We start from the raw sequence: 57,671 nt of genomic DNA on the forward strand, positions 1-57,671 counted from the left end.
GCATCACCCCAAGCGATCGCAATTTCATCTTCTAGTTTGTCGCTGGACTTTAAGCCAAAATCTTGAGAAGTCTGTCCTGGTAAATTGTTTTCTAATAGATCCGCAGTTACATCGAGAGTAATCAAATTACCCTCAATCTGAATTCCTGTGAGAGTAGTCATAATATTTAGTTGAGATAAAAATTATTTATAAAAGCTTTAAAATTATTCGGGGAGCAAATAATAAACCCCTAAAATATCCATTGGTAGCTGCGGTTTGACCTTTACCTGTCCTTCTTTAGTAATGGTTCTAACTCTGCGATGAGAAACTTTAAGAGCTTCGGCTCTTTCTTCAGCCAATTGGTTTAAATTCGTTTCTAAATCCGACAATCGATCGAGTAGACGTTTAACTCGCAACTTCTTGTTTTCGTAATTTAGTTTGCTACTGGTCGGTTCGACTCGTTCTAAAAGTTCTAAAGTTTCATCTTGAGACAACCATTGAGGATTGCTAGGCGCACCAGTAAAACCAGTTACCAAACACTCTTCAACTAATAAATCTGAATACTTCGGGCTTGCTAATAAGTGTCTCAAGCGCAATAAAAGAATGGCAGTAGGTTTGCTAACTGCACTACTTTCAGTTACTCCGCATCTAGCAGCCGTTGGTTCATCGCTTGTAACAATTGCTTCTTCCAACAAGTATCTCGCCAATCCCTCAACAATTGGATGATTGCGCCCGATGTACTCCACTCCTTCAGGTGCGGGTAAGGTAAAGGTAATCAAACGAGATTTAGTGCCTAAAGTAGATTGCAGACATTGGGGAATAGTCCCCATGTACCAGTTGTTCTTCTTTTTAACTAAAGGAGTATTCAAACGTTCGCAAGCACTTTTGACAAAATGCTCTACGGTTTTCTGACTGCCTAAAATGCGATCGCTTTCTTCTAATTCCTGCTTGACTTCCTCTGGTTTAATTGCTCGCTGTGCAAAGCGAGTGCGGTTTTGTTTCTCTCTTTCTACTGCGCGATCCCAATTTAGATTAACTTCGACTACTGGAGCTTCTTGAAGTACGAGATCGAGAGTTAGCTGTTCGACTTCGGGTGGAAATAAAGATAGCTGCTTGGCTTCTACTTTCTCAAACAAAGATTTAAATACAGCCTCTTGTACCGTGTTACTATCCATAGGTACTGGAACGGTAATACCTAACTGGCGGTGCATCTTAACTGCTTTACGAATTAAGACATCCAATACCGCACCATCTACAGGATTATCTTGTCCGTAGAGGAGAATGCACTTAACCTTAGTAGCAGATTGTCCATAGCGATCGATCCTACCTTCTCTTTGTTCTAGGCGATTGGGGTTCCAAGGCAAATCGTAGTGAACCACGGCAGTAAAATGTTCTTGAAGATTTATCCCTTCACTCAGACAGTCTGTAGCCACCATAATTCGCTGATGAGGATATTCTTTTAATTCATTAAGGCGAATTTCTCGTTCGTCTTCTGACTGTTCTCCAGTTATAGCGATCGCCCAAACCTGGCTATTTTTTTTCTTCTCAAATTTATCTTTTAGAGCATCAGCTACATAATTAGCAGTAGCAATATAGCGACACCAGATGATTGGGTTGTATTTATCTGCTATTAGACTTTCAACTAGAGTAATAAGCTGTTGTAATTTGCGATCTTGTTTGCCTCCCTGTAATGCTTCTGCTGCTTTAACAAAATCCCTTAATTTTTGCCGTTGAGACTCGCTATAAGTTTGTTTGACGTTTTCCACTACCGCAGTAGGGGCGACATCTACCACTCGTTCGGTTTCGGTAGAATCATATACTTGACTGACAGCTAACTCTTCATCTATTTCCTCGATCGCATCAAGATTAGTATCTTTACTAAGCTGACGCGAAAGAGTAGCGATCGCCGCAGCAGGGGAAGACATGACACAGCGAATAATCGCCAGTGCCGACCAATATCGTCCTTGCCGTTGAGCCTGAGAGAGCTTGCTATCTCGGTCTTTAACTAATCCTCTGGCTAATTTATAAACCTGCTCGAACAGAGTACGATATTCTGTAGATAGCTTGTATGCCTCTTCTTCTGATTCTCTTTCTGGAAAAGGTGTTTCGTCACCCAACCAGCTACGAACGTCTGCCCGACGACGCTGTACAAAATGTCGAGCTAGTTCTTTACGCTGCGATTCGGTTAAGTTATCGAGATCGAACTTCTCAAATTTTCGGTTAACTAATCCCAAAAGCGATAGGAAAGATGCCGAAATCCCACTGTGCGGAGTAGCCGTCAGTAAGAGCAGATGGCGATCGCTATGATTCGCAATTTGTTCGACCAACTGATAACGCTGTTGTTTAGACCCATCTCGGTCATTATTGCTGGCAGTATGTGCTTCATCAACTATTACCAAGTCAGGACAGTGAGTTAAAAAACTTGCCCTACGGCGATCGCTTTTAGCATAGTCGAGACTGACAATAATATGAGGAAAATAACTAAATACATGACTATCTCCCGAAGGTAACTCTCGTTCTAGTTTGCCTACCGTACCAGAACGAATTACCACCGCATCGATATGAAATTTCTGTTTTAATTCTTGTTGCCACTGGTCGCATAGTTGAGGCGGACACAGTACAGCCAAGCGTTTGACTTCAGCGCGATCGAGCATTTCACGAGCAATTAAACCTGCTTCTATCGTTTTGCCAATACCAACATCGTCGGCAATGAGCATTCTTACTGTTTCTAACCGTAAAGCCATCAACAGAGGAACTAGTTGATAAGGACGGGGACTAACAGATAAACGACCCAAACAGCGAAAAGGACCCGCACCACTGCGAAGACTCAATCTGGCTGCTTCTAATAACAGTTGACCTGCCATGTGGTCTTGTAACGCTTCGGCATCGGGTAAGGGAAATTGAGCAGATTTAAGATCGTTTTCAAGAGGAGTAAAAATACCGCAGATTTCCGACTCGTTACCCGAAAGCGGACGCAGACGTATGATATTTTCAATATCTGATGGCAAAATTACCCATTGGCGATCGCGGCAAGCCACAATCGACCCTGGACTGTAGGCGACTGTCATAATATTTATATTTATTAAAAAACTGTTAATAAAATGCTGTTGGGGAACAATTAAACTTGATATCTTTGCAATAAATGCTCTCCTTTTTTACCCATAGCTTCTAACTTATTTTGAATTACTTTTAAAGCTAAAGAAGAAGGTTTATTATGTCCTTTTTCCCAACGGTTTACGGTTGAAAACACCACGCCAAAATGAGTTGCAAATTCTTCTTGAGTTAAATCCATTTCTTGTCGCAAGTCTCTAATTAAAAGACCAATTTGCGGTTGCGTTAATTTTTTTATAAATTTTTCCATAGCAAAAATAAGCATTTATCTATATAATTCATGCTTTAGAAAATGCTATATTTATATTTAATTAATAAAAGATAAAATGCTGTGATTTAGATCCTTGTGTATCAAATTTCGTTCGATATTACTTTTGTTTGCCAACTAAAAGTTAGATACAAAATTGCCTATACTGACTGTTGGTATTGAGCGATCGCAGCAAAAGGCAAACGACACCGATGACAACAACCATACTCCCATAGAGCAGGCATTTTAAACTTGGCTCGGCAATTGGGACATTTAGAAATAAGCTTGAGATTGTGGCGATCGCATTTCATTCCCGTTCCTTTCGGTGGCAGCATTTCTCTTAGTGTCGAGCTATCCACATCAACAACCTCAGCTAAAGCCTGAAACTGCTCATCTGTAGGAAAAGGATTGAGGTGAAATCTCTCCCAACGAGCCACAACTCCACCAATACCTGCCAAATCTCCTAATGCACTAGGAGAAAGATGATTGCTTCTTCTAAATCTCCCTAGAAAATGACTGAGGCTTTCTCCGTTACTTGGCTCGACAGGAAAAAGCCAAAGTTGAGCTTCTTTGGTATTATTCATGAATACTCCCTGGCTATCTCTTTAAGAATTTTGGGATCGACTTTTTTATGTCCTTGAGATAGAGATGCGATCGCAGCTTCTCGCAAAATCTCATCGAGTCTACCAATAAAACCTTCAGTAGCTATAAGCAAAATTTTCCATGTAGTTTTATTAGTTAAATTGGAAGCCACAGGAAGCTTAAGAATTTTTTCCTCCCAAATTTCCACTGTTTTCTTAAAATTTATTCCCTCTAACGTACCAAAGCGACGATTAGCTCTAAAACGATTCTCAACCTGCTCGTCTCTTTTAACTGCTGTATCAAGCCGCTCTGTTCCCACTAAAACTACAGCTATTTCTAGCTTGTCATAAATGTCTCTTACTTCCGAAAACGTCTCAGGTTTTAAGCGATCCGCTTCATCAATAATTAGCATTTCCACCTGACACTTTTGCAAAACATCCATTGCCCTACTTCTAAACTCTGAAATAGTTCCTTTAACTGCCCTGAACTTCAGGCATTCAATAATCTCTCTAAATAACTCTTTAGCACCACATTTTTGTGGAGGCATAATCATGATTACAGGTTCGATGGGGATTTGATTTTTAGTTTGTCTCTCTTGAGGTGGTTTGTTTAGCTTATTTCTCATGACATAAGCTTCACAAGCAACTGTTTTTCCCGTTCTCGACTTTCCTACTATCCGACAAGATCGCCTTGATTTACGCTTCCCATCTAGCCAATCGTGTAATTCTTTAATATGTTCTAGAGCTACTGTACTTTTTCGATTTAAACGGGCAATTTCTTTTTGTACCCATTCTTCATCCAATTCAATTTTGCCTAATTTATCGGCAATTGCTTTAGCTTCAGTCACTGTTTATCATCCTTATTCGTCTTCTAGTTCGTCAAAATCCCACACTTCTACATCAGCAATTTCTGCTGAAATATCTCGTTCTATTTCTTGTGATTCGATGTCTTGAGCAACAACTTTTGGTGAAGTAATTAACTTATAGCTTTGCTCCTCTTTTTGCCTTTGCTTGCGACTTTTCTTCTTGTCTACTGCACTATCTCTAAGAAGAATTTCTTGATGTATCGATTCGTTACTTATTTTCTTTTTTGCTTGACGTAGGCGTTTCACAGATGCCCTTGCTTCAGATAAAGAATGTATCTCTGTTTCCCAACCCAGGGCATGAGCGCGAGTTAAAAACACTTCTTTGCCTTGCTCTCGACGATAGACCAGAATCGTTGTAATATTTATAGGATTGTATCGAACATTAACAATATCTCCTTCGTAACCAGCTAAATATTCACCACGATAAATAATATTTTCAAACTGTAGATGTCCCCCCCTTTGAACGGTACGTCTTTTAGATTTCATTAAGCAGATATCTAATTCTCGCTCGGAAATAATCTTTGGATCTTTTATCAATCCTGCTTCCCAACGTTGATAGCGGGTTTGTTCGTCTTTGCCAGCGATCGTACTTTGATTGTATTTATCGACGATAAAGCGTACGATTAACATCTCCAAATCTCTCAAAGTTAATCGAGCATCTTTCTCCGCATCTTTGGGACGCTCTTGAACATTTGAGCCAGTATAACCAGGTAAAGTAGAAAATAAAGACTGATTCAAAGTTTTAAAGGGACGCTCGACAATGCCTCCTTCCGAAGGGCGATCGCGTAACTTACGAATAAAACCCAATTGGGTAGCAATTTCCTCTAAGTGATTAGAGCGGAAATCTTTTCCTCCGTCAGTAAACAAACATTCTGGTAATCCAAATACTCCCCAATCACAATACAATTGAAAATCTTGACTATAATTTTTTGGCAGAATACTATGGCGTAACGCCAAAGCTACCACTAGAGAGCTAGGAGCATCAAAACCCAAGTTTATTCCCATCACACAACGAGAATAACTATCAACTACAGTAGTAAGCCAAGGACGACCAATTAATTCACCATGTCGATCTACTAACAAAACATCCACAAGAGTATGGTCGCATTGCCAGACTTGATTACTATGGTTAATCTGAATATCTTGTCCATCACGAGTTTTAACTGATAGAGTCGTACCTTGCCACCCAGGAGAACGAATAGTTCTTTCTTTTTTCTTTTGAATTGGTTTGAGTAATCTCAATACAGTTTTATAACTCGGTGGCTTATTGTCTTTAATTTCCGATGCTTTGGCTTGTACTCTTATAGCAACTTGCTTTGGACTCATTCTTTTACTACCTTTATTTCCTTGTATATAGGTTTGAAGAATAAAATCTTGCCAAAATGAACTAATTCGACGATTTCCTTTGTCGACTCTGTTTGTAGAAACTAAAGCAGTCAAACCTTGCTCTTGATACTTCTTAAATAGTCGCTGTACCGAACGCACTGAAATATCGAGTTTTTTTGCGCCCGCTCTTAATCTCTCCCCGTAAGTAGCGCGATCGCAGGGTTCGAGCAAACTTTGAATGACCTCCAGTCTCTCTTTTGCTTTTCCTTCTAGCTGAGAAGTAATGACTATTTCTCGGTCGTCTTCCAAATCAGATATAGCTAATTTTGAATTTGTTTCGGAAGTGCTTTCACTATTCATTTTAGTAAATTAGTTTTTTTAAAAAACACATAATGTAATTCTATATTTAAATAAAAAAGTGACACAGATCTTGTCACTTTTCTTTAAAACTGAATTTTCAATAAACGACAGCTAATTAGTCATTTTGCAAACAAACGACATTTTGTTTGTCATTATATAAGTCAATCAAATATTATAATAAAAATGCTATGATGCCTAGCATATAAAGCTTTGAATTGCATGACAACAATTTGTCATTATGTCAAATAATTAGTCACCGTACATATTTATTCAAAAAGAAGAGGTTCCTATTAATAGTGGAATTAGTGGCATCATTCAGGGAATTCTACTTCTGTTGATAGGACGCTGGAATGTACTAGCGGCTGGCGGCTTTCAGCGCATTGTCAAAACTTCAGGTAACGATATTGATAACCTAATGAACGCAATGAGCCAATTACGCAAGCTATACACGCTGCAATATGGCTTGGCGATTTTCGCTTTGATTGTCATTGGTATTGCTGCTGTAATTTCTATGTTGGCAATAATAGCTTCGCTCGGCAATTAAATTTTTTATTGAAAGAGGTTATACCAACACTACGGGGAGAGTAAAGCAAGAAAAGTTAATTGATGATTTTCTCTATTTCTACGACACGGAGTTTTTAGAAGTTATAGATTCAACCGTAGCTTATGAAGATAAAAGTAATTGGCTGTTTCAAATAGTTAGGAAGCCTCGTAAAATATTTCATCTGTTTGGCTATTTAGTAGTGGAAGAGATCTTCTCGCCGCGACAAGATAATTTAAGAGCGCTCTATGAGCCTAGATAGCCAAACCAAGACGGATCGATGTAGTTAATTCGAGCGCATGGTTCTAAAGCCGCTAAGATGGTTTTGCCATAGCTGCGAAAGTTGACGCGGTTATCTAATAAAGCTACTACTCCTTGGCTTTCTCTCAGAGGAACTATTGCTTGCTGTAGCCTTCTCAAGGCACTAGGTAAAAGATAGTAACGAAACCAGTCTTGACGCTGTTTTTTATAGTAGGTAACGCGGCTGGCAACCAGTGGATTTTCTAAAGAAGGAAGGGGTAAAGTAACAACGATCAATAGCTGTGGTACGGGTAGCTTATCTTGATGGAGTTTCCAAAAAGACCAGCCACAGACTAAAATACCGCGATCGCTTAAATTTCTACTATCTTCAACTCGGACGCGAGAACCAAATTCTGAGGCTAAAACCGAACCTACCTGAGCCTGTAACGGAACGTCTTCGACTAAAATCACTACGGGTCGAGCGATATTGTTACTCAAACCTACTAATAATTTTACCTGTTGGAGTACTGCTGGCTGAAACTGAGGCGTATTGTGCATCGGTAAACGGTCTGGGATGTATAGTTGAATTGGTTCGTATTGACGGTCGGGAGAGAATTTCAAACAAAGTATATCTTCGATCCCTAATTCGTGACGGTAGATTGGTGCTGAAGCATCGAGATCGAGAAAGCTACCCGTAACCACTACTGGCTGACGCTGCCAAATCGGTTGTAGAGAAGTGGCTACCTCTACAGGGGCGAGATAAAGCTCGAAAACTCCTCGTTCTCTATCTCTAGATGACCAAATGATACTAGGTCGCTCTTGCCATAGCTGCCAAAAATCGCTAAATTTTGGGGTAAGTAAAGTTTCTGAAGCTAATTTGGCGCACAAATTTTGGATGAGTTCTGGCTCTATTCCCGACAGCAAATAGCATTGATAGGGGTTTTGCGGACGGCTGAAGATTGCCTTAGTCAACTTGACTTTGGTGTCGCGGATCGTTTCGACGTACTGTGGTGCAGATTCCATCAATCTATTCCAGTCAGATATGGAGAGATTTATGGTGAGTAGCTTTCTCGTCCACTGCTCTAAATCTTCGGCGCGATCGATAATCGTAGGAATATTTGCAGGAAAGCGGTGTTGCACTTTGAGGCGATCGCTCAACCAGCTTTCAGGGGTAGTCAAGAGCAAACTATCGCCAGCTTCCCAGCGGTCGCCAATTCTAACTGGTTTACTAGTTTCCAGCCAGTCTTGTAACTGAGGAATTTCTTCTGTTAATAAATATTGTAAAACCGAACGCGGAGCTACCAGCAGCACCGATCGCTCTCCCCATAAAACTGGCATTAAATAGCTCCAGCAATATTTGCTCACGCTACTACCAGTTTGCATCAGAGCCGATCGCTCCAAACGCAAAGCTCTAGCAACTAGTCTCGCCATCGTTAAATGATGCGCCCAATTGCGATCGCCTCGCTCTTTAATAAAATCTCGCAGAACAGAATGAACTTCTACTTCAAACACATTTAGTCAATTAACAGCAACAAACTGAGTTAATTACTCAGAGGTAGTGTCGGGAAAAATGCCCGGTCTAACTTCAATAATCTTTACTTTACCTTTTCGAGTTACTTCTACGCTCAAAGCTTCGCCAATTTGACTGTTTTCTACTTGTTCTTGTACCTGATTAGAGTCTGTCACCAGGCGATCGCCTACTTTGTCAATAATATCTCCTGGCTGTAAACCAGCGCGTTCGGCAGGAGAATCAGCAATCACTCTAACTATCAATACCCCAGTATTTTTATTTACTTTAAAATTAAGCTTGCTTTGAGAATTAATCTCTTCTTTGGCTCTGTCATTAAGAGTTATCATGTGAATCCCCAAATAGGGATGATCGGCTTTACCTTTGGCAAACAATTGAGCGGCAATGCGCTGTGCGGTTTCGATAGGAATGGCAAAGCCCAAACCTTGAGCATCGGCGCGAATGGCGGTGTTAATGCCAATCACTTCACCATTAGCATTTAGTAAAGGACCTCCAGAGTTACCAGGATTAATCGCCGCATCGGTTTGAATAAATCTCACTCGTTTGTCGGGGACTCCAACTTGAGAACTAGAACGACCAATGGCACTAACAATCCCTACCGTAACTGTATTATCCAAACCTAAAGGATTGCCAATAGCGATCGCCCACTCTCCTGGTGTTAGCCCTTGAGTATTTCCTAATGTTACTGTCGGTAGGGAAACAGCATCAATTTTTACTACTGCTACATCTGTAACTGAATCGGTACCCAATACTTCTCCCTGATAGACTTGACCGTCTTTTAAAGTCACTTGAACTCGCTCGGTGCCGTCAACTACATGAGCATTAGTAATCAGACGACCATCAGAACTAATAATAAAACCCGATCCAGTTCCTCGTTCTACTTTATCTGGCAGAGACGGATTGGGATTATCAAAATAACGCCTGAGAAATGGTTCGTTGGGTAAAATATCTGGCAGTGCCGAAGAAATCTGACGTGAAGCATCAATCCGAACTACCGCAGGACCCACTTTTTGAACCGCCGTAGCAATAAAGTTAACGTTTTCACTAAAGTCAAAATTACTTGGTGAAGTTGCTAAAGTCGAAACTGTCTGGGGATACACTGGAGACTGTTCGATTGCTATCTGCTCTTGCCTGAAATAACGGCTACCCCAAAATCCCGCGCCACCGCCTAATGCTAATATGCCAAAATAAACACCCAGCTTGTTAGAGAAAAGTTTCATATTTATTAGCCTACGCTTGGGTTCTCCATACTTCAAGTTATCACAGACGCAAGTTGAGAAGGTTTGCTTGGTACAACTTTAGCGTTCTACTAATGGTTGGGGCGATCTTTTTAATTATCAATAAATAAAGAAATTATCGATTCATAGATTGCAAACCACAAAAACCAATAGTTAGCAGAACTAGTAAAAATTTTTACCCCCGTTTAATATTCTATTTTATTGTTGAAGCATGGCGACAAAAATACTGTTTTCGCCCGCGGCATTGGCGATCGCTTGTTGCGACTAAATCTTTATTTAGTTATCGCCTGGTGTTATTGCTAGTTTACCTTTCTGGCTCGTAGTCTGGTATTCGTTTTTCCACTTCTTGTAGTGTGGAAAAAGCATAACCACCTAATGCTAACAGGAAACCACAGCTAGAAAATCAAGCGATCGCCAGTGCCATACCAGCACCAATTTGAGTACCAAATAAACCGCTAAAGATTGAAGCCAAACTACCCCCTTTTTCTCATAGCTGGCTCGAAAAAGCGCTCGGCGAGAGATTCTGCGATCTCCGAAGCCATTAGTTATTTGGATTTATTCTTGGTGCGGGATTGACCTTGTTAAATTTAAGCTTAATTTTTGTTAATAGCTTGCAATCAAAGCTTTAAAGAACTTATCACAAACGAAGAAATTAAAAGTGTACCCGATTGAGGACTAGAAGCAAGTCAAATAATCGGACTATATTAACTTTAATTCTAACAACCTCGTGTTTTTATTCATTTGCCAGCTATTAATTTACAAAAAACTAAAAATGACACAAGAATCAATTTTCAGTCCCTTTTTTGCCACAATATTTTTGACACTTTGCGTTTGGGTATATATGTATATTCGTCGCATCAGTTTTATTAATAGTCAAAAAGTCAAGCCACAGGATTTGGTTGGCTATAATGCACTGGCAAAGCTTTCGCCACCTCAAGTATCTAATCCATCAGATAATTTAAAAAATCTGTTTGAGATTCCAGTAATTTTTTATGCTATTGTGCTATATCTTTTTGACACCAAACAAGTTGATTTTATATACTTATATGCAGCTTGGACTTTTGTTATTTTTCGCGTTCTGCATAGCGTCGTTCACTGCACTTTTAATTTAATTTTGCTGCGGTTTTACTTGTACTTGTTCGCTACTTTGGCAGTATGGTTTATGGTACTTCGCGCCGCTTTTGTCTACCTCAATTTTTAGTTAGTTCTTGAATAATTAAAAATCACTATCTACTCCTGTTCTGCTGCGATCGCCATTCTTGCCCCTGGTACTTGACGCAAGCGATCCATCACCTTAACTACAGTACCGTGTTCGACTTTTTCATCGGCGTTGATAATTACTAATGATTCGGAATCAGGCGCGATCTTGTCAGTCAATGCACCTTCAAGAGCATTTAATTGAATTGGTTGTTTGTCTAAAAACATCTTGCCGTCAGCTTCGATAGTAATATTTAGCTGCACCGACTGTTCTGGTTCTGCTGTTTGCGCCGAAGGTAAGTCTACTGGCAATCCTTGCGATCGCGTCAAAAACAAACTAGAGATAATAAAAAATGCCAAAATTGAGAAAATCACGTCAATCATCGGCAAAATATTGATTTCAAAATTATCTTCAGTCTCATTAATGGGTCGCATATTCTCTCACTCCCTGATGATAACGACGATTGATTAATTCTAACTGACCGCCATATTCTTGAATAAATGCTAACTCTCGCAGATACAAACCGCGAAACGCATTAGCAAACAATAAAGTAAAAATTGCTACTACCAGTCCCATAACTGTAGAGATTAAAGCCTCGCTCAATCCACCCGTAACTCCAGCAGAATTAGTTGCAGCAGCATTACCCAAATCTATTGCGGCAAAAGACTGGATTAAGCCCAAAATTGTCCCCAATAGTCCCAGTAAAGGCGAAGCGGTAATAATCGTTTGAAACCAGGTGCCAAATTTTCTTAAAATTGGTATTTCTGCCTGAGTAGCACTATCCAAAGCCAGGCGAAACTCGTCGGGTGTTGGCTGTTCTAATTCCATTGCTTCTAAAAATATTCGCGCTATCGGTAGACGAGCGTTCTTTTTTAATTTGGCGATCGCACTTAAAGGATCGCTGCGATACAAAAATAAAACTTCTTTGACAATGCGACGTTGTTTGTTTTTGACTCGCCACCAAAAAATTATCCGTTCGATAATTAAGGATAAAGCCAATAAAGAAAATCCTAGCAAGGGAATACTGACTATTCCTCCTGCCGTCCAAATACTATCGATTGACATAAACTGCTCTCAAGCTAATTGCAAATAATTATCATCTTATCGATCTAAAACCTTACCATGAGTTATGGCAATTATTCGCAATAAATTTTTTGTTTTTGCCGTTCTAGTTAGTTACTTTAGATACCCGATTGGTGATGCGATCGTAAACCCCACAGAGCAAGACGTTTGGCTAACACGCATTACTCTAACTAGTAACTCAAAGAGCTATTTATTTTCTAGTTCTGTCTAAATTTATTGGGTTGGACTCAAAGTAATAAATGCAAATAATTAACAATAGTAAATTTTCATGATATATTTTTTTGATAAAAGAAGTTATCGATAAACTAAGCTTTGCAGGCTTTGCAGTTAATTTTCTTGACTAGCTAGAGCCTGAGATACAAACGACTAGCAGACTTCTCAAGGTTGACCCAAAATTAGACTTTTTAACCGCTCGACAACATTCTTCATGACTACTTCTAAATTTTGTCTTCAACAACGTCAGCAGGAACGACAACAACTGAAAAAACTACTTGTATTTGGTTTTGCTAGTTCGGCATTATTGCATGGCATACTTGTTTATGCTTTTCCTCGGTGGTCTTTTGAGTCAACAAAAATAGCCGAAAAACCGATGGAGATAACTATTGTCAATAAGCCAGAACCAAAACCCCAGCCCGAACCTAAGCCAGTAGTCGAGCAACCAAAATCCGAACCACAACCCAAACCCAAACCAGTAGTCGAGCAATCAAAACCCAAACCTCAACCTAAACCAGTAGTCGAGCAACCAAAACCCGAACTACCAACAGCTAAAACCCCTCCTGTAAAAACACCCAAACCCGTTAAAACCGAAACACCACCAAAACCAACGCCGAAGAAAGTTCTAACTTCTTCCACTCCAGCACCCTCACCAGCAGTTGCTACCGCACCAGAGAAAGAAAAAACTCAACCTAACTTAAATAATTCTACTAATGAGAGTAACTCGGTGTCAGAGACTTCTAGCAGCAACACAGATACGCCAAGTAAGATTGCCACTGGAAGTAGCACCCCATCACCTCCCGAACCCAGTAGCAGTGGAGGAATTAGCTGTATTAGTAACTGCCAACCAGAATATCCTGCCTCATTAGAAGGAGCCGAAGGCAGTGCGGGAATAAAATTAACTGTCGATGCCAATGGGAATGTTACCAGTGCCACAATTGCTTCTGCCAATAGCAACAGCCAACTCAATCGACAAGCTTTGCTTGCTGCCAGAAAGATGAAATTTAGTTCCAGTGACAGTAGCGCATCGGTGGGAGTAACAATTAATTTTACCGTAGCTGGTTCGGAATACGATCGCGCCGCCCGCCAGGAACAAAAAGAACGGGAACGAGCCGCAAGAGAACGGCAAGAACGCGAAGCCGCACGTCAACAGCAGCTAGAGCGTGAAAGACAGGCACGCCAGGAACAGTTGGAAAGGGAAAGACAGACAGAATCACCACCACAGCAGCCATCTGTTTCCGAGCCATCAACCACACCAAAACCAATGCCCGCTCCCGCAGAAACCGAAGTTGACGACGAGATATTACAGAAGTTTCGCGATCGCATCGAGAGATATCAACAATGATTTTTGTCTACTACGCTAATTTAACTAGGTTTTGAAACTGAAAGAGATTTCACTGCTCGTTTGTCAAGTTTTAAATAGATATATTCTTCATCCATACGGGCGATCGCTGATAAGGGTATAGTCAACTCTTTTTTGTGCCAGAAATGTCCTGCTTGCAGTACTAAATGAGTGAGATGTTTATCTTCTGGATCGATTGAAAACCCCTCTACTTTGCCAATATGCCCGTCAGTAGCTTCTATTGATGCCCCTCTATGGATTGCTATTTCTCCATCGGGAATCAATTCTGTTTCTATCGGCATAGATAATGTGCTTTCGCCATATAGCGGATCTGACCACATCAAATCCGACCACATCAAATGAGAACTGCTTTGATATATTGACTCTTCATCGAAGTTTTCTAGCGGTTCAAATTTAGCGGTATTAGGATTTAAAAACCGCATCTCGGTAAAAGAAGGCATAGCTGCTAGTTCTTTTTTAGTGCAGGACAACTCGATCGCTTCAGAATTTGTAGTTATTACTGCTCCAATCGGCACCAAATATTTATGAGATTCTAAAAAATTAGAACTTTTGACTACCAAATGAGTAACTTGCTGACTGTTGTTTTCGATAATTACATGGCTTGATTTACCACATTCGCCATCAAGACAGATAACGGTAGCATCTAAAGGAATTTCTTTCATCTTGTTGTCCTCGATTCACCTGAGTTTAAATATACCTTGAGAAAGTTATCAATACGCTGTAGATCTTGTTTTCAACTTGTGAATGACTGTTTCTAGATACCAGCTTTCCGATTTTCCTGGATGAGCATATTTTTCAGATCCGATTAAAATTTTAGCTAGCTCTTCTTCATTGCCTTCGCCATAAAGTAAAAGCCTCAATTCTTCTCGAAGATTGGAACATCTAAACCGCATCTACTTTGAAAACCGTAGTTTTTCTTCTTCTGGATCGAGGTGTTTTTTAACCCACAAGCGATCGCTTAAAAACAGTGGAGTAGTATTAATTAGATGCTGAAAATCAGCAACAGCAGAAATTAACTCTTGTTGTTGGTCATAACAAACATGATAAGTTATGTCTTCTCTGAGCCATTGCCAAAGATGTTCGACAGGCATAAAATCTGGGCTATAGCCAGGTAATTGTAGAAGATGGATGTCCATTGCTGATGCTGCCTCGGTGACCACTTTAGCACGATGATATGGTGCGCCATCCCAAACCACAGTTATTTGTTGCTGGGGAAATTCGACTCGCAACTTTTTGAGAACATCAATGGTATTAATTTTCTCTGCTTTCTCATAAGGAAAAATTCTGGTTTGCGCCTGATTATAGAGGTAAACACCATAAAAAGAGACTTTCTTTCTTCCAGGAGAACTAGAGCTGACCCAAAACCTTTCTCCCCGAATTGACCAACCGTAACCTTCATCGGTATCTAAATGTATATGGGCTTCATCAATATAGATAATTAATCGCTTTTGATGAAGTGCATCCTCTAATAATTCAGTAATTTGTTCGACAAATTCAGCTCTTTTGGCGGTATTGCCTTTATTAAGCAACTTCTTCGCTTTCTTCCAGGAAAAACCCATCTGCTTAAGAGTTTTTCTGACTGTCTCTCGACAACAATTTATCTTCCACTTCTGTTTCAGCCAGTGGACGAATCTTTTTAACGTCCAACGTGGAAACCCTTGAGATTTCCTCCCTCTTTCTTGTGGTGCTAATGCTGACCTTAAAAGAGCTTTCTGGATTTGATTCCCTAAATCTTTTCGCACCGTTTCGGAAAAAAAGGGTTTCTTCCTCCCGTTCTTTGATACTCGACGGCTTTGAGACCTTCTTGATTATAACGATGCACCCATTCCATTACTGTTTGGGGATTTCTTCGGGTTTGTTCCCCTACCTTTGTAGCACTTTTCCCTTCACTAATTTCATACAATGCCATCAGTCTCTCTCTTGTTCGAGGATGTTTGGCAGCCAATGCCTCTGTTCTTAATAACTCTTTGCTTTGATTCCAACGAGCGTAATCTACTTTTAACATCAAATCGATCTTATTTTTCTTCTCTTAATCAGCCTATTTGATTTTGAGCCAAAACTCCAGTTTTCAAACTGGACGGGGTTTAATTGCTTCGCGATATTTTTGCCACCAGCTTCGTATAGTTCTAGTAAACATCGGCTTATTACTTTAATAAGTTTTTATTAGTTTTCCTAATTGCTTAGTAGTAAAAATACTGTAGTAATGTGTCAACAATATGTCATTCCTTTGGCAGTTGAGACACAAGACACCTCTAGCAGCAATATTGTCGATCGCAAAACTTATATGATTGAGGAAAAAATAATAGCCGTACAAATCATACTTTAATTGTGCAACGCCTTTATTTTGTACAGAACCCATATATTTGTATTATATCTTCAACACAAAACTAAAAACTGTTATTTTTTCGGCTTATCTGGGAACTATAAATAAAAGTTATAAAGTGCAGAGTGCAGATATACCAAATCATACAATTCATAGCTTAAAAATACTTCGCACCACATCACAAAAATCCGAGCAGCTAGCCTACAAAAAAATTATAGACAGATATCGGCAAATCCAAAACCAGATTTTTTTAGATCGAACTATGTCTCTCAATCCCGATATTCGCGACCAAGCTTACCAATTCTTTGTTGAAGAAGCAAAAGAACTTTTGCAGATACTAGAAGAGGGCTTGCTCGACCTCAAACAAGACCACAGCACTGCCAAGGTTCACGATTTAATGAAGGCAGCTCATTCAATTGAAGCAGGTGCGGCAAGCGTCAAGCTTAAAGCCATCGCAGCCATAGCACATCAACTGGAAGACTTTATTAAAGCTTTGTATAGCGACAGTGTAAAAATAAATGACGAGCTAGAAAGATTGTTATTGCAAGGTTATAATTGTCTGCGCCATCCTCTGCTCCAGCAAATAAAAACGGGTATTCATGACGAAGCAGTGGCTTTATCTACCGCAGAACCAGTTTTTTCGGCTTTAAAATTACGGTTGGGCGATGCACTTAAAAATACAAATAGCTATATTCCTAATGCCAATGATTTAGGAGTAGATATTGTCGCTTCAATTTTTAGAATAGATTTACTACAGATAATAGAGCATCTTCAAGAGGTTTTACATCACCCCCATAACTACAATTTAGAGACAGAATTGCGATCGCAGTTGGAGGAAGGTTTGGGATTTGCCGAACAGTTAAATTTACCTGGGTTTGACGAAATCCTTCTTACCGCCACAACCGCACTAGATAATTATCCCGATCGCGTTCGAGAAATTATCGAACTGACTATAGCTGACTGTAAAGCTGCTCGCACCGCAATTTTAGCAGGCGATCGCGATCGAGGTGGTGAAGTGTCTCCGCAATTGCTAGCTCTGTCTCAAGCCCCTGCCAAGCCAACTGACGAACCTTCCAATGGCTTAGATGACCTATTAAAAATCGAGTCTTCAAACAAGATGTCCTCAACCGACAGCAGTGAGGAACAGCTAACAGCACTTGAAGCTTTGTTGGTAGAAGATAATTTTACTGAAGATTCTGTCTCAGGCAGTACTGCCGACCATTCTCCTATTGATGCTGCTATAGAGTTGCTCGATGATAATACTTATCGAGTTTCAGCCTGTAACAGCAAATTGGCTCGACCTGAGATATCTAAAGCGGCTACTTCTTTAGACTGTTGGGAAATAATGAATAAACTCATTGGTGAGTTAGCCATCGAGCGTAACAGTTTCGCACTACAAAATCAACAGATGCAAAGTAGTCTCGGCAAACTGACTAAAAAATTACTCTATCTTCAAAGTGTATCGGAGAAACTACAAGAAGTATCGGAGCGGACGCTTTGGGAGTCAGAAAGCCATCCTACTGCAAAACCGACTACTAATGAAGCCGAGTCAGAGTTAGAGCCGTCAGAAATGGAGCGATACAGTTTACTCTCCTCTCTGGTGCGAGAAATACTAGAAACAGCAGTAGAGCTAGAAGTAAATGTCGATGATGTTGCTAATTTTAGCCAACAAAACGATCGCCACCTTGAAGTTCAAGATCGACTGCTAGGAAAAATGCGCCATGAACTTATCTGGGCGCGTATGCTACCTCTAGAAAAAGTTATTCGACGGTTTCCTGGTATAGTGCGCGACTTGTCCCGCAAAGAAGGCAAGCCAGTAAAACTCAAGTTAACTGGTGACGATGTATTGGTAGACAAGGCGGTTTTAGAAAAACTTTACAATCCTCTGCTGTATCTATTGCGTCATAGTTTTGCTTGGGGTATTGAAGCACCTCAAATACGTTACCAGCAAGGAAAACCAGAAACAGGAACTATTGAAATTCACGCCTACTATCAAGGCGATCGCACTATTATCGATGTTAGAGATGATGGACGAGGATTGGAGCTTGAAAAAATTGCTCGAACGGCGATCGAGCGCGGACTCCTTTCTGCCGAACGAGCCAAAAAAGCCAGTCAGGAGGAAATATATAACCATATTTTTGCAGCCGAATTTTATCGCGAGCGAGAAAACGGCAAGCGATCGCAACGGGGAATAGAAATGAGTTTAGTTCGCTCCCAGATAGAATCCTTGAAAGGCAAAATTGTGGTTACTTCTATCCCTGGAAAAGGAACTACCGTTAGCTTGCGTTTACCTAAAAATCTGACTATTACTAAACTGCTAATCTGTTCTTTGGGTACAACTGCTTTTGCTATACCTTCGGACAGTATTACCGAGCTTATTATTCCAGAAGCCGAACAAATTAAAGTAGCCGAGAAGCAAAGATTTTTATTGTGGCATCAAAGTCTAATCCCCGTGCTGGCTTTATCCAAGATGCTGCCAGAGAACTGCTCAATTTACCCGACAAATTTAAACAGTAAAATTTTTAAAACCCTCACCAGTCCTCAAGATTCGCCTTTACCGTTGTTGCTCGTGCGGTGGAGGCAAAAATTCTTTGCTTTAGAGATTGAAAACACATTCTGCGAGCTTGAATTACCAATAGAACCTATTGATAGTGCGATTGGCAAAGCCAGAGCTTTTCAGGAGATCCCTACCCCCAGCTATATCTGCGGTTGTTCGATTCTCAGTGATGGTACTCTCATTCCCGTGTTTGACGGACAAGCTCTAATTGAAGTTTTAGTTAACACTCAAAACAACAGCAATAAAGTCTTAGATCGTCAAGTTCAACCTACAGCAACATTAGATGACGGGCGATCGACTAGTGACAGAGCGGATTTCAAACAAGTAGCTAGAGCCAAAACAATTATGATTATCGATGATTCTGCTGCCATGCGTCAAACTATGGCTTTGAGTTTGAGCAAGCGAGGTTATCAAACTATTCAATGTTCGGACGGCAAACAAGCGTTGAAAAAATTTCGTCTCCAGTCCAATATCGACTTAATTATTTGCGATCTGGAAATGCCAGTGATGAATGGCTTAGAATTTTTGGCAATGCGCCGCCGTAACTCACAATTAGCCAAAATCCCAATAATTATGCTGACTTCTCGTAGTGGGAACGAACACTATCAATTGGCAATGCAGTTAGATGCTAACGGATATTTTACCAAACCCTATAACGAACGAGATTTTTTGCAAGAAATAGACCGAGTGTTGCAAATCGGTCGGCGATCGCAGATTATTCCACCGTGCAACGACGAAGTAATCTGTGACAACGATAATCATACCAAACCAATCGCATCCAACAATTTAACTAAAAAATCTGTTTTGATTATTGATGACTCTGCCTCATTGCGGCGCACTATGGCTTTAACTTTAGAGAAGAATGGTTATGAAGTATTGGAGGCGCGAGATGGATGTGAGGGGTTAGAAGTTCTTACAAACAATACCCAAATTGCTTTAGTAATTTGCGATATCGAAATGCCAAATATGAATGGCTTAGAGTTTTTATTAAAGCGTCGCCAACAAGGGGAACTATTGGAAATTCCCGTAGCAATGCTTACTTCTCGTCAAAATAAAAAACATCGTATTTTAGCCGAACAATTGGGAGCAAATGTTTATTTTTCTAAACCTTACATTGAGGAAGAATTTTTAACGGCGATCGCACAAATTATTAAAAACTAATGATTATAGCATTGCTCGCACTAGCTTTTTCTAGACTTTACTTTATTAATAACTTCTAAACTTAATCTTTAAAATTACTGAATACTTCCTAATCTCGATCGCATCATTTATCTTTTTATTCAAAAGGAAACGGAGAATAAGGAATAGAGAATAGTTAGAATAATTTTAAAGTGACTCGATCTTGTCTTTAACTACTATAGATTGTAGCTAAAAGTAAAATTAATAAATTATGTACATAGAGTGAATTTTAGAATAGGATTGGACACAATGTAATATTAAAGGTTAAACTTAAGCAACAAAAATTATTATTTATATTATTAATGTTAAAATTAAATTCAGTTGAAGCTATCGTTCTGAATAATAAATTTAAAAGCTATTTGTCCCGAGATTATCAATGTCTGACTCGATATCCTCGGCTTTATTTGATGCGAAAACTAGCTAGATTTGAGTTTGTTCGTCAAATCAGCCGTTACTTCCATAGTAATATTAAAACTGCGTCCCAAAATACTTTAGAGTCACCATCTTTATTTAAAGAGTTAAATGTTGCTAGAGTTGTAACTTGTTTAAAAACAGAAGGATGCTTTTTAGGACTACAATTACCAGAAGGGATTTTACAAGAACTACTAGACTTTGCTGCTCGTAACTATTGCTATGGCAATCGCAATCTTCAGCACCCCTTACTCGTAGATCCAAAGAAAACGTTTCCTCGAAAATATAGGCTTGCCAGCTATTTAGATACTCATCTTAAATGTGATGCCTTCCAACGCCTTAAAAACGATCCTATATTATTAGAAATTGCGCGACAATATTTTAAAAAACCTGCTGTCTATTTAACAAGCGAGTTATGTTGGAGCTTTCCCAATCAGAGCAGCTATTCACAAATGATCCAAGACGCGCAAGTCTTTCATTATGATATTGACGACTATCAATCTCTTAAATTCTTTTTCTACCTTACCGATGTCGATCTCTCCAGCGGCGCACATATTTGTATTTTAAAATCCCACAAAAATAAGCGGCTTTGGCACCAACTCATTGGACAACATACTGCCTCTATTCCCGACTCCGAGCTAATTAAAGCTTATGGAGAAGAGAATGTTATTCAAATCTGTGGAGAGAAAGGCTTTGGATTTGTAGAAGATACCTTTTGTTTTCATAAAGGTACTATGCCGACTCAAAAAAGCAGGCTGTTATTACAACTTGAATTTACCACCAATTATTATCAAGAGCCTAGAGCTTATATGTGAACAATGAGCAATGAACAGTGAACAATGAACAATGAACAATGAACAATAAATAATGAGCAGTTGAACATGCTAAATGCTAAATATAAAATATAGGTAGCTGTAACCAGACATATAATCAGATGATATCTGCTGCTAGTACCAAACAACTTTGTCACGCTTTAAAAGAGTGGGCAATTGCGATCGAAGCTTTAGAAACGGGCAAAATCATTATCCTGCTTCGTAAAGGTGGCATTAAAGAAAAGGGCGGACATTTTCAAGCTAAACATCGGCAGGTTTGGCTATATCCTACCTACGAACATCAAAAACCGCAGTTACTCAAACCAGAATTTGCTGCGGAAGTACAACCAGTGGAGTCTGGTTGGCATCCAAAAACAGTTCGTATTGGCAGCTATGCAGAAATAACCGAGGTTTTAGCACTCAGCGATCGCGATCGCGTCAAAGCTCTACACGACTATCATATTTGGAACGAGCAAATGGTGAAAGAGCGGCTAGATTGGAAGGGCGAGCGACCTTTATTTGTTTTACTACTAAGAGTTTATCGTCTCGCTCAACCGCAAATAATTCCCTTTGACAAAGCATATCGCGGCTGTCGTTCCTGGATAGATTTGGTTCAATCGCTGTCTCTAAAAGAATTAACTCCCGTTTTTAACGATGACGAATACGAGCAAAAAGTCAGAGAAATAACAAATATAGTAAAAGTCAAAAGTCAAAAGTCAAAAGTCAAAACTAAGATGCCTAATTTGTAAGGCTTTTAGTAGCTTGAGATGTCCTAGTTCTTCTGTCCACTGCTATACCTAAAATTTCAGCTTGCGTCCGCACCAAACAGATTTGACTGTTAGCGATCGCTCTTTAACTCAGTCTTTTACTCTGTTGCTAGCAAACTAGGTTCTTTTGCAAATTTTCTTATAGGATCTAAATACAATGAGCAAATCTAAATCTACATGTTGCCGAGCTTTATTTCTCCCGCAGCCAATAAATTAACTGAAGCTACCTCGATCGCTCTAACCAAACAAATTGAGTCAGCAGCAATTGCCACTCCTTTAAGCTCAGAGTCTATTCCTACTACTTATGTTAAGCAAGGAAGTGGCGAGCCGCCAATATTATTACTTCATGGTTTTGACAGTTCTTTATTGGAGTTTCGCCGTCTCATACCATTATTGGCAGAGAGTAAAGCAACTTGGGGTGTAGATTTACTGGGTTTTGGCTTTAGCGATCGCAACCCCGATATTGCTCTAAACCCAGAAACTATAAAGGTTCATCTTTACTATTTTTGGAAAACTTTAATCCAGCAACCAGTAGTATTAGTCGGTGCGTCGATGGGAGGTGCGGCGGCGATCGATTTTACTCTAACTTATCCCGAAGCGGTAGCCAAGCTGGTATTGCTCGACAGTGCGGGTTTAGCAAAACAGCCTGCGATCGGTAAATTTATGTTTCCTCCTTTAGATTACCTGGCTACTGAATTTCTGCGCCAGCCAAAAGTACGTCAAAATATCAGTCGTGCGGCTTATTACGACAAGAGTTTGGCTAACGCCGACGCGCAACTTTGTGCGGCGTTGCATCTCCAGTGTCAAAATTGGAATAAGGCTTTAATTGCTTTTACCAAAAGTGGTGGTTATGGTTCTTTTACTAGGGCGATCGCTCAAATTCAGCAACCCACATTAATTTTATGGGGCAGACAAGATAAAATTTTGGGAACTAAAGATGCAGCCAAGTTCGATCGCGCTATTCCCAACAGTAAGTTAGTGTGGATCGAGCGTTGCGGACACGTTCCTCATTTAGAAAAACCCCAAACTGTAGCTACAGAAATTTTGCAGTTTTGCTAGGATTCAGATGAGACATTAGGTATTAGGTCGATTGAAAGCTCTATTTGCGATTTCATGAATTTAACTTCACTTTCTCTATCACCCCAAACCGTTACCAATCCTAAAGATAGTTTTGCTATTACCCTCGCGCCACTATCAATGGCAGAAGTATACGAGTTAGCAGACGATCCCGCTAATGGAGCAATTGTAGTTATGAGCGGTATGGTACGCAACAAAACCGACGGCAAGCCAGTAGTCTCTTTAGAATATCAGGCTTATCAACCAATGGCGATCGCGGTATTTAATTCGATTGCCGCTCAAATTCGCGCTACCTGGCAAGATGTCAACCGAATTGTAATTCATCATCGCGTCGGACACTTGAAGATTGGCGAAATCAGCGTATTAGTTGCGGTGGGTTGTCCCCATCGTAGCGAAGCTTTTGAAGCTTGCCGTTATGCGATCGATACTTTGAAACACAACGCGCCAATTTGGAAAAAAGAACACTTCGCCAATGGCTCTAGTACTTGGGTAAGCATTGGTGCTTGCGAAGCAGAAAACGCACCTTGTTAGCTGGCACGTTCGCTCTATTTTCAGCGATTTTTAGTTTGATAGAACGACAATAATAAACTTCTTTCTCCCCTGCTCTGTTGCAATTTATCTGTAGCTTTATTTTATGAAATTGGTATTAATTGCGATCGCTAGCTTTTAAAGGCGGAGGCGAATCAGAATTAAGATCGACAACGTACTCACATTTAACAGTAGCGGGTGTATTATCTGGTGGATGCCAGTAAGTTTCTTGAATTACCAACAGAGGTTCATTTGTAGGCGACACTTGAAATCGCACCAAACTAATGTTGTTGTGTCCTACTACCTCTGCGCCATGTTGAAACCAAGGATTGCGCCATAAGAGATAGGCAATAAAGTCTAGAAATCGCTGCCATAAATTAGATTGTTTTTTGCCTGATGTTTTTAGTTGCCAAGCTTGTTTCGACGCTCTCCTTTTGCTCCACTCGACACGATATTGCCAATCAGGAAAAGCTGAAGGTAGCGATCGCACGCGACCAAAACCCAAACGTCGCCACCAAGGGGCGGGAATTCTGGCAAAATTCAAAGGTTTTTGCCAAACTAGCCAGTTTTCGGGTGGTTCTGGTAGTAAATATTTAAGCTTGGTGTGTATGAGTTGAGTCTTTAACTCGGAGTTTTTAAACGCGCTGGAGGTCAACTGTACTAATACCGAAGCTTTTCGAGCCGAACCGTACCACTGACTCAGGCGAACGGCACAGCTATAGTGGATATCTCCTGAGAGAATCACGACGCGATCTCGTCTCTGACATAGACTGACAATGAGTTTGGCAAAAGCAGTTTCGTTGAAATTCCAGGAATCGCCGACATCGTTATCAAAAACCTTGTTTCTGTTGAGGTCTAGACGTTGAATTTTATCAATTATCGAGAGAGTAACCATATTGGTTGGTAAGACGATAATTGTCAGTTTAATATCGGTTTTTCCCGTCTGATTGAGGTTATCGCTAAATTCTAAAGGGAGTTCTAGCTGTTCTTTAAAAGCTGTAGGACAGAGCAACATCGGTGGCGCGATTCCTTTTGGTTCTTGAGGATAGCCACGCCAAGTTCGGGTATCTAAGACAATAATTTCGTGCTGGGAGTGACGCAGACGGTAATGCCAGGACAAAGCTTCGCGATCGCGCTGTAAAATCCAGACCTTTCCATCCCGCTCTAGCTGAGGCAATCCAGTGTCGGCATTTTGAGGCGGTATGCCCAAATAGCGGTCTAATTCGGTAATAGTAGCTAAATCAATTCCTGCTGCTGCCGAGTGACGAACTGCTGCCTGTAATAATTTTTCTCCCGCAGATTCAGAGACAAACTGTTCGGGACTGTTACCCCAAGCTTGGCAGAGAGCATAAGAGAGCAATCCGTTTAGCAATACCCGTCTGCCTAAAGGCTTACTCAAAACGCGATCGCACCATTCGCGGTTGAGATACCAGTCATCACTAACATCATGATCGTCACAAATGGTATAAGTAGCAATATTTGCTAATGCGCGTCTAACCTGACTTAAAGTGCTAAAAAAGCTTTGTATTTTAGTAACTTCACTATCCCAGGTTTTGGCGCGCTCGCCATCAAACAGGCTATTGCCTTTAGGAAAGTAATCTGGTGCGAGCACTGGCGACCAGGATAATAAATAAGTGGCAAAAAATTCGCCTAAGCTAAACAGATGACTTTTAGCTTTTTCTGGCTGTTTATCTAACATGCCAGTAAAGCCACCTTCTATACGAGCGATTTCGCTACGTTTTCCTGGTGGTAATTGACTGGCAGCGATCGAGCCTTCTAATAAAGGCAGTTTTTCTTCCCACCCCAGCAACAAGCTGCCAATTCCTTGAGCGAGCCACAAAATCGGATCGGCAACATCGTCAGCGTAAATCTGATCGCCTGTAAGAAATAACTGTTGGGGACGCTCGTTGGCCGAACTCGCTCCTCTCTCGATTAGATTGTCTACTAAAGCTAGAGCATCTTTGCCACCACCATGAGGTTTGCGACAAGAACCGTGAACGATTTGTAGCTGACCTGGATCTTTGGCAGGTAAAGTAAAAGTTGGTAGCTGATGGGTAAAATAGCTTAGATTGCTAGTAAAACTCTCGGTATTGGCGGCAGCAACTAAATCTTGTTGTCTGTCGGCAAACCATAAATTATAGGCATAAACTCGTCCTCGTTCTAAATAACTATCTGAAGTCGATCTGGCTGTTACCGTTGCTAAATGTAAATATTTTCCTATTTGGACAGTATTAGTTTTTCCTTCTGCTACAAGCTGTTGGAGATTTTCTCCCTTACCCGACTCGGTAGCATAGATTTTTAGCTCTACCTGACTCGACTCTTTTAATGCCAACCAAACTGTAACGCGATCGGCTTGTGTCCGACGCAAAATAGGACCTACTAAAATTAAAGGAAGATCCTCCATCTGGACGTGATAGCTGTATTTCAACAATTTTTAATAGTAATATAGTATATTAAATAAATAATAGCGATCGCCAAAATGGTAACAGTTTGTTTGGATAGCTGTATTCTTCGGCACGCATTCTACTATTTTAAAATTTTCTGTAGAGTTTTATAGCAAAATTACAAAAGAGGATTTGCTGTTGCTCGGTCAATCTACTTCTTCTCTCCGATCGTACGACCGCATAGAAACTATCGATGCGACCGCCTAAAAGTGCAGAGCGTTAAGTCCTATTAGCTAAAATAACCATAGAACGCACGTCATATTTTAAATTTGGTACATGAACTTATACAGTGCAGGAGCTTTAGTCTTAAATCTATTTCTGGGACTGATGACTATTTTATTCATCCTACGAATTGTTTTGACCTGGTATCCTCAAATCGAATTAAATCGCCTTCCCTGGATTTTAGTTGCTTTTCCTACCGAACCCTTACTCGCACCGCTCAGAAAAATAGTTTCTCCAATTGGTGGCGTAGATATAACACCAATTATCTGGGTGGGTATTTGTACTTTGTTGCGCGAAATATTGCTCGGTCAACAAGGAGTAATTACTATGGCACTTAATTAAGTAGCAAGTAGCAAGTTTAGATAGGCTTTAGCACAGGCTGTGATAGTAGCCAAGTACAGAGGCTACCGCCTCAAAGCCGCATACGCGCTGTACGCAGGAGCGACGTTTTACGCCTACTCGCTGTGGTTTTGGGCTTTAGGGAGTATAGAAAAATAGGAGAAGTCCCTGGCAAAGTGAAATCTTCCAGTCTCCTCGTCTTTTTTACTTGCTACTCTTTCAAGAGGTGTCGTTGAATAAAGTCGGTGTAGACTTCGCCGTTAATAAAAGCGGGAGTGTTGAGAATTTGTTGGTGAAAGCCGATGGTTGTGGGAACTCCTGTAATGGCACATTCTCTTAAGGCACGTTTCATTCTGGCGATCGCCATCTCGCGATTTTCACCCCAGACTATTAATTTGCCGATTAAAGAATCGTAGTAAGGAGGAATTTCATAGTCGGTGTACACGTGAGAGTCCATTCTGACACCCAAACCTCCAGGGGGTAAGTAGGCACTGATACGTCCTGGATGGGGGCGAAAATTATGTTTGGGATCTTCAGCATTTATCCGACACTCGATCGCATGACCGTTCAATTTAATTTGGTCTTGAGTAAGTCTTAATTTCTCTCCCTGAGCGACGCGTATTTGTTCGGCAATTAAATCGAGTCCTGTAATAACTTCGGTTACGGGATGTTCTACCTGGATGCGAGTGTTCATTTCCATAAAGTAGAAACTGCCAGTTTTGTCGAGTAAAAACTCTACCGTTCCCGCACCCACGTAGTTAATCGATTTGGCTGCGTTTACTGCCGCTTCCCCCATTTCCGCACGCAGTTTGGGACTGAGAACCGCACTAGGAGCTTCTTCTAATAACTTTTGGTGGCGGCGTTGAATCGAACAGTCTCTTTCTCCTAGATGAATAACGTTACCGTGAGAGTCGGCTAAAATTTGAAACTCAATATGACGGGGATTTTCGACAAATTTTTCTAAATAAACGCCACTATTACCAAAAGCAGCTTCTGCTTCTCCCTTTGCAGCTTGAAATAGCTTGACTAAATCATTTTTATCTCTAACCAACCGCATTCCCCTACCACCACCGCCTGCGGTAGCCTTAATCATTACGGGATAGCCAATCTCTGCTGCTGTAGCGATCGCTTCTTCTTCATCTCTTAACAAACCATTGCTTCCAGGTACGGTAGGTACTCCTGCGGCAATCATGGTTTTTTTTGCTGTAGATTTATCTCCCATTGCCAGCATGGCATCTTTAGAAGGACCAATAAAGGCGATTTTATGATCGGCGCAGATTTCGACAAATCGAGCATTTTCTGCTAAAAAACCATAACCAGGATGAATCGCTGTCGCGTTACGAGTCAAAGCAGCAGCAATAATATTAGGAATATTTAAATAGCTTTTACTAGAAGCAGGAGGACCGATACAAACTGCCTCATCTGCAAGCTGGACGTGGAGAGCCTGGCGATCGATAGTAGAGTGTACCGCAACCGTAGCAATACCCATTTCGGCACAGGTATGAATGATTCGTAGAGCAATTTCTCCCCGATTGGCGATTAGAATTTTGTCGAACTGCATATAAAGGCAAGCTTAATTAAAATTATGTACTAGAATAAAACTTTTCAGGCGAGCGACAAAGTCTTAAATTGCCTTACTGCTCGAAATTGGTTGGTGGGCGGTCGCTGCTCCAGCCCCACCACACCGTATTGCACTCGCACTGATAAAACTCTTGCCATTTGCGTCGATTGTATTCAATAGTTACGGGAGCGCGACGATTTAACCACACATTTTTAGCTTCTACTGGACTCGATTTGCAGCTCGGACAGCGAAAATCAACGGCGTGAACGGCTGTTTTCGTCCATTCAGGGGAAACATGTGCAAAAGCATCCATAACATTTAACAGACAGCGAAGGACAATAAATAGCTTATCCCATTTCGATTTAAATTTACTTGTTGATAATTAATACCTTCAAACTGCTTGCTTTAATGCCTAAGTAATTGCGCTACATCCATTGGCATAGCCAACCTCTAAAGGTCCAGTCAAAAATTGTTCAAAAAATTAATAGCTTCAATAGAAATATTTTTGTCTAACCAATAACTTAACTGGCATATTGTAAATTCAATTGTCGTATTTAATATTTTTAAAATAAAGATATACAGAAACAGTAAGTAGATAAAACTTGCTACTATCTAATATGAATTGTGAACAACAGCAACTTTTTGCCAAGATAAAAGCATTTTCTTTTGACAAACCCGATACTAAATATACTTTTGTTCGGCGTTTGGCGCATGAAAATAATTGGAATTTTGAATATGCTCGTAGAGCTATTGAAGAATACCGTAAATTTGCTTTTTTAGCAGTAGTTGCAGAACATATTGTTACTCCATCCGAGCAAGTAGACAGAGTTTGGCACCTTCATTTGACTTATACCCATTCTTATTGGAATGAATTTTGCACTCAGTTATTAGACAAGCCTCTACATCATCAACCAAGCCAAGGTGGAAGTTCAGAAACAACAAAATACAAAAATTTGTATTGCCAAACTTTAGATAGTTACATTAAGTTTTTTGGTGATACTCCGCCTATAGATATTTGGTCATCTCCAGATATTCGTTTTGGAAGTGACTTGGCTTCTAAATGGATTAATACAGAGAAAAATTGGATTATCCCCAAGCCCGATTTTTCTTTTTTGCTCGATCGAATCGCTAAAAAGCGATCGATTAAATTTAAGACAATAACTACAGTTATTATTTCTTTATTCTTGGCAGTGCTTATAACTTTGGGATGGGCTTTACCGAGTTCTGCACAGGCACCGTCTTTTTATTGGGATTTTATTAACGTTATTCTAGATGTTAGAGATAACGGAGATTTAATAGTAACAGAAGAACAAAAATATGTTTTTACAGAGTCTAACTCTCATCAACGCTATCGATTTATTAAATTAGATGAAATCGAAGATATACGTGATGTCGAAGTATTTGAAGACAACCATCGTCTACCAATAACAACCTATTTTCAGAACGATAAATTTTGGATTAGGTGGGAAGATTATCTAGCTGACACGAATACTCATATATTTACCTTAAAATATCGTGCTGTTGGCGCAACTTCCAATAGCTATGGCGCAGATACGCTAAATTGGAAGGCAATTTTTCCTAAAAGAAAGGCTCCAATAAATAATTCTAAAATTACAATTAATCTGCCAGAATCATTGGTGGGAAAAGTTAGAGACTACTATAGTATTGGCGGAAACTTTAAAAGTGAACTAATCGATGATGCAACTATCCAATTTACTTCACTTCAATCTCTGCCCCCAGAACAATCAGTAGTTACTAAAGTTACGTTTTGGGGTAATTATTTGCATTTTCAAAGACATAATTCATCTGTTGTTGGCGATCGAGAAATAGCTCTCACGTTTGAAAATATTTTTGGCTACATAATTGTAGGTTTGATGTGTCTGGGATTTTTGGCTTATGTGGCGATCGCTCTATTCATGTTTTTCTGTGCTACGACTTCAAATCTATCTAAAAATAGCAGCAGAAGAAATGGCGGTTGTACTACTGGTGGAGGTTGTGGAGGTTGTGGAGGCGGAGGTTGATTTTTTATTTTTCTTATAGCTTCTACTCTAATTAATACCTGCAAACCTCTTATTTTAATGCCCAAGCGATAAACCGTTCGGTGTAATACAAAGCAAGCTGATTGCTAACTCCCTTAAATACAGCATCGAAGGCATGTTCTGCCCAGGGAATGGTAAGTAAAATAGCTAGACTGTCTGTTGTTTGCAGTTTATCGTATATTTGTCTGCCATATTTTGCCTGTACCAAATGGTCGCGTTCTGGGTAAATAAAAAGTGAAGGAGGTAGATTGGGCTTAACATAGTTAATAGGAGATGCTTGTTGATAAAGATCTAAATGAGATTCGGGAGTTCCACCTAAAAAGTTTTCTAAAACTTTACGAGTATCGATGGGATCGGGAACGGGTGGCTCGCGGTATCCTTCTACTAAATTAGTAGGTCCATAATAGTTCACTACAGCTTTAACGCCGATCGCCTCAGAGCCGTAAGCGGCAAGCATTGCTAAATGTCCCCCTGCCGATCGCCCTAATAAAGCCAGACGCTCTACATCGACTTCTAAATCGTTTGCTTGTTCTCGAATATAGTTTAAAGCCGTATTTACATCCTCAAGCTGTGCGGGAAATTGATATTTTGGTGCATGACGATAATCAATAGCAATTACGGTGTAGCCTCTGGCTGCCATGTAGCAACTAAATCGCTCGTATTTATTGGGTGAGCCTTGTCTCCAAGCACCACCATAGATAATGATGATTCCTGGGTACTTTCCTGGCGATAACGGACGATAGGTATTTAGCTTGAGTTCTACTCCATCGGGACTGGCAAAATTGATACCTCGCAGAATGCGGACTTCTGAAGAGTCAATGCCGCGAAACATATCTACTAGGATAAATGGCTGCGATCGCATTTGCGACTTAACGGCTTCGGAGATTTCATCTAAATAGTTATTTCCTAAAGCTTGCTCCATCGCTGATGCAAACTGCTGATTTACTCTGGGTAATTGAATTAAAGGTCGCAAACTCAGACCCAGAGCCAGTAAACTAATAACTGGTAAGACAAAAGATAAGTAACCACCATCAATTTGCAATACAGCAATTACTAGCGCGATCGCATTAATGCCAACCAGCCAAGGACTGACTTCTGGCATAACTACACCCAAAGGCAGAAGGAAATAGTTGGGAGCGGGAACTATAATCCATAAACTTAGAAATAATCCAATTACACTAAATAGCCAAGAAATAATCTGCAAAGCTGCTAAAACCTCTTATAGCCAAAGTCAAAAATCATAAAGTTAAAAGTTAAAAGCGCACCGCCTGCGCTGGTTGCGAAGCAAGTCGTTAGACTCGGTTTCCTCAGCGCGAACTGGAGTTCGCCGACATCGCTTCGCGATGGCGAGTCGCTCCAGCGACTGACGGAGCAAGAAGTTAAAACCGAAATGCTTAACCCTTCGACAATGAGCAATGAGCAGATATCAGTGGTCGGTGAAAATTGTTTACTATTCATTTTGTTCATTGTTCACTGATACGGGGTTATCCTAATTCTTCTGTCCACTACTATAAAAGCATTTTTTAATTAGTATTTTGACACGGTAGATCTAATAAACCATAGCAACTATGACCGAACTCAAAGGCAAAATAGCATTAGTTACAGGGGCGACGCGAGGCATTGGTAAGGGGATTGCTATTGGTTTAGGGGAGGCAGGTGCTACCGTATACGTTACGGGTCGCAGTTTAGAGCGTTCCAGTGACAGCGAAGTTTCGGGTAGTTTGAGAGAAACTCAATCGGCAGTAGAAGCGGCAGGAGGAACCTGTATTCCCGTACGAGTAGATCACAGCGATGACGAACAGGTACGTTTGCTATTCGATCGCATCGAACGAGAACGAGGACAATTAGATATTTTAGTTAATAATGTCTTTTCGGGTGTACGGGCATTAAAAGATGCTTACGGTCAACCTTTTTGGAAGTCCGAAATCGATGTTTGGGATGCGGTTAATAATGTCGGTCTTCGCAGTCATTATGTTACTAGCGTTTTGGCAGCACGTCTGATGAGCCAACGGCAACAGGGACTAATCTGCACTATTTCTTCATGGGGGGGCGTGTCTTATATTTTTGGTGCTGCTTATGGCGCGGGTAAAGCAGCTTGCGATCGCCTGGCGGCAGATATGGCAGAAGAATTAAAAGCAGATAATATCGCTTCGGTTTCGGTCTGGCCTGGAATTGTCGGCACGGAACACATTAGTAATTTTGCCGCTCAAATGGATGCCAAAGATGCCAGTGCAACTTTTGGCGATGGCTACAATTGGGAAAGTCCTTTACTAGCAGGAAGAGCGATCGCGGCTTTAGCTGCCGAACCCGATCTTATGAGCCGTACGGGTAAGGTGTGTATCGTAGCCGAGCTTGCCGAACAACATAATTTAGTAGACCGAGATGGCAAACGACCTGTTTCGCTGCGCTCTCTGCGATTTTTGCTACCTTTTGGCGTACCCGCACTTAGAAAATATGCCTGGTTAATACCAAATATCAAAATACCCTGGTTTTTATTGCTTTGGGGACTTTTGAAATCTCCGAAGATTTAATTTAAATTTTGAGAGCAATATGACTTTGGTAGTAGTCTATTGAGAATACTTCTCACTACCATAGAGATATAAAGAAAAAAATAATTAAAAATGGTTAGCGTAAAACAACATCAACCGCTAGAAACTATAAAGCCTTCGTCAGTAAATAAAAACTATAGTCCGCAAGCGATCGCAGGTACTACTAAGGGTCTGTGGTTGTCGAACGATTCACAGCAAGATGTAGAACATTCAGAACACCAGATCGATGCGATCGCTTATAGTAATGACGATCTTTGGGTAGTAAGCGATCTTAAATCGGTATTGCATCGTAATAACGCTGGTAAATGGACTGAATTAGGTTCTGTTGAAGACTTGGAACTAAAATGTATCCTACCTTTAAAAGCAGGAATTTTAGCGGGAACTTCCGAAGCTCACTTAATACGAGTTAACGACAATAACATTGAGTTTATCAATAGCTTTGACAAAGTTGAGGGTCGTTCGGAGTGGTATACCCCCTGGGGTGGTGCGCCTGCGGTTCGCTCTATGGCATCTAGCCAAAACGAACTTTACATCAACGTTCACGTTGGCGGTATTCTTCGTTCTCAAGATGGGGGTCGATCCTGGCAACCAACTATAGATATTCATGCGGACGTTCATCAAGTGCTTACTGTAGCCAATCGTCCCAATCTAGTCTTAGCAGCTACTGGCGAAGGTTTAGCCATTAGTAGAGATCGGGGTGATTCCTGGCAGTTCGAGCAACAGAGACTTCATAGTGCTTATTGTCGTGCCGTAGCCGTTTGCGGTAATTCCATTCTAATCACTGTCTCTGACGGTCCTCGCGGCAGCAGAGCAGCAGTTTATCGCTTTCCCCTCGATGGTTCGGGAGTATTTGAAAAATGTCAGCAAGGTCTACCAAAATGGTTTTCCCACAACATTAATACTAGTAACTTGGTCGCTTCGGGAAACAAAGCTATATTTGGTACGAGCGACGGCAATATATTTGCTTCAGAGGATGCTGGTTTGACATGGAAACAGTTGGCAACGGGTTTACCTTCAATTAAATGCGTGGCTTTAATTTAACTTACAGTTAATTTCAAATCAATTGAGTAATTTATCTAAAAATTTACCCGACACATCCAGTTGTTGCGAAGTATCTTGTAACGCCGAGCGAAAGCGATCGACATCGTTGGCATAACCACATAATTTAGCTGTATTAGCTATTCCCGAAGAGGCGTTAGCTCTAGCACAATCTATTAATTCAGAATCAGTCAGCGGTTCATTTCCCGAAAGTAGTTTTTCTAAAGAATCGCCCCAAAAAGCACTAAGAGTACAAACCTGTTCTTCTGGGCGATCGCTTACCATCCAGCGATACATAACCGACTGCGGATCTACTCCAAACTCAATCAGTTTGGCACCCATGTAGTAATGCATTTGATTGAGAGTTTTTTTTCTAACAGCCATTGGCTGATTCTTATTTACCGTACGGTTGAGATGAGCTTGAGTATGCCTGGACATTTTTGTTGTCGATCCTCTAAAGTTTCTATGATTACAAGATTACTATTAGTTGAAGGTTATATTTGGAGTTTGGATTTCAGTCTACTGACGAAATGGCACTAATGCTAATGTAATCGGATGTTGTCGGTGTTGTTAATTAATTCTCTACGATGATTTCCCCTACCATTCCCGCAGGAGCATGACCTTTAATCGAACAATGTAATTCATAATTACCTGGTTTCATTGGAGTTAAAAACCATTCTGCTTCTGCACCTGGTTTTAGTTCTAGTTCGTGAATTGCTCCTTTTACTTCTACTTTGCTAGCTTCAACTTTTTTCGTCCAGCTAGCATCGGCGAAATCTTTAGCAGTAAAGTAGTGTTTGACTGGACTGGGATTATCTAACAGTAATTTATATTGCTTGCCCGTCTCTAACTGGATGTTACTGGGAAAAAACTTTAGTTCGCCGCTTTCGTTTCCCAAACTAACTTTGACTTCATTTACTGTCGAATCAGCCAGAGCGTTCGGCATAGATATCCCGATTACGACAATAAGTGTAGCGACAATTAACAACAAATTTAGTCTTAAGATTCTGGCAACTAACCAGCTAATTAATTTCATAACTTTAAAGTAACTACATTCTTTACCACAATTATAATTTTGCCTGGTAGTTTGTTGAAGATGTATAGTTTTATAGTGTATTCGATACAAAGTTAAATGAAACGAGTATTAGTTACGGGTGCTACGGGTAGAACGGGATCTTTGGTAGTTAAAAAATTACGTCAAAGAGAGGAATTTCAGGCTATTGGCTTGGCGCGATCGCCCGATAAAGTCAAAGAAATGTTTGGTTCGACAGAAGACTTTGTCTGGGGAGATATTAAAGATTATTCGAGTTTGGAAGCTGCTGTACGAGACTGTCAGGCTTTAGTAATTCTAACTAGTGCTGTTCCCCAGCCTAAAGGTACCCCACAACCAGGTAAAAGACCCGAATTTGAGTTTGCCTCTGGGGAAACTCCCGAAGAAATAGACTGGATAGGGCAAAAAAATCAAATTGATGCGGCTAAGAAAGCAGGAGTAGAACACATAGTTTTAGTCGGTTCGATGGGCGGTACCAATCCAGATCATCCCCTCAACCGTCTGGGCAATGGCAATATTTTAATTTGGAAGCGCAAAGCCGAACAGTATTTAATCGATTCTGAAATTGACTATACAATTATTCGAGCAGGAGGTCTACTAAACGAACGAGGTGGAGTTAGAGAACTGTTAGTAGATAAAGATGATACTTTATTAAACCATCCACCTGATGACATTCCTACTTCAATTCCCAGAGCAGATGTCGCCGAAGTAGTGGTTAGAGCTTTATTAGAATCAGACGCTCGTAATAAAGCATTCGATATTATTTCTAAACCAGAGGCTGCTGAAGATGCTGTAGTAACGACAGACTTTGCTAGCTTATTTCAACAGGTAAATTCTAAGATTTAAAATTTAGTCTATCTAATTAGTAATAGCTGTTATAAATCCCTGGACTTTCAATTTAAATTTCACTCAATCGCGAATGACTCAATTTTATCGAGACGAATTATTGTGTCGTCATCCAGTCTACACCAATCTGCACCTTCGGCAGCATATATATCTATAATTTTTCCGTACACTTGTTTTAATTCTCGATCGTCATTTTGAAAATTTATTTGACAGCTTTGCTTGAGTGTAGCTATGGCTTCAAGGCGATCGTGCAAGTCACAGCTTACAGGGATATAACTATTCATAAAATTTTGACTTTTGGGTGGCTATAATTAAGCCAATTATATAAATTAAATCCAAAACATAACGTCTATATAAAGGATTATAATCCTAAATATTTTTGCTGATTAGATATTTCCTACAGTAAAATACGTAGCTTAAATTACAAATACAACACTATCGCGATCTAGACAAAAAATATAATATTAACTATTTGCCAAAGTTAACAGTCGTATTCCAACAGTTAACCCAATTATGTTTGGTAGCCATGCTGCCAAAAAAGGGGACAGAATACCCACAATACCCAAACTGCCAATTGCCAAGCCTAGAAAATAGTATAAAAACACAATTATTACGCAAATACCAAATCCTTTAGCTTTGCCGATTCGATTGGAGTTAGCACCCAAAGCCGAACCAACTAAAGCAAATATCCAACAAATAAAAGGAAAAGCTAGTTTTTGCTGGATGCGAACTTGAAATAGATTAATTTCCCGTTTTTTACCGCTGTATTTGATAATATTTAAATATTGCCGAGCTTGCCAGATGTTCATTTCTTCTGGACTGCGATTTCTACTAGCCATTTGGAAAATAGCAGGAGATAACTTTAATTTTATTTGCTCTAATTTTTCGGTTTTAGTCTCAGCAATATTTTGAGAAATAATATTAATTTTTGCTTGCTTTAATATCCATAATTGCTGCCCCTCGTTCCACTCACATTGTTCGGCTGTAATAATCTGTTTTAATCGGTCTTTTTTCCAGCTAATGATAGTTACATCGTATAATTTTTCATTAGCAAATTTTTTGGCAAAATATATATTTTTAAGTTTTTTGCTAGTTCCCTCCTTTATATATTCTGGATAAAAAATATCTGTTCTCGCCAAACTAAGCTCAGTTTCGGGAATGAATGAATTTTGAATTATATTGGCTTGGTAATTAGCAGTAGGAACGACTAACTCATTCAAAAGAAAAGTCAGACAAATAACAAGCGAACTTAAAACTAACAGTGGGAAAAGTATGCGATAAGTACTTATGCCTACACTTTGCATTGCTATTAGTTCGCCATTGCTGTTTAAACGTCCAAAAATTACTATAGTTGTTAATAAGATCGATATGGGCAGAGCATAAGCAATATATTCTGGTATTTGATAACAAAAAATTAAAATAGCAACAGGAATTGGAATGTTATATTCGGTAGTTCGATAGACTAGGTCGGAAATATTGCCAACAGCTACACTCACGGAAGATAATAATCCGACAGCAAACAAAAAGAAGATACTCAGTTCGGTAGCAATATAGCGATCGATTACAGATAGTTCAAACGATAAAAATTTGGTAGGCAACTTAGTAGTGTATGTAAAATGAGGCAAGGCTATATTATCTCAAACCCTTTTAAGTAGATCCATTTTGAAATAGTAAAATAGTTGATCTTTATGCAGTCATCGATCGATCCAGATTATCCTAACGTCATCCTGACTTTTACCTATCGTGGTTTTGATATTCAAGTTAGTCGAGACAAATGGCAAGAAAAGTATATTTATAGTGCCTGGGCAAATTACGAGCTTGGTAGCGCACTAGCCGTACCTGGTGCCGTTACGACTAAGTTAGCAATTAGAAATGCCAAGCATTGGGTCGATCGCAGAATATCTTTAAGCGATCGCGGCTGACAATAGTAATTCTCCGCCAAATCTAACCGCATCGGTACAGGGTAAGCCTGTAGCCTCTCGCACCGAGTCGATAACTTCTTTGGCATCTGTGACATTCAAACCAAAAGTATTCAAAGCAATGGCTTTGACTTTAACTTTGCCAAAAGCTCCCCCCGCACTAGCTACAGTTTCGTAGAGTCGGACTACTTCTGTTAGGGGAGGAATTGAAATATTGGGTAAGTTGTGAATGTGTTGGGCGTGGGCGCGATGCACTAAAATTAACCCTGTAGGTTGACTGCCGCGAATTAGAGGCAAAGTCGCCGTAGAGCCTGGATGTAACAGCGAACCCTGCCCTTCAACTACTACTAGCTCGCTATTCGCACCTAGTTCTAAAATGGTTTTTTCGACAGCACCCGCAGCAAAATCTACTCTCACTGCATCTAAAGCAATTCCTCGTCCAGCGATCGCAATTCCCGTTTGTCCCGTCGCCAAAAATTCTGCTTTAATTCCCTGTCTGCAAGCGGCGCGATAAATTTCGAGGCTAGTAGACATTTTGCCAACGCTCATATCCGTGCCAACTGTAAGAATTCTCTGGCAGGATAGCGATCTCGCCTGTGCCTTGGCAATACTCAAACCTGAAGGCTCTTGACGAATATCCCAAATCCACTGAGAAGGCTGCAATTTGTCAAATAGAGGAGCCAGAGGAGTATGCAAACCGTTAATAATCGATAAACCTGCCGCGATCGCTCTTTCGATTTCCGAGCGCAGATCTTCTGGTAGCTGTCCGCCAGAAGGAGCGATACCAATTAACAATACTTCAGGTTTGTAAGCTAAAGCATCATCGAGACTGGCGACTATAGGGATATCTTTCTTAATACCCGTTAACTCAGCCAGAGATCGACCTACATGGCGGCGATCGATAACTGCGGTAATTTCGTTGTCACTGTAGCGAAGAAAAGCTACACCAGTTTTACCACGCTGTTCGCCAATACCGTCGTGGAGTAATATTGCGACTTTTTGTTTAGCTGTTAACACGATTCACTCCTAAACCTGGAAGTTCGTTGGGCAACAAACGTCCTTCAATTATAGTTGCACCTGTAAAAGGATCGTCGAGCAAATTTAAATGACTGTCTAAATCTAAGTAATCGGCTAAAGGAGCGAGATGAGACATAGCGGTATTAGCCAGACTACTATCAGAATAGCAGCCAAACATGACTTTCAAACCGCAGGCTCTAGCGATCGCAATTGCTTGTTTGGCTTCCGTCAAACCGCCTGTTTTCATGATTTTAAGATTGACTCCCGCTACCGAACCTGCCAGATAAGGAATATCGCGACTGGTAAAACAGCTTTCATCAACAAAAATTGGCAAAGGTGAATTACTCGATAGAGTTGCTAGTTTGGCTTCTTTTCCGACTGCCAGTGGTTGCTCGATATACTCTACGCCATAATCGCACAACCAATGAGACATATAAACCGCATCTTGAAAACTCCAGCCACCGTTAGCATCCACCATTACTTTGGCTTGAGGTGCTACTTGTTTTACTGCTTGCAACATTGCTTTATCTGCTTCTATACCCTGGGGATTGCCTAACTTCAGCTTGAGCGTTTTGACCGCAAGCTGCTGTTGCCAAGCTCGAACGCGCTCTACTGCTTTCTTGGGGGAGCTTATTCCCACCGTTACCGAGATTGGCACGATGCGATCGCGATTTAGACCCCACAACTGCCATAAAGGTAGCTCGGCTTTTTTCCCTATCCAATCATGCAGTGCCATGTCGATTGCTGCCTGTAGCGCAGATGACAATTGCAGCTTATTTGTGGCTTCAATAATTTCTTGTCGCTGTAGGGGATGAAATAATTCTAAGGTTGGAATAGCTACTTCTAGCTCCTGCTGTAGCTTAGCAGTATCTGTATTTTTTTTATTAATAGAAAAAGGCGAGGCTTCTCCCCAACCTTCAATATTGTCTTCGGCGAGCCGCACCCATAAATTGGTACTTTGTGCGGTGGTACCGCGACTAATTTTGAGAGCAAATTTTTTACGGACGGTAAAAGTTTCTACGAATAATTTCACCTGAAAATTCTCCCAAAATTACTTCTTCTTTTCTATATACCATTTTCTTACTTTTGACTGCTCACCACCGTAAACGGAACGGTTATTTTAGGGACTAGGAACTGGGAATTGATTCCCTAGTCCCTAATCCTTAATCCCAATCTTTATAAATGACGGAGCTTTAAACCCATTACCAAACGGTAAAATTTTAAAGTCTTCTTAATCCTATCGTTACCTCTGTATGGCAGATTAATAACAGACATTAGGGTAATAATTAGCTCTTACACCTGCTGAGTTGGATACAAATTTAGGTCTGTAGCCGAGATAAATTCTCGGCTTTTTTCTTTGCCATTGAATTTCTCAGATTTGTAAAATTAATAAAATAAGTCGATCCGAGAGGTATTATTGAACAGTGGCAGGTCACAGTAAATGGGCTAATATCAAACGCCAAAAAGCCAGAGTAGATGCAAAAAAAGGCAAAACCTTTACTCAGCTATCGCGAGCCATTATTGTAGCGGCGCGTAATGGTGTTGCCGATCCCGACGGCAATTTTCAGCTACGTACCGCAATTGACAAAGCCAAAGCTGCGGGTATTCCCAACGACAATATCGATCGCGCCATTGCCAAGGGTGCTGGTACTTATCAAGATGATGAGGCGGTTTTAGAAGAAATACGTTATGAAGGCTATGGTGCAGGTGGTGTGGCAGTATTAATAGAAGCACTTACCGATAATCGCAACCGTACTGCTGCCGATATTCGTGCTGCCTTTAGTAAAAATGGCGGTAACTTAGGGGAAACTGGCTGCGTTAGTTGGATGTTCGAGCAAAAAGGAGTAGTCAGTGTAGATCCTGTAGCAGAAGATAAACTATTAGAGGCTTCGATAGCAGGAGATGCCGATAGTTATCAGGCAATTGACGATGAAATCGATACAGGAGCGGAAGTTTTAACCGAAGTTGCCAATTTAGAACATCTAAATCAAACTTTACTCCAGCAAGATTTGTCAGTTCGAGATGTAGAGTTGCGCTGGATACCTAACAATACTATCGAAGTAAGCGATCCCGAACATGGGCGATCTTTGCTCAAATTAATCGATACTTTAGAATCTCTCGACGATGTACAAAATGTTGTGACAAATTTTGAAATGTCCGAAGAATTAATGGATTTTATTATGGTCTAGTTTGTTTCTATGTTTGCATTCTAATAGAGGTAAGTGTATCACTTTCAATGCTACGGCACTTACCTCATCAACGCTCTACTATCTGAGATTAGAAAACCGCTAGAGATTTAAAAATTGTAACCAATGCCTAAAATCGCGCCTAAAGCAATGTCGTCTAAAAAGCCAACATTTACTTCAGTATTGATTGTAAACTGCTCGAAAGGTATGTCCAAACCTCCAGTAAGTGTAAAGTAAAAAACATCAGTATCGGTAGTGAAGGTAAAACCAGGACCACCATAAGGAACAAATCTTCTCCCGAGAATCTCTGCGTCCTCCAAACTACCTATATTTATATCGAGTGTAAACGGAACTACAAAAGTTACATCACTACCGACAAGAACGCTAGGACGAATCGAAACATCGTTACTTTCAGTAAGGGTAAATAATTTCAGCTTACTAATTGCCGCAAAAGCTCCAAAATCTCCATAGGCATCTTCGATAAATCCCAAGCTACCGCCAACTCCCAGATAATTTTGTCCTGAAGTAAATATATCGCTCAAACTTCCACTATCGGTTTCGGGTTCTTCGACTTCTACCTGAGAATCTTCAATTTCTACTTCAGAGGTGTCGGGTTCTACTTCCACTTCAGTTTCTTGTGTTTCGACTTCGTTAGGAAATGATTCATCTACAGAATTTCTTTGCTGGGTAGGAGTCATTTCATCTACAGAATTTCGTTCGGTAGGAATTGTTTCTTCTACAGAACCTCCCTGGGCGATGTTAGAGAAAAATGTTGCCGAACCATCGAGCGATCGCCAGTTAGGTTCGCTCCCAGTAACTGGGGATAAACTAGATGCAGAATTAAGTTCGACCTCAGATTGAGCTAAAGCAGACTCGCCAATTCCCAATACTGCGATCGAACTAATACCCAACCAAAAAGCTATTTTACGAGAGACTATCATCACATTCACTCCTATACCAAATAATGCTGTTATTATTGCAGCCTAATAACCCCAATCTATTATTTATTTTATGTTAAGTAAGAAATTGGTAACTGCTCGTAACAAACGTATTATATATGACTGCAACTGACAATGTTTACAACTAAAGTTACAGTTTGGCGATCGATAGCTTAACTTTATACTAGACAGTACATCGAGCGTTTTGACAAATCACTGTTTTTATAAATCGAGAAACAATTTTAGAAACTCTTTTGCGTATTTTATTTGCCTAACGTTAATTCCTCTTTTTTACCTAAAATTCCTTGAGGTCGCCAGACCATCAAAATCATTAAGATTAGCCCAATAACCATAATCCGAAATGCTCCCAAATCGGCGCTACTTAATAACCCCAATTTTGGTAAATAAAAGCGGGTCAAAGCATCGTAAGCCCAGAAAATGACTACCCCTAACAGAGTACCTGCATTGTTTCCCGCACCGCCTAAAACTACCATAGTCCAAGCGTTAAAAGTTACTAAAGGTTCAAAATTACTAGGATAGACTGTAGTTAACTGCCAAGCATAAAAAGCACCCGCAATACCTGCGATCGCGCCACCTAACATAAAAGCCTGTAACTTATACCAAAACACATTTTTACCTAAAGCTCTAGGTATTTCTTCATCTTCGCGGATTGCTTTTAAGACTCTGCCCCAGGGAGAATGCACCAATAGCTGCAAACCCCAATAGACAACCGCCACAGTCAACAACACTAACAACATCAAACCTGCTTTATAGTTGTAATCTAATAAAGCAATACAGCCATTAATGTATAAGGTCAAAATTAGAGCCAAACCGATAATACCCCAGACGATTGAGCCAATTAACTTGGTAGGCTGGTAGCTTTTGCCTTGAATTTCTTTGCCTTCTTGTCGCTGTTTTCTCAATCCCTGCCACAGTTGAGCGACGGCAAAAATTGCCAGTAAGGTAAGTATAGCGATCGCCAGATATTTTTGCCAGAGACTGGGGTCGAAGCCATCTAAGGGTAGGGGATATCGCTGGATGCCAAAAGCACCTTTCGTCAGCCATTCTTCATTAAGAGCGATTAAACGCAACAGTTCGGAAACACCAATAGTCACAATCGCTAGATAGTCTTCTCGCAGTCTGAGAGTAGAAATTCCGATTAGCAAACCCAACAGAGAGGAGATTGCCGCACCTGCAAGAACGGCAATAATTAACGGTACGCCTAATGCACTTAGTAGTACCGTAGCGTAAGCCCCTACGGTCATAAATGCTACGTGACCGAAATTAATTAGACCTGTATAACCCCATTGCAAATTTAAACCCAAAGCAAATAAAGCAAACAACCCTACTGAAATTGTTAGAAAAACCAGATAACCAACCATTGATTTATTTAAATCGATTTTGCAGCCGATTGTAGCGCGATCGCGCCCAAAATCGGTATCGTAATCAACAATGAACAGTGAGCAATGAGCAATGAGCAATGAGTATTTACCCTCTGTAGTGTTCCCTGTTCCCTGTTCTCTGTTCATTGCTAAAGCGATCGCAATGTTGATATTTGCAAACTACAGATAGTAACGAGTCTACAATTACATTTAAGATAAGATTCTAAGTATAACTAAACTGCTATAGAATCTATGTTTCCCATCAATCGCCCTCGCCGTCTGCGCCAACACCCTCAATTGCGTCGCATGGTGCAAGAAACCGTTGTAACTGCTAACGACTTAATTTATCCGCTATTTGCCGTACCAGGAGATGCAGTAGCTACCGAAGTTAAATCGATGCCTGGAGTGTATCAGCTATCGGTAGATAAAATTGTTGAAGAAGCTAAGGAAGTACGCGATCTTGGTATTCCTGGGGTTATCTTATTTGGTATTCCCGAAGATAAAGATGTCGAGGCTACTGGTGCCTGGCACGACTGCGGTATCGTGCAAAAAGCCGCAACTGCCATTAAAGAAGCCGTTCCCGAACTAGTAGTTATTGCCGATACTTGTTTGTGTGAGTATACAACTCACGGTCACTGCGGTTATTTAGAAGTAGGAGATTTAAGCGGTAGAGTTTTAAACGATCCTACTTTGGATTTACTTAAAAAAACCGCCGTATCTCAGGCTAAAGCAGGGGCAGATATTATTGCTCCTTCAGGAATGATGGATGGGTTTGTCACCGCCATAAGAGAAGGTTTAGACGAAGCAGGTTTTTCCGAAACTCCCATACTTTCTTACGCGGCTAAATACGCTTCAGCTTACTATGGACCATTCCGCGATGCCGCCGAATCTGCACCTCAATTTGGCGATCGCCGCACCTATCAAATGGATCCTGCTAACGGTCGCGAAGCGATTAAAGAGGTCGAATTAGACATCGCTGAAGGTGCAGATATGCTGATGGTAAAACCCGCTTTGGCATATATGGACATTATTTGGCGCGTTAAAGAAGTTACCAATCTTCCCGTAGCGGCATACAATGTTTCGGGAGAATATTCGATGGTTAAAGCTGCCGCCCTCAACGGCTGGATTGATGAGAAAAAACTTACTTTAGAGACTCTAACTAGCTTCAAGCGTTCTGGTGCGGATCTGATTTTGACCTATCACGCTAAAGATGCAGTGCGTTGGATGAACGAATAGCAGTAACATCGGTTTTTAATTTATAGCAATACTTTAAAAGCAATGAAGGGAAATCGCACTTCCCTTTTTTCTGCTACTCATTTTGTTTTTAGCAGCATTCCAAACTCGCGTAAAGGCAAAGCAATGCCTTGCCTTTACGTATTTATTATTCTCTAGCATCGATTGTTAACTTAACTCCTCGTACATGAAAAAAATTTTTGTAATTGACACCAATGTTTTACTTCACGACCCGACAGCTATATTTTGCTTTGAAGAAAATGATGTAATTTTACCAATTGCCGTAATTGAAGAATTGGATAGTTTCAAAAAACAGACGCAAATGACGGGGAGAAATGCTAGAGAAGTTTCTCGTACTTTAGATGAGTTGCGCTCTAACGGTAATTTAATTGAAGGTGTAAATCTCAAACATGGCGGTATTTTAAAAGTTGCTTTGAGCGATCGCAGCACTCTAAAAAAACTACCGCCAGAGTTAAATGGCGATCTGGCTGATAACGCTATTTTAGTTGTGGCTTTACAGTGCCAACAACAGTGTCAATGTCCAGTAGTTGTTATTAGTAAAGATACCAATTTGCGGATTAAAGCCGATGCTTTAGGACTAAATGCTGCTGACTATGAAACCGACAAGGTAGATGTCAAAGAACTATACACAGGATCTTTAGAAATTTTGGTTGACACAGCTACCATCGAAAAGCTGTTTCAAGAAGAAGCAGTGGCGGTAGATCGAGAACTACTACCCAATCAGGATGTAACTTTAGTCGATATCGCCAATCCTTCTCATACCGCTTTAGCTATGGCAGTAGGCGATAGTAACATGGTTACCCCGTTAATTAAATTACCCAAGCCAGGAGTATCGCGTATTCAGCCACGCAACCGCGAACAAAGATTTGCACTCAACCTCTTGCTTCAAGATGCGATTCAGTTAGTAACCCTGGTAGGAACGGCAGGAACGGGAAAAACTTTATTGGCGATCGCCGCAGGACTGCAAAAAGTAGCCGACGAAAAAATTTATCATCGTCTTTTAATCTCTCGTCCTGTAGTGCCAATGGGTCGCGATCTTGGCTATCTACCTGGAGATATCAACGAAAAGCTCACTCCCTGGATGCAGCCTCTCTATGACAACTTCGACATGATTTTTGATACCAAAGATTCCAAAAATCAACCAGGTCATTGGCGACGGGGACATGAAGAACTAATTGAAATGGGACTGCTACAGATCGAACCTCTAACTTACATTCGCGGGCGAACGATTCCCCATCAATTTTTAATCATCGACGAAGCGCAAAATTTAACTCCTCATGAAGTAAAGACTATTATTACTCGTGCTGGAGAAGGTACAAAGATCGTTCTTACTGGCGACCCCGATCAGATTGATAACCCCTACGTTGATGCTGCCAGTAATGGGCTGACTTATGTAGTAGAAAGATTCAAACACGAACCCCTGGCAGGTCATATCACTTTGTATAAAGGGGAACGTTCGAGTTTGGCAGAAAAAGCCGCGACTTTGTTATGAATTTTTTACTCGATCGAGCGTAAAAACTTACTTTAGCGAGATTTTGTCAAGATCTTTAAATGTTAGCGTAAGCATAAAACTATAATTAAAACAAAGTATTAAATATAAAAAATGAATAACGAATCACTACCCAATGACAGCAACAAAACCTTAGATATTGATGGTTCTCGTCCTGTTAAAGAGGGAGAAATTGAAGTTAAAGATACTTATCAAGAAGATGGCAAGCGTCCAATAGCAAAAAGTAATCTCGATCTGGTTGCTGGTTCTAATGCAGATAGCAGTAACTCAACTATAGTCGAAAGCTCGGATTCTGAAATTCAGCCTCAAGAAGATCTAGACAATAGCGAAACGGAAGTAAATGTTGTCAACGAAAGCGAAAACGAAGCCGCACTAAACATCGATCCCAAAAGTCCTACAAGTTCTGAAAGTTCGGATTATGCTGAGAAAGCATTAAAAATAGATGGTTCTCGTCCTGTAGATAAAAGCGATGTCAGAGTTGAAGAAACTTATGCTGAAGATGGCAAACGTCCGATTATGTCTAATAATCGGGAAATAAAAGCTACTTTAGACATAGATGGCAAACGTCCTATTACTTCCGAACCTTTAAATTCCGACAAGACATTGGAAGTAGATGGTTCTCGTCCTGTAGATAAAAGCGATGTTGAAGTTGTAGATAGTTACAACGAAGATGGCGAACGTCCGATTATGTCAGACAAGTTTGCAGTGAAAGATACTATAGAAGTAGACGGCTCTCGTCCGATAGCTTCTAATTAAGCAAATTAAACGATATTTTAAGTCTTTGATAAAAAGTTGTGTTTTCGATCGAAGGCTTAAAACTTTTTCAATCGTTCAACCCAAACTTAAATTATTTGAAGCAATAATTATTTGAGTTGCGATCGCTAGTCTTTTAGCTAAAAATATTAGTTAAATCCAAATTAAACCCCGACAATATATCTTCTCCCGATAGGGTTTTCGGCTTGTTTAATATTTCTAGCGCTCGCCTCTATCGAGCTTTTGGCGCGATCGCAGCAAAATTAAGAATATACAAATAAAAAGCTTTGATTATTATTTTAAATGAACAAACCATAAAAAAAGCGATCGCTCTACAATAAGAACGGTTGACATATAGCTTTTAATCGAAAACTAGTCTACTATTGAGCTTTAAACTTAGTTTATATTTCAACTATTTTATTGCTCCCAAGTCAAGACTTTTATGAATTTAGAACGGGCAATAGTATTAATCGACCGCTCGCTCTACGAGCTTACGGGGAAGCATCTCAGCGATTTACAAACTACTATTATTAAACAAGTCTGGCAAGGGAAAAAGTATTTAGAAATTGCCGATGAATATGGCTGCACCGAAGGACACGCCAAAGACGTTGGTTCGCAATTGTGGAAAATTTTAACAGAACTTTGGGGAGAAACAGTTACTAAAAGCAGTTTTCGTAATGCACTAACCAGACAATTTGCTCTGACTAAAGCGCAGTCTACTAAACCACAATTACCAAATTTTGTCGGCAGAAATACCGCGATCGCCCATCTACAAACTTTAGTCAATAGTGGCAATAAAATAATAGTCATTCGAGGTGAAGGTGGTGTAGGCAAAACTACTTTAGCACAACAATTTTTAGCTAATTATAATTTTGAATTGGTGCTAGAAATTATAATGGCAAAAGAAACTCAAAACATAATTGCTGCCGAAAGTATCGTTGAAGAATGGCTGATTAAAGATTTTAATGAAGAATCGGGTAATGAGTTTGGCATTAGTTTGGCAAGATTGAAGCGGCATTTAGCAACTAAACCTGTAGGTATTTTAATAGATAATTTAGAACCAGCTTTAGATAAAGACGGAAAATTTATTTCTCCTCATCGCAACTATTTAGAATTACTGCGAATTTTAGCAGAGCGTCAAGTCAAATCTGTAACTCTAATTACCAGTCGCGATCGCCTTTGTGAAGCAGATATTGCCTTGGCTCACTATCGCTTACCTGGATTGGACAAAACAGCGTGGCAACAATTTTTTGCTCTCCATCAAATTGCCGATAGTTCAGCAGTATTAGAAAAGATACATCGTACTTATGGCGGTAACGCCAAAGCAATGGGAATAATTTGCGGCATAGTTAGCGAAGATTATCAAAAAGATCTAACAGCTTACTGGCAAGCAAACAGCAGCGATCCGCTAATAGAAACAGATCTAAAAAACTTGGTTGCCAGTCAATTCAATCGCTTACAAAATCTCGATCCTGTTGCTTATAAACTGCTGTGTCGTCTGGGTGCTTTTCGCGATCGCGATCTGAGTGCTGTATCTCGTTCTGGATTATTAGCTTTACTGTGGGATGTAGAGATAAGCCAACAACTACGGATAATAAAATCTTTGTGCAATCGTTCCTTATTAGAATTTTCATCGGGAAACTATTGGCTGCATCCGATAATCAAAGCCGAAGCAATGTTACGCTTGCAGACGATTCAAACAGAATGGCTGCAAACCAATCAAAAAATTGCCGAATTTTGGACGCAAAGCGTTAACAAAATTAATAATGTCCGAGATGGTTTGACTGCTTTAGAAGCATACTATCACTATGTAGCGATCGACGATTTTAACGCTGCTGCCAGAGTTATTTTATACAGTCGCAATAATCAATGGGGACAGCATCTAACTCTCGGTACGACTCTCTATCGTTTGGGATTACTACAGCCTTTATTAACCGCAATTTTGCAAATTATCGATAAGTTGACAAACGATCTCTATAAAAGCGAATTAAATAATATCTTAGGAGATATCTATTGGATTGTTGGAAAAGTAAGAAACGCGATCGCTTGCCAGCAACAGACGATCGATATGGCAACTAATTGTTTGCGGTCTATTTCTCGCAACACTAATAGCCATAACGCTTACTACTGGCGAATGTTAGAAGTAGATTCGCTGTTAAGTATTGGCTTGTACAAAATAGATTTGTGGGAATTGGCAGATGCCGCTAATTATTTTCAGCAAGTTGTTCGAGTAGCCCGCAACACCAAACATCATTCTTGGTCGGAAAAGGCATCTATTGGCTTGGCTTTAGTTAATTCGTACTTACAACCAACGGCAATAAATAACTCGGTCGATAAATTCTATCGAGCAATCGTAGAACTTCAAGATAAGCGGTATAATACTGGTCGTTTTGCCTATTTTATTCAACTACTCGGTCAAACATACTTAAATTTAGGAGCAATATCTCAAGCACAAACTATGTTTGCTAAAGCGATCGCCTTTTCTCAGGAGGGTCACTATTTACAAATTAAAGCCAGAGCTATGACTGGTCTGGCTGTTATCTATCGTCTGTCTAATAATATTGATTTAGCTGAGACTACTCACCAACAGGCGATCGCTTTATTAGATAGTATCGGAGCTAAATGCGATCTAGCCGAAGCTTATTTTCAGTATGCTTTAACTTTGCAAAGTTGCGATCGCAGCATACACAGCAAGACTTATTTTACTAGAGCTATTGCTTTATTTCGAGTCATTAAAGCACCCAGGCAGATTGAAAAAATACTGTCAGTTGCAAACTTTAGGTAAACATAACAGAATATTAAAACCAAAAATTGAATTTCTCTTCACTTTAAAGTAGTTAGTTAAGTTAAATTGAAGGTATTACCTGTTTTGGCTACTGCTGCTTAGAGATGGAAAGTAGTAAATTAAATCACACATCAATCAGATAAGCTTAAGAGACTTCAAGCATTCTTAAGTAAGCTAAATTTAGCAGTAGAATCTTGCCAAGTTTATTCAAAAACACGCGATATATATAAGAACACTAAATTAACCTAGTATGCAGCCTACCGATTCAAGTAAATTTACCGACCAAGCCTGGGATGGAATTGTCAAATCACAAGAAGTAGCCAAACTATTTCAAAATCAAAATTTAGAGGTAGAACATCTGGTTCTGGCATTGTTAGAACAAGAAGGTCTGGCAAAGACTATTTTTGATAAAGCCAGTATCGATACCGCTCGTTTAAAACAGCAGTTGGAAGTTTATACTAATCGTCAGCCGAAAACTGGAGCCACGCAACTCTATCTCGGACAAGGATTGGATACTCTACTCGATCGCGCTGAAGCCTGTAGAGAAAGTTGGCAAGACAAATTTATTTCGGTAGAACATATTTTGATGGGGTTTGCTGAAGATAATCGCATCGGCAAAAGAACTCTACGCACTTTTAATTTAGATCCTCAAGATTTAGAAAAGATAATTAAATCGGTACGGGGAACCCAGAAAGTAACCAAACAAAATCAGGAAGAACAGTATCAGGCGTTAGAAAAGTACGGCATCGACCTTACCGAAGCTGCAAAAGGAGGAAAATTAGACCCCGTTATTGGCAGGGATGAAGAAATTCGCCGTGTAATCCAGGTTCTTTCTCGCAGGTCGAAAAATAACCCCGTGTTGATCGGCGAACCAGGAGTTGGTAAAACTGCGATCGCTGAAGGTTTGGCACAGAGAATCGTCAATAGCGACGTTCCCGAATCTCTAAAAAATCGTCAGCTAATCTCTCTTGATATGGGTAGTCTGATTGCGGGTGCTAAATATCGCGGCGAATTTGAAGAAAGGCTGCGTGCGGTATTAAAAGAAGTCACCGAATCTAGCGGACAAATCGTGTTATTTATCGATGAAGTGCATACCGTAGTGGGTACGGGTTCTCGCGAAGGTTCGATGGATGCTGGCAACCTGCTTAAACCCATGTTGGCACGGGGAGAACTTCGCTGTATCGGTGCGACCACTCTCGATGAGTATCGCAAGCATATTGAAAAAGACCCCGCTTTAGAAAGACGTTTTCAACAGGTTTACGTCAAACAACCAAGCGTAGAAGACACCATTTCAATTTTACGGGGACTGAAAGAAAGATACGAAGTACATCACGGCGTAACTATTACCGACTCGGCACTAGTAGCAGCAGCCACTCTATCCCATCGTTATATTACCGAGCGTTTTTTACCAGATAAGGCGATCGACCTCGTAGACGAAGCGGCGGCAAAACTCAAGATGGAAATTACTTCTAAGCCAACCGAACTAGAAGACATCGATCGCCGCGTCATGCAGTTAGAGATGGAAAAAGTCTCGTTAAAAGGAGAAGGAACGACTCAGCGTCCTGGCTTTAGCACGGTCGATCGCGCTGCTAAAGAGAGATTAGAGAAAATTCAGGCAGAAATTGACGCTCTCAAACAGAAGCAGGAAGAACTAGCTTCGCAATGGCAATCGGAAAAAGAACTGCTAGATTCGATTAACGCTCTTAAAGAAGCAGAAGAGCAGGTAAGATTGCAGGTAGAACAGGCGCAAAGAGCCAATGACTGGAATAAAGCTGGCGAATTGCAGTACGGTAAATTACCAATTTTACAGCGAGATTTAGAAGCTAAAGAAGCACAATTACTAGAAATTCAATCTCAAGGTCAAACCTTACTCAGAGAACAGGTAAGCGAATCCGATATCGCCGAAATAGTTGCTAACTGGACGGGAATTCCCGTAAATCGCCTCTTAGAGTCAGAAAAGAAAAAGCTGCTTCAGCTAGAAGGTCATTTGCATCAGCGAGTTATCGGACAGCAAGAACCCGTAATGGCTGTAGCTGCGGCAATTCGACGTGCTAGAGCGGGAATGAAAGATCCCAGTCGTCCCATTGGTTCGTTCCTGTTTATGGGACCGACAGGGGTAGGTAAGACCGAACTAGCTAGAGCTTTAGCAGCATTGCTGTTTGATAGCGAAGATGCGATGGTGCGAATCGATATGTCGGAATATATGGAGAAACACGCCGTATCCCGTTTGGTGGGAGCGCCTCCTGGATATGTCGGTTATGAAGAGGGAGGACAGCTATCAGAAGCAGTGCGCCGTCGTCCTTATTCGGTAATACTGTTAGATGAAGTAGAAAAAGCTCATAAAGATGTATTTAATATCCTCTTGCAGGTGCTGGACGATGGCAGAATTACCGATTCCCAAGGTCGAGTGGTAGACTTTCGCAACGCCATCATTGTAATGACCAGCAATGTAGGTAGCGAACATATTCTTAACTTTACAGGAGATGACGATCGCCAGTACGAACAAATTCACAAGCAGGTAACTCAAGCATTAAGAAAACACTTTCGACCAGAGTTTCTCAACCGCATCGACGACCTGATTATCTTCCATAGTTTGAAGCGCGAAGAACTAAGGCAAATTGTCAGCATTCAGATTCGTCATATTGAGAAGTTGCTAGAAGAACAAAAAATTGCGATCGAATTATCTGCTAGTGCTAAAGAATATATTGTCGAAGCTGGCTACGATCCTGCTTATGGTGCGCGACCTCTCAAGCGGGCAATTCAGCGCGAACTGCAAAACCCCATTGCTACCAAAATTCTGGAAAATACTTTTACTCGCGGGGATACAATTTTAGTAGATCGCGTCGGCGATCGATTGACTTTCGCTAAAAAAGTGGCAACTGAATCTACACCAACATTAGATTTAGTTCAGAAATAGTCGCTTTACTTTGATTGTAATATTAAAAAAAACAAGAAGATTTACGTTTCCTGACATAAATCCTCTTGTTTTAAATATCGTTTGTACTTCAAACACAACTAATATGAAATACATAAATGTTTGCTACAAAAGGATAAGGCTTGGGACTGGGGATTGGTGACTGGGAAATAAGAACTGGTGACTGGGGACTGGGAACTGGGGATTGGGCGAAAGTTCCTAATCCCCGATCCCTAATCCCTAATTCCCAATCCCTAATATGTAGCATTCTTTTTTAGACTTTAAATTAAGCTCAAAGCTTAAGATTGTGAACGCTCAAACTGCACTACTAGATAACAAATATTCTTTTAATTGTGCGGCTTTGTCGGTTTTTTCCCAAGGCAAATCTAAATCGATTCTGCCAAAATGTCCGTATGCCGCCACGTTTTGATAAAAACAACCATTGTTTTCTTGAGGTAGATTTCTCAAATTAAGAGTCTGAATGATACCAGCAGGGCGCAATTCAAAATGTTCTCGAACTATCTGTAAGAGTTTTTCTTCTTCGATTTTGGCGGTGCCAAAAGTTTCTATAAAGATGCTCGTCGGTCTGGCTACGCCAATTGCATAGCTAACCTGTACTTCACATTTATCTGCCAAACCTGCGGCGACAATATTGTTAGCTACATAACGGCAGGCATAAGAAGCACTACGGTCAACTTTGGTCGGGTCTTTACCAGAAAAAGCTCCACCGCCATGACGAGAATAGCCACCATAAGTATCGACAATAATTTTTCTTCCCGTCAAACCCGAATCTCCTTGAGGTCCACCGATGACAAATTTGCCTGTAGGATTTACCAGAAAACGAGTATTGTCGTCTGGTTTTATTTCTAGGTCAGCAAAAACTGGACTAACTACAGTTTCCCAAAGATCTTCTTTGATCTTTTTCTGTACTTCTGTGTCGTCGCTACAGTCGCCAATCGTTTCTGTGTGTTGCGTAGAAATTAAAATAGTATCGATGCCAGTTGGTTTGCCATCTTCGTAGCGTACGGAAACCTGAGTTTTGCCGTCAGGACGTAGATAAGATAATTGTTCTTTTCTTACCGTTGTCAGTTGACGAGACATACGATGTGCCAGACTAATAGGCATGGGCATGAGTTCTGGAGTTTCGTTACAGGCAAAGCCAAACATAATGCCTTGATCTCCCGCACCTATTCGGTCTAGTTCGTCATCGCTAAGTTTAGCTCTCTGTTCTTGAGCTTCAGTTACTCCCTGAGCAATATCGGAAGATTGTTCGTCTAAAGCAACTAGAACCGAGCAACTATCGGCTGAGAAACCATTTTCAGCATGAACGTAACCGATTTCGGCAATTTTTTTTCTGACCAAATCGACGTAATTTACTTGCGCCTTGGAAGTAATTTCTCCAGTTACTAAAACTAAACCTGTATTAACTACTACTTCGGCAGCAACGCGGCTAAGAGGATCTTGAGTTAATAGCGCATCTAATATAGAGTCAGAAATTTGATCGCAAATTTTATCTGGATGCCCTTCGGTAACGGACTCGGAGGTAAATAAATAACGGCGAGACAATGGTATTTAGCCCTCGATAAACAATAATTGTAACTAGTATCTTTAATTAAGGATATATGATACCCGATCTAGTTTGAAGAATTCAAAATTTGTATTTCTGATAAATTTGAGATAGTAACATTTGCAGCAGTTAAAACAGTATTATTGTCCCAGCTAATACCAATGGTTCCTGCGGCTTTAGCTGCCGTTGCCATAGCTATATCTCCCAGAGAATCTCCCACCATCAAAGTGCTATGAGGATTTACTGACATAGCTTGACAAGCTCTAACAAATAGTCTGGGATCTGGTTTATTAATCTCATCATCTACACCCATTGCTAGTTCGATATACTCGCTCAGGTGCGATCGCTCGATAAAATTTCGTACACCTGCTGTAGAATCAGCAGAGAGAATTCCCAACTTAACTTTTGCCTGTGCCAAAGTTTTCAGCACTGGCAAACAGCCAACAAACAAAGGAGAAGTATTTGCATCTCTAACTACAAGTTGGGAGGCAGCGACAAAAGCTTCATTAACAATCTGCTTGGCGGTAAACCATCCACAGCCTGTTTTAACGATACAAGCTGCGGTTGCCAGTTCATTTTCTTGACGACTTCCTACTGCCGTCAAACCTGCGGGATCGAGGGCATTGTGTTTAATACCAAATACCTTAGTAAGTTCTGATGCCATACCTGGTATTCGCGCCTCAATTTCGTCGATTCTAACCTGCGCTAATTTGGTTAAAAAAAATTGGGAATTTTCTAAAGTTCCGTCTTTATCAAAAATAATGGCTTCAATTTTATTAAAAATCGTGCCTTTACAGACAATTGTTGCCAAATTATCGATATTCTCCCCAATAAACTACAGGAATTTAATAGTCACAGATTACTCTGTCCCTTGACAGCGAAGCAATCTGTAACCGTTTGTTTAAACCCAAAATTTGGTACTAGCGGTTGCTATTTATTCTTCGACGCTAGCTCCTACCATTTCACCTTCAGAATCTTCAGCCTCGTCGCTACTGCTAGCTTCAACTACATCTTCACTGGCTGATTCGGCTGCATTTAATTCTTCTACAGTTATTCCTTCAGCTTCAGCCAAGAGTTTTTGGCGATATTTTTCTGCCATCTCTTCAGCTTTTTCAAAAACTAAGTCGCGGTTTTTAAGCATATCACCTGGTTCTGGCTCTAGCTGTTTGGTAGAGAGCGAAATCCGTCCTCGTTCGGCATCGAGATCGATAATCATTACTTTTAATTCGTCGTTTACCCCAAAGACGCTATGAGGTGTATCGATATGATCGTGCGAGATCTCCGAAATGTGTAGTAATCCGCTCACGCCGCCAATATCAATAAATGCGCCATAAGGTTTGATACCTCTTACCGAACCTCTCACAACTTGACCGACTTCTAAGCCGTTCATCTTGCGTTCTACTAACGCTCGACGATGGCTCAATACCAAGCGATTTCGCTCTTCATCTACTTCTAGAAACTTGAGCGGCAAATCTTCGCCTACCAAATCTTCTTTAGCTTCTTTAGCACTGATATGAGAACCGGGAATAAAGCCGCGTAAGCCTTCAATTCTTACCAATGCACCACCGCGATTGGTAGCAAAGACATTGGAGCGTACTGTAGCATCTTCCTGCTGCAATTGTCTGACTCTTTCCCAAGCTCGCATATACTCAATACGACGAATTGAAAGAGTTAACTGCCCATCTTCGTTTTCGTCAGTTAAGATAAAAAATTCTCTAGTTTCATTCGATTGAAGTACTTCATCGGGATTATCTACCCGATTGATAGACATCTCTTGAATGGGGATGTAAGCTGCTGTTTTTGCACCAATGTCAATCAACGCACCTCTTGGTTCCATGCTAAATACCGTTCCCGCTACAATGTCCCCTGGACTGAAATGATAATCGTATCGATCTAAAAGAGCGGCGAAATCTTCATGAGTAAAACCAATATTGTTGTTATTATTTTCTTGCTGATTGACCATTTGGGTTAAGTTTCCTTGTTGTATTTTTCTATCTCCTTGGTTTAATGTGCCTCCTGCTTGATGTATACCCACTGACGGTCGCACCATGCTGGTAATAGCATTTAATAATCGTGCGCTCTGATTGTCATGCAGCCTACACCTACATTCTTTGCCCCTTCCACAAGCCAGTCTTTACCGACTCAAACATAGTCAGAAAACTGCTAAGTTGCCAAGATTTTTTGCCTGATAGCAATATTGCATTAAAGTATTGTAACTTCTAATTGGGTTTGTAGTTGCTATTGTTTAAACAAATTTGACTTTTTTTACTAAAAAACTAGCTCGAAGATATTTTTTCGACTTATTTTTCTAGCTTTCTGATAACTTAAAACACTCGAATCTTTGACTTTTACAAGCTTTTTACCTCAAGTAGAGTAAAGCATTACTAGCCGTTGACTGAGAATTTTTGAGTCAAAATTGCCATCGCTATAGCTCAATCTCAAACCTTAAGATTATTAAGTCACAGAACGACACCTTAATAATAGATTATTTATTTATTTTTAGCTTGAAGAAAGACAATCTGCCGTTGAAGAAGTAGATTTTTCTTGCCAATCGTCAATACTAATAGGTGAAGATTGAGAATTTTCGTGCTGTAAATGCTCTAAAGTTTCGACAAAATCTTTGATTCCTTGAAAATTGCGGTACACTGAAGCAAAGCGAACATAAGCAACTTCGCTTTCCTGGCGTAAATGTTCTAATACTAGTTCTCCTACCTCAGCACTGGTAAATTCTCGTTTGAGATTTTGCTGTAGTCTTGCTTCTATTTCTTCTACTATCGCCTGAATTTTTTGATTGGATATTTCAGTTTTTTCGCAAGCTCTAATAATGCCTCTAAGCAGTTTAGAGCGATCGAAAGATTCGCGACTGCCATCCCTTTTAATTACGGCAATGGGAATAAATTCTATCCTTTCGTAAGTAGTGAAGCGATGCTTACATTTTAGACATTCCCTTCGGCGACGAATACTTTGTCCGCTTTCTGTAGAGCGAGACTCTAAGACTCGGCTTTCTGTATGCTGGCAAGATGGGCAGTGCATGAATTTAACTAATGCTAGAAATGCTGACTATAATAATGTCTTCATAAAAAACAAATTGCAGATTATTGAAAACAACAATCCGAGCCGCTTACACCATCCTATTGTGAGAACAAACACTTTGGGATTGTTAACGGCTCAGAAGTACACAAAAATTAACTTATTAACTAGTTAACTTTAAAGGTTATTACTTTTCAATACGGGGTGGTTCGCGAAATGCGATCGCAAAAAATAGCACGGCTAGAGCCATAGCTAGAATTAGAATGTAAGCAACACTTTCCATAATTAATCTCTCAACTTCTATTCTTAGTTTATCAACAAAATTTTTGTTGGTATGCTTTTAGGCATTTTTACTAACTTGAAACTGGAGGCAAAAACGGCAAAACCGCCTTACCTCCATAAACAATGCAAATTGTTAAGCTTGCTGTTGTTGCTGACGACGAGTAGATTTGTCACCAACTTTTTGATAGAAGCCCCATTCTACTTGTTCTTCTTCTAACTCTGGATCGACTCCAGCAAATACATCTCGGTAAAGAGTCCGAGATCCATGCCAAATGTGACCGAAAAAGAATAGCAGAGCAAAACAAGCATGACCGAAAGTAAACCAACCTCTAGGACTGGTGCGGAATACACCGTCAGCATCAAAAGCTTCGGCATCAAAACTAAACGGCTCTCCTAATTGAGCGCGGCGGGCATACTTCTTAACGCTTGGAGGATCGTCAAAGCTTTGTCCATCTAAAGCACCACCATAGAAGGATACGTTAACCCCACTTTGCTCGACGCTGAGTTTTGATTCTGC

The 57,671-nt window shown here is 40.4% G+C and carries 54 protein-coding genes (2 of these 54 cut by a window edge); 23 read left to right on the forward strand and 31 right to left on the reverse strand.

Going from position 1 to position 57,671, the window contains the following annotated elements; translation table 11 throughout:
• The 6 genes from KV40_RS17900 to KV40_RS17925 all read right to left on the reverse strand — a co-directional run.
• Positions 1 to 161, reverse strand: partial view of an Eco57I restriction-modification methylase domain-containing protein gene (locus tag KV40_RS17900; protein WP_172657310.1) — the 5' portion only. 3,844 nt of this gene lie to the left of the window's left edge; only the first 161 of its 4,005 coding nucleotides appear in the window; it begins with the start codon at positions 159 to 161; its stop codon lies off the left edge, out of view.
• 42 nt (positions 162 to 203) lie between these two features.
• Complete coding sequence (locus KV40_RS17905; RefSeq protein ID WP_052055738.1) at positions 204 to 3,047, reverse strand: helicase-related protein; 2,844 nt, start codon at positions 3,045 to 3,047, stop codon at positions 204 to 206.
• A 50-nt stretch (positions 3,048 to 3,097) separates the two neighbouring features.
• Entirely contained in the window at positions 3,098 to 3,340 is a 243-nt protein-coding gene (locus tag KV40_RS17910; RefSeq protein ID WP_036484960.1) for a DNA-binding transcriptional regulator, read from the reverse strand.
• A 158-nt stretch (positions 3,341 to 3,498) separates the two neighbouring features.
• Positions 3,499 to 3,921 (reverse strand): transcriptional regulator, encoded by a 423-nt coding sequence (locus KV40_RS17915; RefSeq protein WP_036484423.1) that lies wholly within the window; start codon positions 3,919 to 3,921, stop codon positions 3,499 to 3,501.
• Entirely contained in the window at positions 3,918 to 4,766 is an 849-nt protein-coding gene (locus tag KV40_RS17920) for a TniB family NTP-binding protein (protein WP_036484424.1), read from the reverse strand. Before KV40_RS17920 ends, KV40_RS17915 begins: the two co-directional genes overlap by 4 nt.
• Positions 4,767 to 4,778: 12 nt before the next feature.
• Positions 4,779 to 6,470: a Mu transposase C-terminal domain-containing protein gene (locus tag KV40_RS17925; protein ID WP_036484426.1), complete on the reverse strand. Its 1,692-nt coding sequence runs from the start codon at positions 6,468 to 6,470 to the stop codon at positions 4,779 to 4,781.
• Between the two features lie 334 nt (positions 6,471 to 6,804).
• Between KV40_RS17925 and KV40_RS17930 the strand changes: the two genes are divergently transcribed.
• Together KV40_RS17930 and KV40_RS37350 are read left to right on the forward strand one after the other, a co-directional pair.
• On the forward strand, positions 6,805 to 7,014 hold the full coding sequence (locus tag KV40_RS17930) for a hypothetical protein (RefSeq protein WP_052055739.1): 210 nt from the start codon (positions 6,805 to 6,807) through the stop codon (positions 7,012 to 7,014).
• A gap of 7 nt (positions 7,015 to 7,021) precedes the next feature.
• Positions 7,022 to 7,273 carry a TnsD family Tn7-like transposition protein gene (locus tag KV40_RS37350; RefSeq protein ID WP_371260799.1) on the forward strand — a complete coding sequence of 84 codons (252 nt, stop codon included), beginning with the start codon at positions 7,022 to 7,024 and terminating at the stop codon, positions 7,271 to 7,273.
• On the opposite strand, the gene KV40_RS17935 is transcribed toward KV40_RS37350, so the two are convergent.
• Positions 7,258 to 8,763: a helicase C-terminal domain-containing protein gene (locus KV40_RS17935; RefSeq protein WP_036484428.1), complete on the reverse strand. Its 1,506-nt coding sequence runs from the start codon at positions 8,761 to 8,763 to the stop codon at positions 7,258 to 7,260. The genes KV40_RS37350 and KV40_RS17935 overlap by 16 nt on opposite strands.
• A 33-nt stretch (positions 8,764 to 8,796) precedes the next feature.
• Entirely contained in the window at positions 8,797 to 9,999 is a 1,203-nt protein-coding gene (locus KV40_RS17940; protein WP_036484431.1) for an HhoA/HhoB/HtrA family serine endopeptidase, read from the reverse strand.
• Positions 10,000 to 10,789: 790 nt separating this feature from the next.
• Between KV40_RS17940 and KV40_RS17945 the strand changes: the two genes are divergently transcribed.
• A complete protein-coding gene (locus tag KV40_RS17945) occupies positions 10,790 to 11,218 on the forward strand; it encodes an MAPEG family protein (RefSeq protein WP_036484433.1) in 429 nt (142 codons plus the stop codon).
• Between the two features lie 29 nt (positions 11,219 to 11,247).
• On the opposite strand, the gene KV40_RS17950 is transcribed toward KV40_RS17945, so the two are convergent.
• Entirely contained in the window at positions 11,248 to 11,649 is a 402-nt protein-coding gene (locus tag KV40_RS17950; protein ID WP_036484435.1) for a biopolymer transporter ExbD, read from the reverse strand.
• On the reverse strand, positions 11,636 to 12,280 hold the full coding sequence (locus KV40_RS17955) for a MotA/TolQ/ExbB proton channel family protein (protein ID WP_036484438.1): 645 nt from the start codon (positions 12,278 to 12,280) through the stop codon (positions 11,636 to 11,638). The genes KV40_RS17950 and KV40_RS17955 overlap by 14 nt, the downstream gene beginning before the upstream one ends.
• A 64-nt stretch (positions 12,281 to 12,344) precedes the next feature.
• Here KV40_RS17955 and KV40_RS35040 point away from each other — a divergent pair, with 64 nt between their 5' ends.
• Both KV40_RS35040 and KV40_RS32295 read left to right on the forward strand, forming a co-directional pair.
• A complete protein-coding gene (locus KV40_RS35040; RefSeq protein ID WP_156114077.1) occupies positions 12,345 to 12,509 on the forward strand; it encodes a hypothetical protein in 165 nt (54 codons plus the stop codon).
• Between the two features lie 216 nt (positions 12,510 to 12,725).
• Positions 12,726 to 13,856: an energy transducer TonB gene (locus tag KV40_RS32295; protein ID WP_052055740.1), complete on the forward strand. Its 1,131-nt coding sequence runs from the start codon at positions 12,726 to 12,728 to the stop codon at positions 13,854 to 13,856.
• 20 nt (positions 13,857 to 13,876) lie between these two features.
• Here KV40_RS32295 and KV40_RS17965 read toward each other — a convergent pair whose 3' ends face one another.
• The 3 genes from KV40_RS17965 to KV40_RS17980 form a co-directional block, all read right to left on the reverse strand.
• Positions 13,877 to 14,536 (reverse strand): PRC-barrel domain-containing protein, encoded by a 660-nt coding sequence (locus KV40_RS17965; RefSeq protein WP_052055741.1) that lies wholly within the window; start codon positions 14,534 to 14,536, stop codon positions 13,877 to 13,879.
• Positions 14,537 to 14,767: 231 nt separating this feature from the next.
• Positions 14,768 to 15,616 (reverse strand): IS630 family transposase, encoded by an 849-nt coding sequence (locus KV40_RS17975; RefSeq protein ID WP_072013741.1) that lies wholly within the window; start codon positions 15,614 to 15,616, stop codon positions 14,768 to 14,770.
• Positions 15,601 to 15,879 (reverse strand): helix-turn-helix domain-containing protein, encoded by a 279-nt coding sequence (locus KV40_RS17980; protein WP_036476788.1) that lies wholly within the window; start codon positions 15,877 to 15,879, stop codon positions 15,601 to 15,603. The genes KV40_RS17975 and KV40_RS17980 overlap by 16 nt, the downstream gene beginning before the upstream one ends.
• 198 nt (positions 15,880 to 16,077) lie before the next feature.
• Between KV40_RS17980 and KV40_RS37000 the strand changes: the two genes are divergently transcribed.
• The 6 genes from KV40_RS37000 to KV40_RS18005 all read left to right on the forward strand — a co-directional run bounded on the left by KV40_RS37000 (position 16,078) and on the right by KV40_RS18005 (position 23,531).
• Entirely contained in the window at positions 16,078 to 16,200 is a 123-nt protein-coding gene (locus tag KV40_RS37000) for a hypothetical protein (RefSeq protein WP_256381144.1), read from the forward strand.
• A 259-nt stretch (positions 16,201 to 16,459) separates the two neighbouring features.
• On the forward strand, positions 16,460 to 19,915 hold the full coding sequence (locus tag KV40_RS17985; protein WP_036484964.1) for a response regulator: 3,456 nt from the start codon (positions 16,460 to 16,462) through the stop codon (positions 19,913 to 19,915).
• Between the two features lie 425 nt (positions 19,916 to 20,340).
• Positions 20,341 to 21,159, forward strand: coding sequence for a hypothetical protein (locus tag KV40_RS17990; protein WP_036484967.1), 819 nt, complete (start codon positions 20,341 to 20,343; stop codon positions 21,157 to 21,159).
• 119 nt (positions 21,160 to 21,278) lie between these two features.
• Positions 21,279 to 21,905 carry a DUF1802 family protein gene (locus KV40_RS17995; RefSeq protein WP_052055744.1) on the forward strand — a complete coding sequence of 209 codons (627 nt, stop codon included), beginning with the start codon at positions 21,279 to 21,281 and terminating at the stop codon, positions 21,903 to 21,905.
• A 195-nt stretch (positions 21,906 to 22,100) separates the two neighbouring features.
• Positions 22,101 to 22,982: an alpha/beta fold hydrolase gene (locus tag KV40_RS18000; protein ID WP_036484443.1), complete on the forward strand. Its 882-nt coding sequence runs from the start codon at positions 22,101 to 22,103 to the stop codon at positions 22,980 to 22,982.
• A gap of 54 nt (positions 22,983 to 23,036) precedes the next feature.
• On the forward strand, positions 23,037 to 23,531 hold the full coding sequence (locus KV40_RS18005; RefSeq protein WP_036484445.1) for a molybdenum cofactor biosynthesis protein MoaE: 495 nt from the start codon (positions 23,037 to 23,039) through the stop codon (positions 23,529 to 23,531).
• Positions 23,532 to 23,646: 115 nt separating this feature from the next.
• Here the strand turns inward: KV40_RS18005 and KV40_RS18010 are convergent, their stop codons facing one another.
• Complete coding sequence (locus KV40_RS18010; protein WP_036484448.1) at positions 23,647 to 25,932, reverse strand: PhoD-like phosphatase; 2,286 nt, start codon at positions 25,930 to 25,932, stop codon at positions 23,647 to 23,649.
• Positions 25,933 to 26,248: 316 nt separating this feature from the next.
• Here KV40_RS18010 and KV40_RS18015 point away from each other — a divergent pair, with 316 nt between their 5' ends.
• The gene (locus KV40_RS18015; RefSeq protein ID WP_036484449.1) at positions 26,249 to 26,536 is read left to right on the forward strand and encodes a YggT family protein; all 288 of its coding nucleotides are present in this window, start codon (positions 26,249 to 26,251) and stop codon (positions 26,534 to 26,536) included.
• A 208-nt stretch (positions 26,537 to 26,744) separates the two neighbouring features.
• On the opposite strand, the gene accC is transcribed toward KV40_RS18015, so the two are convergent.
• Together accC and KV40_RS18025 are read right to left on the reverse strand one after the other, a co-directional pair.
• Positions 26,745 to 28,094 carry an acetyl-CoA carboxylase biotin carboxylase subunit gene (accC, locus tag KV40_RS18020; protein WP_036484451.1) on the reverse strand — a complete coding sequence of 450 codons (1,350 nt, stop codon included), beginning with the start codon at positions 28,092 to 28,094 and terminating at the stop codon, positions 26,745 to 26,747.
• A gap of 73 nt (positions 28,095 to 28,167) precedes the next feature.
• The gene (locus KV40_RS18025) at positions 28,168 to 28,407 is read right to left on the reverse strand and encodes a hypothetical protein (RefSeq protein WP_036484453.1); all 240 of its coding nucleotides are present in this window, start codon (positions 28,405 to 28,407) and stop codon (positions 28,168 to 28,170) included.
• Positions 28,408 to 28,711: 304 nt separating this feature from the next.
• On the opposite strand from KV40_RS18025, the gene KV40_RS32300 reads away from it, so the two are divergent.
• Positions 28,712 to 30,115 (forward strand): DUF2207 domain-containing protein, encoded by a 1,404-nt coding sequence (locus KV40_RS32300; protein WP_052055745.1) that lies wholly within the window; start codon positions 28,712 to 28,714, stop codon positions 30,113 to 30,115.
• Between the two features lie 49 nt (positions 30,116 to 30,164).
• Here the strand turns inward: KV40_RS32300 and KV40_RS18035 are convergent, their stop codons facing one another.
• Positions 30,165 to 31,337, reverse strand: coding sequence for an alpha/beta hydrolase (locus KV40_RS18035; RefSeq protein WP_052055746.1), 1,173 nt, complete (start codon positions 31,335 to 31,337; stop codon positions 30,165 to 30,167).
• A gap of 364 nt (positions 31,338 to 31,701) precedes the next feature.
• Here KV40_RS18035 and KV40_RS18040 point away from each other — a divergent pair, with 364 nt between their 5' ends.
• On the forward strand, positions 31,702 to 32,664 hold the full coding sequence (locus KV40_RS18040; RefSeq protein WP_036484455.1) for an SDR family NAD(P)-dependent oxidoreductase: 963 nt from the start codon (positions 31,702 to 31,704) through the stop codon (positions 32,662 to 32,664).
• 90 nt (positions 32,665 to 32,754) lie between these two features.
• Complete coding sequence (locus tag KV40_RS18045) at positions 32,755 to 33,723, forward strand: hypothetical protein (RefSeq protein ID WP_036484457.1); 969 nt, start codon at positions 32,755 to 32,757, stop codon at positions 33,721 to 33,723.
• Positions 33,724 to 33,741: 18 nt separating this feature from the next.
• Here the strand turns inward: KV40_RS18045 and KV40_RS18050 are convergent, their stop codons facing one another.
• Together KV40_RS18050 and KV40_RS18055 are read right to left on the reverse strand one after the other, a co-directional pair.
• Positions 33,742 to 34,158 carry a hypothetical protein gene (locus KV40_RS18050; protein WP_036484459.1) on the reverse strand — a complete coding sequence of 139 codons (417 nt, stop codon included), beginning with the start codon at positions 34,156 to 34,158 and terminating at the stop codon, positions 33,742 to 33,744.
• A gap of 136 nt (positions 34,159 to 34,294) precedes the next feature.
• Positions 34,295 to 34,756 (reverse strand): cupredoxin domain-containing protein, encoded by a 462-nt coding sequence (locus KV40_RS18055; protein ID WP_036484462.1) that lies wholly within the window; start codon positions 34,754 to 34,756, stop codon positions 34,295 to 34,297.
• Positions 34,757 to 34,852: 96 nt separating this feature from the next.
• Here KV40_RS18055 and KV40_RS18060 point away from each other — a divergent pair, with 96 nt between their 5' ends.
• Positions 34,853 to 35,617 carry an SDR family oxidoreductase gene (locus KV40_RS18060; protein WP_036484465.1) on the forward strand — a complete coding sequence of 255 codons (765 nt, stop codon included), beginning with the start codon at positions 34,853 to 34,855 and terminating at the stop codon, positions 35,615 to 35,617.
• A gap of 59 nt (positions 35,618 to 35,676) precedes the next feature.
• Here the strand turns inward: KV40_RS18060 and KV40_RS18065 are convergent, their stop codons facing one another.
• Both KV40_RS18065 and KV40_RS18070 read right to left on the reverse strand, forming a co-directional pair.
• Positions 35,677 to 35,901: a hypothetical protein gene (locus KV40_RS18065; protein ID WP_036484468.1), complete on the reverse strand. Its 225-nt coding sequence runs from the start codon at positions 35,899 to 35,901 to the stop codon at positions 35,677 to 35,679.
• 180 nt (positions 35,902 to 36,081) lie between these two features.
• Positions 36,082 to 37,242: an LptF/LptG family permease gene (locus KV40_RS18070; protein ID WP_253274301.1), complete on the reverse strand. Its 1,161-nt coding sequence runs from the start codon at positions 37,240 to 37,242 to the stop codon at positions 36,082 to 36,084.
• Positions 37,243 to 37,305: 63 nt separating this feature from the next.
• On the opposite strand from KV40_RS18070, the gene KV40_RS18075 reads away from it, so the two are divergent.
• Positions 37,306 to 37,539 carry a hypothetical protein gene (locus tag KV40_RS18075; protein ID WP_036484474.1) on the forward strand — a complete coding sequence of 78 codons (234 nt, stop codon included), beginning with the start codon at positions 37,306 to 37,308 and terminating at the stop codon, positions 37,537 to 37,539.
• On the opposite strand, the gene KV40_RS18080 is transcribed toward KV40_RS18075, so the two are convergent.
• Both KV40_RS18080 and KV40_RS18085 read right to left on the reverse strand, forming a co-directional pair.
• Positions 37,522 to 38,556, reverse strand: coding sequence for a DUF1611 domain-containing protein (locus KV40_RS18080; RefSeq protein WP_036484477.1), 1,035 nt, complete (start codon positions 38,554 to 38,556; stop codon positions 37,522 to 37,524). The genes KV40_RS18075 and KV40_RS18080 overlap by 18 nt on opposite strands.
• Positions 38,540 to 39,586 carry a dipeptide epimerase gene (locus tag KV40_RS18085; protein WP_036484479.1) on the reverse strand — a complete coding sequence of 349 codons (1,047 nt, stop codon included), beginning with the start codon at positions 39,584 to 39,586 and terminating at the stop codon, positions 38,540 to 38,542. The genes KV40_RS18080 and KV40_RS18085 overlap by 17 nt, the downstream gene beginning before the upstream one ends.
• A 391-nt stretch (positions 39,587 to 39,977) precedes the next feature.
• Here KV40_RS18085 and KV40_RS18090 point away from each other — a divergent pair, with 391 nt between their 5' ends.
• Entirely contained in the window at positions 39,978 to 40,742 is a 765-nt protein-coding gene (locus tag KV40_RS18090) for a YebC/PmpR family DNA-binding transcriptional regulator (RefSeq protein ID WP_036484480.1), read from the forward strand.
• A gap of 107 nt (positions 40,743 to 40,849) precedes the next feature.
• Here KV40_RS18090 and KV40_RS32305 read toward each other — a convergent pair whose 3' ends face one another.
• Positions 40,850 to 41,680 (reverse strand): hypothetical protein, encoded by an 831-nt coding sequence (locus KV40_RS32305; RefSeq protein ID WP_052055747.1) that lies wholly within the window; start codon positions 41,678 to 41,680, stop codon positions 40,850 to 40,852.
• A gap of 260 nt (positions 41,681 to 41,940) precedes the next feature.
• Entirely contained in the window at positions 41,941 to 43,059 is a 1,119-nt protein-coding gene (locus KV40_RS18100; RefSeq protein ID WP_036484981.1) for a branched-chain amino acid ABC transporter permease, read from the reverse strand.
• A gap of 252 nt (positions 43,060 to 43,311) precedes the next feature.
• Here KV40_RS18100 and hemB point away from each other — a divergent pair, with 252 nt between their 5' ends.
• The 5 genes from hemB (at position 43,312) to clpB (ending at position 52,278) form a co-directional block, all read left to right on the forward strand.
• Entirely contained in the window at positions 43,312 to 44,295 is a 984-nt protein-coding gene (hemB, locus tag KV40_RS18105) for a porphobilinogen synthase (protein ID WP_036484482.1), read from the forward strand.
• 184 nt (positions 44,296 to 44,479) lie between these two features.
• Positions 44,480 to 45,805, forward strand: a complete 1,326-nt coding sequence (locus KV40_RS18110) for a PhoH family protein (protein ID WP_036484484.1) — start codon at positions 44,480 to 44,482, stop codon at positions 45,803 to 45,805.
• 111 nt (positions 45,806 to 45,916) lie between these two features.
• On the forward strand, positions 45,917 to 46,579 hold the full coding sequence (locus KV40_RS36265) for a hypothetical protein (RefSeq protein WP_052055748.1): 663 nt from the start codon (positions 45,917 to 45,919) through the stop codon (positions 46,577 to 46,579).
• 439 nt (positions 46,580 to 47,018) lie between these two features.
• A complete protein-coding gene (locus KV40_RS18120; protein ID WP_036484485.1) occupies positions 47,019 to 49,361 on the forward strand; it encodes an AAA family ATPase in 2,343 nt (780 codons plus the stop codon).
• Positions 49,362 to 49,611: 250 nt separating this feature from the next.
• Positions 49,612 to 52,278, forward strand: a complete 2,667-nt coding sequence (gene clpB / locus KV40_RS18125) for an ATP-dependent chaperone ClpB (RefSeq protein WP_036484487.1) — start codon at positions 49,612 to 49,614, stop codon at positions 52,276 to 52,278.
• Between the two features lie 312 nt (positions 52,279 to 52,590).
• Here the strand turns inward: clpB and metK are convergent, their stop codons facing one another.
• The 6 genes from metK to psbB form a co-directional block, all read right to left on the reverse strand.
• Positions 52,591 to 53,841 (reverse strand): methionine adenosyltransferase, encoded by a 1,251-nt coding sequence (metK, locus tag KV40_RS18130; protein WP_036484489.1) that lies wholly within the window; start codon positions 53,839 to 53,841, stop codon positions 52,591 to 52,593.
• A gap of 68 nt (positions 53,842 to 53,909) precedes the next feature.
• Positions 53,910 to 54,653 carry an HAD family hydrolase gene (locus KV40_RS18135; protein ID WP_036484490.1) on the reverse strand — a complete coding sequence of 248 codons (744 nt, stop codon included), beginning with the start codon at positions 54,651 to 54,653 and terminating at the stop codon, positions 53,910 to 53,912.
• A gap of 123 nt (positions 54,654 to 54,776) precedes the next feature.
• Positions 54,777 to 55,805 (reverse strand): 30S ribosomal protein S1, encoded by a 1,029-nt coding sequence (locus KV40_RS18140; protein WP_036484987.1) that lies wholly within the window; start codon positions 55,803 to 55,805, stop codon positions 54,777 to 54,779.
• A gap of 536 nt (positions 55,806 to 56,341) precedes the next feature.
• Complete coding sequence (gene nrdR, locus KV40_RS18145; protein WP_036484493.1) at positions 56,342 to 56,875, reverse strand: transcriptional regulator NrdR; 534 nt, start codon at positions 56,873 to 56,875, stop codon at positions 56,342 to 56,344.
• 184 nt (positions 56,876 to 57,059) lie between these two features.
• On the reverse strand, positions 57,060 to 57,155 hold the full coding sequence (locus KV40_RS18150; protein WP_036484496.1) for a photosystem II reaction center protein T: 96 nt from the start codon (positions 57,153 to 57,155) through the stop codon (positions 57,060 to 57,062).
• 132 nt (positions 57,156 to 57,287) lie between these two features.
• Positions 57,288 to 57,671 carry the 3' portion of a photosystem II chlorophyll-binding protein CP47 gene (psbB, locus tag KV40_RS18155; protein WP_036484499.1) on the reverse strand. Its footprint extends 1,155 nt past the window's final position, so 384 of the gene's 1,539 nt are visible here — the last part of the coding sequence; its start codon lies beyond the right edge, outside the window — the gene reads right to left on this strand; it ends in the stop codon at positions 57,288 to 57,290.

This window comes from Myxosarcina sp. GI1, assembly GCF_000756305.1.
Lineage (GTDB): Bacteria > Cyanobacteriota > Cyanobacteriia > Cyanobacteriales > Xenococcaceae > Myxosarcina.

What these genes read in the sequence shown, in the direction of transcription:
- accC (WP_036484451.1), bottom strand. Translation starts at nt 28,094, where the DNA reads ATGCAGTTCGACAAAATTCTAATCGCCAATCGGGGAGAAATTGCTCTA.
- KV40_RS17925 (WP_036484426.1), bottom strand. Translation starts at nt 6,470, where the DNA reads ATGAATAGTGAAAGCACTTCCGAAACAAATTCAAAATTAGCTATATCT.
- KV40_RS18100 (WP_036484981.1), bottom strand. Translation starts at nt 43,059, where the DNA reads ATGGTTGGTTATCTGGTTTTTCTAACAATTTCAGTAGGGTTGTTTGCT.
- KV40_RS18010 (WP_036484448.1), bottom strand. Translation starts at nt 25,932, where the DNA reads ATGGAGGATCTTCCTTTAATTTTAGTAGGTCCTATTTTGCGTCGGACA.
- KV40_RS37000 (WP_256381144.1), top strand. Translation starts at nt 16,078, where the DNA reads ATGTGTCAACAATATGTCATTCCTTTGGCAGTTGAGACACAAGACACC.
- KV40_RS18005 (WP_036484445.1), top strand. Translation starts at nt 23,037, where the DNA reads ATGAATTTAACTTCACTTTCTCTATCACCCCAAACCGTTACCAATCCT.
- KV40_RS35040 (WP_156114077.1), top strand. Translation starts at nt 12,345, where the DNA reads ATGGCAATTATTCGCAATAAATTTTTTGTTTTTGCCGTTCTAGTTAGT.
- KV40_RS18065 (WP_036484468.1), bottom strand. Translation starts at nt 35,901, where the DNA reads ATGAATAGTTATATCCCTGTAAGCTGTGACTTGCACGATCGCCTTGAA.
- KV40_RS32300 (WP_052055745.1), top strand. Translation starts at nt 28,712, where the DNA reads ATGAATTGTGAACAACAGCAACTTTTTGCCAAGATAAAAGCATTTTCT.
- KV40_RS32295 (WP_052055740.1), top strand. Translation starts at nt 12,726, where the DNA reads ATGACTACTTCTAAATTTTGTCTTCAACAACGTCAGCAGGAACGACAA.
- KV40_RS36265 (WP_052055748.1), top strand. Translation starts at nt 45,917, where the DNA reads ATGAATAACGAATCACTACCCAATGACAGCAACAAAACCTTAGATATT.
- KV40_RS17995 (WP_052055744.1), top strand. Translation starts at nt 21,279, where the DNA reads ATGATATCTGCTGCTAGTACCAAACAACTTTGTCACGCTTTAAAAGAG.
- KV40_RS32305 (WP_052055747.1), bottom strand. Translation starts at nt 41,680, where the DNA reads ATGATAGTCTCTCGTAAAATAGCTTTTTGGTTGGGTATTAGTTCGATC.
- KV40_RS17955 (WP_036484438.1), bottom strand. Translation starts at nt 12,280, where the DNA reads ATGTCAATCGATAGTATTTGGACGGCAGGAGGAATAGTCAGTATTCCC.
- KV40_RS17915 (WP_036484423.1), bottom strand. Translation starts at nt 3,921, where the DNA reads ATGAATAATACCAAAGAAGCTCAACTTTGGCTTTTTCCTGTCGAGCCA.
- KV40_RS18120 (WP_036484485.1), top strand. Translation starts at nt 47,019, where the DNA reads ATGAATTTAGAACGGGCAATAGTATTAATCGACCGCTCGCTCTACGAG.
- KV40_RS18150 (WP_036484496.1), bottom strand. Translation starts at nt 57,155, where the DNA reads ATGGAAAGTGTTGCTTACATTCTAATTCTAGCTATGGCTCTAGCCGTG.
- KV40_RS17905 (WP_052055738.1), bottom strand. Translation starts at nt 3,047, where the DNA reads ATGACAGTCGCCTACAGTCCAGGGTCGATTGTGGCTTGCCGCGATCGC.
- KV40_RS18055 (WP_036484462.1), bottom strand. Translation starts at nt 34,756, where the DNA reads ATGAAATTAATTAGCTGGTTAGTTGCCAGAATCTTAAGACTAAATTTG.
- KV40_RS18110 (WP_036484484.1), top strand. Translation starts at nt 44,480, where the DNA reads ATGAAAAAAATTTTTGTAATTGACACCAATGTTTTACTTCACGACCCG.
- KV40_RS17980 (WP_036476788.1), bottom strand. Translation starts at nt 15,879, where the DNA reads ATGTTAAAAGTAGATTACGCTCGTTGGAATCAAAGCAAAGAGTTATTA.
- KV40_RS18015 (WP_036484449.1), top strand. Translation starts at nt 26,249, where the DNA reads ATGAACTTATACAGTGCAGGAGCTTTAGTCTTAAATCTATTTCTGGGA.
- KV40_RS18025 (WP_036484453.1), bottom strand. Translation starts at nt 28,407, where the DNA reads ATGGATGCTTTTGCACATGTTTCCCCTGAATGGACGAAAACAGCCGTT.
- hemB (WP_036484482.1), top strand. Translation starts at nt 43,312, where the DNA reads ATGTTTCCCATCAATCGCCCTCGCCGTCTGCGCCAACACCCTCAATTG.
- KV40_RS18000 (WP_036484443.1), top strand. Translation starts at nt 22,101, where the DNA reads ATGTTGCCGAGCTTTATTTCTCCCGCAGCCAATAAATTAACTGAAGCT.
- KV40_RS17940 (WP_036484431.1), bottom strand. Translation starts at nt 9,999, where the DNA reads ATGAAACTTTTCTCTAACAAGCTGGGTGTTTATTTTGGCATATTAGCA.
- KV40_RS18050 (WP_036484459.1), bottom strand. Translation starts at nt 34,158, where the DNA reads ATGTCCAGGCATACTCAAGCTCATCTCAACCGTACGGTAAATAAGAAT.
- KV40_RS17945 (WP_036484433.1), top strand. Translation starts at nt 10,790, where the DNA reads ATGACACAAGAATCAATTTTCAGTCCCTTTTTTGCCACAATATTTTTG.
- KV40_RS18040 (WP_036484455.1), top strand. Translation starts at nt 31,702, where the DNA reads ATGACCGAACTCAAAGGCAAAATAGCATTAGTTACAGGGGCGACGCGA.
- KV40_RS17950 (WP_036484435.1), bottom strand. Translation starts at nt 11,649, where the DNA reads ATGCGACCCATTAATGAGACTGAAGATAATTTTGAAATCAATATTTTG.
- nrdR (WP_036484493.1), bottom strand. Translation starts at nt 56,875, where the DNA reads ATGCACTGCCCATCTTGCCAGCATACAGAAAGCCGAGTCTTAGAGTCT.
- clpB (WP_036484487.1), top strand. Translation starts at nt 49,612, where the DNA reads ATGCAGCCTACCGATTCAAGTAAATTTACCGACCAAGCCTGGGATGGA.
- KV40_RS18140 (WP_036484987.1), bottom strand. Translation starts at nt 55,805, where the DNA reads ATGGTCAATCAGCAAGAAAATAATAACAACAATATTGGTTTTACTCAT.
- KV40_RS18060 (WP_036484465.1), top strand. Translation starts at nt 34,853, where the DNA reads ATGAAACGAGTATTAGTTACGGGTGCTACGGGTAGAACGGGATCTTTG.
- KV40_RS18075 (WP_036484474.1), top strand. Translation starts at nt 37,306, where the DNA reads ATGCAGTCATCGATCGATCCAGATTATCCTAACGTCATCCTGACTTTT.
- KV40_RS17990 (WP_036484967.1), top strand. Translation starts at nt 20,341, where the DNA reads ATGCGAAAACTAGCTAGATTTGAGTTTGTTCGTCAAATCAGCCGTTAC.
- KV40_RS18045 (WP_036484457.1), top strand. Translation starts at nt 32,755, where the DNA reads ATGGTTAGCGTAAAACAACATCAACCGCTAGAAACTATAAAGCCTTCG.
- KV40_RS17965 (WP_052055741.1), bottom strand. Translation starts at nt 14,536, where the DNA reads ATGAAAGAAATTCCTTTAGATGCTACCGTTATCTGTCTTGATGGCGAA.
- KV40_RS17910 (WP_036484960.1), bottom strand. Translation starts at nt 3,340, where the DNA reads ATGGAAAAATTTATAAAAAAATTAACGCAACCGCAAATTGGTCTTTTA.
- KV40_RS17985 (WP_036484964.1), top strand. Translation starts at nt 16,460, where the DNA reads ATGTCTCTCAATCCCGATATTCGCGACCAAGCTTACCAATTCTTTGTT.